Annotated in this window: 41 protein-coding genes; 13 read left to right on the plus strand and 28 right to left on the minus strand. The window is 67.3% G+C overall.

The window, feature by feature from the left end; translation table 11 throughout:
- Positions 1–191, plus strand: a 191-nt coding sequence (locus tag G3O06_RS25750; protein ID WP_205817938.1) for a hypothetical protein, incomplete at its 5' end; no start/stop codon positions are given.
- 119 nt (positions 192–310) lie between these two features.
- Here G3O06_RS25750 and G3O06_RS25755 read toward each other — a convergent pair.
- From G3O06_RS25755 to phnS, 7 genes are read right to left on the minus strand one after another with little or no spacing between them, the layout of a single operon-like run.
- Positions 311–862: a phosphonate degradation HD-domain oxygenase gene (locus G3O06_RS25755; protein WP_205817912.1), complete on the minus strand. Its 552-nt coding sequence runs from the start codon at positions 860–862 to the stop codon at positions 311–313.
- A gap of 4 nt (positions 863–866) precedes the next feature.
- Positions 867–2,321, minus strand: a complete 1,455-nt coding sequence (gene phnY, locus G3O06_RS25760) for a phosphonoacetaldehyde dehydrogenase (RefSeq protein ID WP_205817913.1) — start codon at positions 2,319–2,321, stop codon at positions 867–869.
- Positions 2,318–3,625: a phosphonoacetate hydrolase gene (phnA, locus tag G3O06_RS25765; RefSeq protein ID WP_205817914.1), complete on the minus strand. Its 1,308-nt coding sequence runs from the start codon at positions 3,623–3,625 to the stop codon at positions 2,318–2,320. Before phnA ends, phnY begins: the two co-directional genes overlap by 4 nt.
- Positions 3,622–4,482, minus strand: coding sequence for a 2-aminoethylphosphonate ABC transport system, membrane component PhnV (gene phnV / locus G3O06_RS25770; protein WP_174916254.1), 861 nt, complete (start codon positions 4,480–4,482; stop codon positions 3,622–3,624). Before phnV ends, phnA begins: the two co-directional genes overlap by 4 nt.
- Positions 4,472–5,392 (minus strand): 2-aminoethylphosphonate ABC transporter permease subunit, encoded by a 921-nt coding sequence (phnU, locus tag G3O06_RS25775; RefSeq protein WP_174971026.1) that lies wholly within the window; start codon positions 5,390–5,392, stop codon positions 4,472–4,474. The genes phnV and phnU overlap by 11 nt, the downstream gene beginning before the upstream one ends.
- A complete protein-coding gene (gene phnT, locus G3O06_RS25780) occupies positions 5,370–6,473 on the minus strand; it encodes a 2-aminoethylphosphonate ABC transport system ATP-binding subunit PhnT (RefSeq protein ID WP_011353963.1) in 1,104 nt (367 codons plus the stop codon). Before phnT ends, phnU begins: the two co-directional genes overlap by 23 nt.
- Positions 6,474–6,507: 34 nt before the next feature.
- Positions 6,508–7,596, minus strand: a complete 1,089-nt coding sequence (gene phnS / locus G3O06_RS25785; RefSeq protein WP_174916257.1) for a 2-aminoethylphosphonate ABC transporter substrate-binding protein — start codon at positions 7,594–7,596, stop codon at positions 6,508–6,510.
- Positions 7,597–7,855: 259 nt separating this feature from the next.
- Here phnS and G3O06_RS25790 point away from each other — a divergent pair, with 259 nt between their 5' ends.
- The gene (locus G3O06_RS25790) at positions 7,856–8,965 is read left to right on the plus strand and encodes a 2-aminoethylphosphonate--pyruvate transaminase (RefSeq protein WP_205817915.1); all 1,110 of its coding nucleotides are present in this window, start codon (positions 7,856–7,858) and stop codon (positions 8,963–8,965) included.
- 106 nt (positions 8,966–9,071) lie between these two features.
- Here the strand turns inward: G3O06_RS25790 and G3O06_RS25795 are convergent, their stop codons facing one another.
- From G3O06_RS25795 to aroQ, 3 genes are read right to left on the minus strand one after another with little or no spacing between them, the layout of a single operon-like run.
- The gene (locus G3O06_RS25795) at positions 9,072–10,424 is read right to left on the minus strand and encodes an MFS transporter (protein ID WP_205817916.1); all 1,353 of its coding nucleotides are present in this window, start codon (positions 10,422–10,424) and stop codon (positions 9,072–9,074) included.
- 33 nt (positions 10,425–10,457) lie between these two features.
- Complete coding sequence (locus G3O06_RS25800; protein WP_205817917.1) at positions 10,458–11,312, minus strand: shikimate dehydrogenase; 855 nt, start codon at positions 11,310–11,312, stop codon at positions 10,458–10,460.
- Positions 11,309–11,764: a type II 3-dehydroquinate dehydratase gene (gene aroQ / locus G3O06_RS25805; RefSeq protein ID WP_043180853.1), complete on the minus strand. Its 456-nt coding sequence runs from the start codon at positions 11,762–11,764 to the stop codon at positions 11,309–11,311. Before aroQ ends, G3O06_RS25800 begins: the two co-directional genes overlap by 4 nt.
- A gap of 257 nt (positions 11,765–12,021) precedes the next feature.
- On the opposite strand from aroQ, the gene G3O06_RS25810 reads away from it, so the two are divergent.
- Positions 12,022–13,914: a sugar phosphate isomerase/epimerase and 4-hydroxyphenylpyruvate domain-containing protein gene (locus tag G3O06_RS25810; RefSeq protein ID WP_174971040.1), complete on the plus strand. Its 1,893-nt coding sequence runs from the start codon at positions 12,022–12,024 to the stop codon at positions 13,912–13,914.
- Positions 13,915–14,203: 289 nt separating this feature from the next.
- Positions 14,204–14,467 (plus strand): hypothetical protein, encoded by a 264-nt coding sequence (locus tag G3O06_RS25815; RefSeq protein ID WP_174916262.1) that lies wholly within the window; start codon positions 14,204–14,206, stop codon positions 14,465–14,467.
- A gap of 78 nt (positions 14,468–14,545) precedes the next feature.
- On the opposite strand, the gene G3O06_RS25820 is transcribed toward G3O06_RS25815, so the two are convergent.
- Positions 14,546–15,340, minus strand: coding sequence for an AraC family transcriptional regulator (locus G3O06_RS25820; RefSeq protein ID WP_205817918.1), 795 nt, complete (start codon positions 15,338–15,340; stop codon positions 14,546–14,548).
- Positions 15,341–16,008: 668 nt separating this feature from the next.
- Here G3O06_RS25820 and G3O06_RS25825 point away from each other — a divergent pair.
- Entirely contained in the window at positions 16,009–17,145 is a 1,137-nt protein-coding gene (locus G3O06_RS25825) for a branched-chain amino acid ABC transporter substrate-binding protein (protein ID WP_174916264.1), read from the plus strand.
- 328 nt (positions 17,146–17,473) lie between these two features.
- The gene (locus G3O06_RS25830) at positions 17,474–18,784 is read left to right on the plus strand and encodes an MFS transporter (protein WP_205817919.1); all 1,311 of its coding nucleotides are present in this window, start codon (positions 17,474–17,476) and stop codon (positions 18,782–18,784) included.
- 103 nt (positions 18,785–18,887) lie between these two features.
- Here the strand turns inward: G3O06_RS25830 and G3O06_RS25835 are convergent, their stop codons facing one another.
- The 4 genes from G3O06_RS25835 to garD all read right to left on the minus strand — a co-directional run bounded on the left by G3O06_RS25835 (position 18,888) and on the right by garD (position 22,281).
- Entirely contained in the window at positions 18,888–19,325 is a 438-nt protein-coding gene (locus G3O06_RS25835; RefSeq protein WP_089496154.1) for a DoxX family protein, read from the minus strand.
- A 194-nt stretch (positions 19,326–19,519) separates the two neighbouring features.
- Entirely contained in the window at positions 19,520–19,975 is a 456-nt protein-coding gene (locus G3O06_RS25840) for an RbsD/FucU family protein (protein ID WP_205817920.1), read from the minus strand.
- 79 nt (positions 19,976–20,054) lie between these two features.
- Entirely contained in the window at positions 20,055–20,447 is a 393-nt protein-coding gene (locus G3O06_RS25845) for a nuclear transport factor 2 family protein (RefSeq protein ID WP_205817921.1), read from the minus strand.
- Positions 20,448–20,727: 280 nt separating this feature from the next.
- Positions 20,728–22,281 carry a galactarate dehydratase gene (gene garD, locus G3O06_RS25850; protein WP_205817922.1) on the minus strand — a complete coding sequence of 518 codons (1,554 nt, stop codon included), beginning with the start codon at positions 22,279–22,281 and terminating at the stop codon, positions 20,728–20,730.
- A gap of 229 nt (positions 22,282–22,510) precedes the next feature.
- Between garD and kdgD the strand changes: the two genes are divergently transcribed.
- Positions 22,511–23,425 carry a 5-dehydro-4-deoxyglucarate dehydratase gene (kdgD, locus tag G3O06_RS25855; protein WP_174971057.1) on the plus strand — a complete coding sequence of 305 codons (915 nt, stop codon included), beginning with the start codon at positions 22,511–22,513 and terminating at the stop codon, positions 23,423–23,425.
- A gap of 136 nt (positions 23,426–23,561) precedes the next feature.
- On the opposite strand, the gene G3O06_RS25860 is transcribed toward kdgD, so the two are convergent.
- Positions 23,562–24,113 carry a hypothetical protein gene (locus G3O06_RS25860; RefSeq protein WP_205817923.1) on the minus strand — a complete coding sequence of 184 codons (552 nt, stop codon included), beginning with the start codon at positions 24,111–24,113 and terminating at the stop codon, positions 23,562–23,564.
- A gap of 269 nt (positions 24,114–24,382) precedes the next feature.
- Between G3O06_RS25860 and G3O06_RS25865 the strand changes: the two genes are divergently transcribed.
- Together G3O06_RS25865 and G3O06_RS25870 are read left to right on the plus strand one after the other, a co-directional pair.
- Positions 24,383–24,580, plus strand: a complete 198-nt coding sequence (locus tag G3O06_RS25865) for a type II toxin-antitoxin system VapB family antitoxin (protein WP_006752328.1) — start codon at positions 24,383–24,385, stop codon at positions 24,578–24,580.
- Positions 24,577–24,948: a type II toxin-antitoxin system VapC family toxin gene (locus G3O06_RS25870; RefSeq protein ID WP_205817924.1), complete on the plus strand. Its 372-nt coding sequence runs from the start codon at positions 24,577–24,579 to the stop codon at positions 24,946–24,948. Before G3O06_RS25865 ends, G3O06_RS25870 begins: the two co-directional genes overlap by 4 nt.
- Before the next feature lie 128 nt (positions 24,949–25,076).
- Here G3O06_RS25870 and G3O06_RS25875 read toward each other — a convergent pair whose 3' ends face one another.
- Positions 25,077–26,654 (minus strand): aldehyde dehydrogenase (NADP(+)), encoded by a 1,578-nt coding sequence (locus G3O06_RS25875; RefSeq protein WP_205817925.1) that lies wholly within the window; start codon positions 26,652–26,654, stop codon positions 25,077–25,079.
- A 247-nt stretch (positions 26,655–26,901) separates the two neighbouring features.
- Here G3O06_RS25875 and G3O06_RS25880 point away from each other — a divergent pair, with 247 nt between their 5' ends.
- Positions 26,902–28,281, plus strand: a complete 1,380-nt coding sequence (locus tag G3O06_RS25880; protein ID WP_205817926.1) for an MFS transporter — start codon at positions 26,902–26,904, stop codon at positions 28,279–28,281.
- A 68-nt stretch (positions 28,282–28,349) separates the two neighbouring features.
- Here G3O06_RS25880 and G3O06_RS25885 read toward each other — a convergent pair whose 3' ends face one another.
- Complete coding sequence (locus G3O06_RS25885) at positions 28,350–29,075, minus strand: site-2 protease family protein (RefSeq protein WP_205817927.1); 726 nt, start codon at positions 29,073–29,075, stop codon at positions 28,350–28,352.
- Complete coding sequence (locus G3O06_RS25890; RefSeq protein ID WP_205817928.1) at positions 29,072–30,025, minus strand: DUF2167 domain-containing protein; 954 nt, start codon at positions 30,023–30,025, stop codon at positions 29,072–29,074. The genes G3O06_RS25885 and G3O06_RS25890 overlap by 4 nt, the downstream gene beginning before the upstream one ends.
- Positions 30,026–30,221: 196 nt before the next feature.
- Here G3O06_RS25890 and G3O06_RS25895 point away from each other — a divergent pair, with 196 nt between their 5' ends.
- On the plus strand, positions 30,222–31,070 hold the full coding sequence (locus tag G3O06_RS25895) for a helix-turn-helix transcriptional regulator (RefSeq protein ID WP_205817929.1): 849 nt from the start codon (positions 30,222–30,224) through the stop codon (positions 31,068–31,070).
- A gap of 390 nt (positions 31,071–31,460) precedes the next feature.
- Positions 31,461–33,230, plus strand: coding sequence for a YadA family autotransporter adhesin (locus G3O06_RS25900; protein WP_205817930.1), 1,770 nt, complete (start codon positions 31,461–31,463; stop codon positions 33,228–33,230).
- 99 nt (positions 33,231–33,329) lie between these two features.
- Here G3O06_RS25900 and G3O06_RS25905 read toward each other — a convergent pair whose 3' ends face one another.
- Positions 33,330–33,959 carry a LysE family translocator gene (locus G3O06_RS25905; RefSeq protein WP_205817931.1) on the minus strand — a complete coding sequence of 210 codons (630 nt, stop codon included), beginning with the start codon at positions 33,957–33,959 and terminating at the stop codon, positions 33,330–33,332.
- 154 nt (positions 33,960–34,113) lie between these two features.
- Between G3O06_RS25905 and G3O06_RS25910 the strand changes: the two genes are divergently transcribed.
- Complete coding sequence (locus G3O06_RS25910; RefSeq protein WP_011353935.1) at positions 34,114–34,578, plus strand: Lrp/AsnC family transcriptional regulator; 465 nt, start codon at positions 34,114–34,116, stop codon at positions 34,576–34,578.
- Here G3O06_RS25910 and G3O06_RS25915 read toward each other — a convergent pair.
- From G3O06_RS25915 to G3O06_RS25950, 8 genes are all read right to left on the minus strand, one after another.
- Entirely contained in the window at positions 34,575–35,951 is a 1,377-nt protein-coding gene (locus tag G3O06_RS25915; protein WP_205817932.1) for a dihydroorotase, read from the minus strand. The two genes, G3O06_RS25910 and G3O06_RS25915, sit on opposite strands and share 4 nt — an antisense overlap.
- Positions 35,952–35,954: 3 nt before the next feature.
- The gene (locus G3O06_RS25920; protein WP_174984799.1) at positions 35,955–36,515 is read right to left on the minus strand and encodes a carbonate dehydratase; all 561 of its coding nucleotides are present in this window, start codon (positions 36,513–36,515) and stop codon (positions 35,955–35,957) included.
- On the minus strand, positions 36,515–37,093 hold the full coding sequence (locus G3O06_RS25925) for a 6-carboxytetrahydropterin synthase (RefSeq protein WP_205817933.1): 579 nt from the start codon (positions 37,091–37,093) through the stop codon (positions 36,515–36,517). The genes G3O06_RS25920 and G3O06_RS25925 overlap by 1 nt, the downstream gene beginning before the upstream one ends.
- The gene (gene folE2, locus G3O06_RS25930; RefSeq protein ID WP_205817934.1) at positions 37,087–38,013 is read right to left on the minus strand and encodes a GTP cyclohydrolase FolE2; all 927 of its coding nucleotides are present in this window, start codon (positions 38,011–38,013) and stop codon (positions 37,087–37,089) included. Before folE2 ends, G3O06_RS25925 begins: the two co-directional genes overlap by 7 nt.
- 58 nt (positions 38,014–38,071) lie before the next feature.
- A complete protein-coding gene (gene zigA, locus G3O06_RS25935) occupies positions 38,072–39,280 on the minus strand; it encodes a zinc metallochaperone GTPase ZigA (RefSeq protein WP_205817935.1) in 1,209 nt (402 codons plus the stop codon).
- Positions 39,281–39,415: 135 nt separating this feature from the next.
- Positions 39,416–40,627 carry an acyl-CoA dehydrogenase family protein gene (locus G3O06_RS25940; protein WP_205817936.1) on the minus strand — a complete coding sequence of 404 codons (1,212 nt, stop codon included), beginning with the start codon at positions 40,625–40,627 and terminating at the stop codon, positions 39,416–39,418.
- On the minus strand, positions 40,624–41,466 hold the full coding sequence (locus G3O06_RS25945) for a hypothetical protein (protein WP_205817937.1): 843 nt from the start codon (positions 41,464–41,466) through the stop codon (positions 40,624–40,626). The genes G3O06_RS25940 and G3O06_RS25945 overlap by 4 nt, the downstream gene beginning before the upstream one ends.
- A 54-nt stretch (positions 41,467–41,520) precedes the next feature.
- Positions 41,521–42,177, minus strand: a complete 657-nt coding sequence (locus G3O06_RS25950; RefSeq protein ID WP_046546161.1) for a methionine ABC transporter permease — start codon at positions 42,175–42,177, stop codon at positions 41,521–41,523.
- Positions 42,178–42,248: the final 71 nt, after the last annotated feature.

The following is a 42,248-nucleotide window of genomic DNA, read 5'->3' on the forward strand; positions in this document are numbered from 1 at the left end:
CGTGTTTCTCAGCAGCGCTGCGTTTTCAGCAGCAGAGAAGCGAGATTATGAACCGTGTTTCGCAGATCGTCAACAACTTTTTTCACTACATCGTTGCGACCGCGGGGCTCAACTTCCAGGCCAGCTGCGCGCTCCAAGACTTCAGCACACCACCAGCCCTGCTTCCCTCTTCCGCGCTGCGTTTCCGTTAGCGCGAAAGAGGCGTGATTGTAGGCAGCCTCTTCGATCTGCGCAAGGGGTTTCTCAAAAAAATATAAGGCCCCGCACGCTGCCGCGTGCGGGGCCTTATATATAGAAGCAGCGGAGCCCGTCAGGCCACACGCACCTGGCGCGCGACGATCTCCATATAGTGATCGAGATCGGGCGTCACCTTGCCCTCTTCCTTCGCCGTATCGTCCCAGCGGCGCAGACGCAACGCGTCCTCCGCGAACGGGCGCTGCAGGAACGCCGCCGTCTCCTCTTCACTGAAGATACCGCCTTGCAGTGCGAGGCTGCGCACCGAGTCCGGCGACAGGCTCTCGAAGTAGCCGGCGTCGGTGCGGCACAGGCAGCGCTTCGCGTCGACGTGCAGCCGGATCGGCTCCAGCACCGCGTCGGAGAACAGCGGCCGCAGGAACGGCAGCACGTAATACTGATGCAGATCATCGATCCCGCGCGCGCTCGGCGTCTCGCCCTGACGATTCAGCAGATGCCCGAGGTCGTGCAGGAACGCCGCCGCGACCAGCGCTTCGTCCGCCCCCGCCTCTTCCGCCAGCAATCCGCTCTGCAATGCATGCTCGAGCTGCGTGACCGGCTCGCCGCTATAGGCCACATGGCCATGCTCGCGATACAGCCCGTGGATCTCTTCCACCGTCAATGCCATTCGTTCACTCCCAAGGCAGCGAAAACGTCTTCAGGTTCGTGAAGCTCTTCATCGCCTCCTGAACGCCTTCCTTGTAACCCAGCCCCGAATCCTTGATCCCGCCGAACGGCGACAGTTCGATCCGGTATCCGGGCACTTCCCATACATTCACCGTGCCGACGTTCAGTTCGTTCACGAACCGCACGACCGCCGCCGTGCTGTCCGTACACACGCCCGACGAGAGCCCGAACGCCGTCCCGTTGCTGATCCGGATCGCGTCGTCGATCGTGTCGAACGTGATCACCGGCGATACCGGGCCGAAGGTCTCCTCGCGCACGACCGTCATCGACGGGTCGACGTTGTCGAGCACGGTCGGCGAATACAGCGCGCCGCGCCGCACGTTGCCGGTCAGCAGGCGCGCGCCCTGCGCGACCGCTTCTACCACTCGCGCCTCGAACAGCCTCGCCGCTTCCTCGTCGATCACCGTGCCCATTTCGTTCGCGGGATCGAACGGATCGCCGTACTTCCATGCGCGCGTCTTCTCGACGAGCAATTCGGTGAACGCCGGCGCAATCGAGCGCTGTACCAGCATCCGCTTGACGGCCGTGCAGCGCTGGCCCGAATTCCGGTACGAGCCGAGCACCGCCAGCGACGCCGCACGTTCGAGATCGGCATCGTCGAGGACGATCAGCGGATCGTTGCCGCCCAGTTCCAGCACGATGCGGCGGTAGCCGGCCCGCGCGGCAATCGCCTTGCCGATCGCCACGCCGCCCGTAAAGGTAATCAGCGACGCATGCGGGTGCGTGACGAGTTCGTCCGCGATCTCGCGCGGATCGCCGGTCAACACCTGCAGCATCGGCTCCGGCAGACCAGCTTCGTACAACAGGTCGGCCAGGTAGAACGCCGACAGCGGCACCTTCTCCGACGGCTTCACGATCACGCGGTTGTTGGTCGCGATCGCCGGCGCGATCTTGTGCGCCACCTGGTTCATCGGATGATTGAACGGCGTGATCGCTACGATCACGCCGTCGAGCGGCTGCCGCTGCGAAAACACGCGGCGCGCCTTGCCGTGGGGCGTCAGGTCGCACGAGAAACTCTGCGCGTCGTCACGCAGTGCCTCGACCGCCGCAAACTTCAACACGTCGGCAACGCGGCCGATCTCGTAGCGGGAGTCCTGTTTCGATAACCCCGATTCGAGCGTGATCAGGTCGGACGCTTCCTCGGTGCGCTCGCGCAGCAGCGCGGCCGCACGCTCGAGGATCTGCGAACGCTCGTAACGCGTGAGCGTCGGCCGGTACGCCATCGCGTAGTCGAATGCCGCGCGCACGTCGTCGACGCTCGCCAGCGGCGCCGTCCCGACACGCGTGCCCGTGTACGGGTCCATCACGTCGAGGGTGCGTTCGCGCGTCGCGCGCGTGCCGCACCAGCGCAGCGCCTCCGCGCGAAACGCCGGGTGATCGTGTCGGGGATGAGCCATCATGTCGCGACCCGGTTCAGCACGAAATCGAACACGTCGAAGTTGCGCGGGCGGCGCGCGGGATCGATCGGCTCGATACGGCGATTGAACAGCAGCGGCACTTCCTGCTCCGACACGCCGCCATGCGAGCGCAGCGGCACCGTGAGGCCCGACAGATCGTGTTCGCGCTCGCGCGTGCCGAGCGTCATGTCGCGGCGGCCGATCACGACGAGATCGCCGATCCGGTCGGCCGGCAGCTCGAAACGTACGGCAGCTTCCGCGTTGTCGAGCACGAGCTCGACGCCGTCGAGGCCGCCGACGCGCCACATCGCCTCGGCCCGGTCGACGCCCGGCGCCAGATAGATGGTCGCAAACGAGCCGAGCGCGCCGTGGTGTACGACGTACGGATCCGTGATCGGCAGGATCACGCGCGCAGCCTGCGCGCCGTACCAGCCGTCGAATGCGTCCTGCAGATAGATAACGTTCGGCCGCCCCGTCGCGGGATCGTGCTTCGCGTTCATCCCGTGATCGGCCGTCAGCCCGATCGCCCAGCCAAGCGCGTCGAGCTGCGCGAGATAGCTGTCCATCATCGCGTAGAACGCGTTCGCGCCCGCACTGCCCGGCTCGCATTTGTGCTGCACGTAATCGGTGGTCGACAGGTACATCAGGTCGACCTGGCGCGTCTGCGCAAGCCGCACGCCGGCCGCGAACACGAATTCGGACAACGCCGCGCTGTAGACGTCCGGTGACGGCAGGCCGACCCAGTCGAGCACGTCGACGATCCCGTTTTCCGCGAGATTCGCCTGCGCGGCCTTCTCGGCCGAAAAGCAGATGCCCTTCAGTTGCCAGCCGAGCAGCCGGCGCAGCTTGTCCTTCGCCGTCACGACGGCGACCCGCGCACCGGCGCCGGACGCCGCCGCGAGCAGCGTGCCGGCCCGCAGGTAGGCCGGGTCGTTCATCATGACTTCGGCACCGCGCCCGCCGTCGGCGGCCGGATCCCAGAAATAGTTGCCGCAGATCCCGTGGACCGACGGCGGCACGCCGCAGACAATCGACAGGTTGTTCGGGTTGGTGAAGGTCGGCACGACACAATCGGCGCGCCAGGCCGTGCCTTCCGCGATCATCCGGCCGATGAACGGCGCGACACCCGCTTCCACCGCCCGTTCGAGATAGTCGTACTCGCAGCCGTCGACGCAGACGACGACGGTCGGCTCAACCGGCATCCGGTAGTGACGGCCGTTGACGTCGACGGAGCGCCCTGCGAGATCCGTCGATGTGCCGGCTGCCGACGCTGCACCGGGTTGGCGCAATGCGAACGCGGCGTTCATGATGCCACCCGCTTGCCGCGCGGCACGCGCGCGGCGATCAGCAGCAGCGCCGCGAGCGACGCGCCGAGCATCAGCAGCGACAGCGCCGATGCCGGAAGGTAATAACCGCGCTCCACCTGGCCGATCACGACGATCGGCACGGTTGCAAAGCCGGGCGGATACACCGTCAGCGTCGCGCCGAGTTCGCCGAGCGACAGCGCGAAGCCGAGTGCGAGGCTCGCTCGCAGCGCCGGCACGAGCTGCGGCAGCAGCACGCGGCGCAGCACCATCGCGGGCGGCGCTCCGAGGCTCGCCGCCGCTTCGCGCAGCACGGTCAGTTCCGGACGCAGCGCGGCGGCCGCGCAGCGATAGCAGAACGGCAGGATCAACGCGAGCTGCACGAACACGACGATCGCGGCCGAGCTCGACAGGTCGACCGGCTTCTGGTGATACGCGATCAGCACCGCGAGCCCGAGCACGACGCTCGGCACGCCGTTCGGCACCATCACGAGCGCATCGACCACCGCGCCGAGGCCGCGACGGTCGCGCCCTTCGAGCGCCAGCGCGAGCCACAGCCCGAGGATCGTGCCGACCGCCGACACGCCGAAGCCGATTTCCAGGCTCGTCAGCAGCGCGTCGTATTCCGGCGACCCGAGCCGCTCGAACCAACGCAGGCTGTAGCCGGCCGGCAAAATCGTGCCCGACCACTGCGTCGACACGCTCGACAGCGCGACGACGATGACGGGCAACACGAACAGCCAGAAGCATGCGAACGCGGCCAGCGCGAGCGCCACGCGCGACGCATGCTTGAGCACCGTGTCGCCCCAGCCGATCTGGTGGCGCGGCACGGCTTGCCCGATACGGTATTCAGCGGACATCGTTCCCTCCCGTCGCACGCCGGTTCACCCGGCGATAAACCGCATACAACGCCAGCGACAGCGCAAGCATCACGACCGCGCCGGCCGACGCGGTCGGCAGGTCGAGGTCGACGGTCGCGCTGCTGTAGATCGCAACCGGCAGCGTCACGAGGCGCGCACTGCCGAGCACCAGCAGAATCCCGAATTCGTTCAGCGTCAGCAGGAAGCACAGCACGGTGCCGGCAGCGATGCCCGGCCACGCGATCGGCAGCACGACGCGGCGGGCGAGCATCCAGCCGGACGCGCCGAGGCTGCGCGCGGCTTCGATCAGCCGCAGGTCGAGCGTCGCGAACGACGCGAGCGTCGGCCGTACGACGAACGGCGTATAGAACACGGTCTGCGCGAGGATCACGCCGCCGATGCCGAACAGGAAATCGAGCGGCGGATTCTCGAGATGGAACAGGTGCTGCAGCGCGATGCTGATCGAGCCTTGCGAGCCGTACAGGAAGATCAGCGTGAACGCGACGAGGAACGACGGGAACGCGACGTACAGCTCCAGGAAACGCGTGACGAGCGACGCGCCCGGAAACGGCTTGAAGAACAGCAGCGCGGCCAGCAGCACGCCGAGCACCGATGCGGTGCCGGCGCTCGCGAACAGCACGCCGAGTGTGGTCAGCAGCACGCTGCGCGTATCGGGGTTGCCGAAGAACGTGCGGTACGCGGCAAAACTCAGCCCGTGGTCGCCCGACACGCTCAGCAGCACGAGCCGCACCAGCGGATAGACGACGAGCGGGCCCAGCACGACGATCGCGAGCGCGGCCAGGTGCAGGTCGCCCATGCGCTTGCGGCGCCGCGCGGCGGCGGCGTGCGCGGCGGCCGACGCGAGCACGTGCGGCGGCAGGCCGGCTTCAGGGCTCGATAAGGACGACATCGTCTGCCTCGCAATGCAGGGAAACGCGCGCACCGCGCTCGGGAGCCGCACCGCGGCCGCGTTGCATCGTGACGCGCACGGGCTCGTCGGGCGCCGCATCGATCGTCACCGCGATCGACAGGTCAGCGCCCTGCCATTCCACGGACGACACCGTGCCGTGCAACCCGCCCGCGGCGGGCGGCATGAGGGTCAGGCGCTCGGGGCGCACGCAGGCAACCTTGCCGCGCACTTCATGGCGCGGATCGCCGAGCGGGAAGATCACGTGCGGCGGCAGCAGGTTCGCCGGGCCGAGATAGCGTGCGACGTAGCCGTCCTGCGGCGCGTCGTACAGCTGCTGCGGCGTGCCGAGCTGCGCGATGTGGCCGTCGCGCATCAGCAGCGCGCGGTCGGACAGCACGAGCGCGTCGTCGCGGTCGTGCGTCACGCAGACGACGGTCAGGTTCGGCAGGCGCTCATGCAGCGCCTTCAGTTCGCTGCGCACCGATGCGCGCAGGTTGGCGTCGAGCGCCGACAGCGGCTCGTCGAGCAGCAGCACGTCCGGCTCGATCACGAGCGCGCGCGCCAGCGCGACGCGCTGCTGCATCCCGCCCGACAGTTGCGCGGGCAGGTGATGGCCGGCATCGCCGAGTTGCACGAGCTTCAGCGCGTCCGCGACACGGCGCGTCACTTCCGACGACGCCATGCCGCGTGCGCGCAGCCCGAATGCGACGTTCTCGAACACCGTCAGGTGCGGGAACAGCGCGTAATTCTGGAACAGCAGACCGAGATTGCGCTTGTGCGGCGGCGCGTAGGTCAGGTCACGTCCGGCAACGGTCAGCGTGCCGGTCAGGCCATCGGCCTTCACGAACCCGGCGATGAAGCGCAGCAGCGTGGTCTTGCCGCAGCCGCTCTTGCCGAGCACGGTCAGAAATTCACCGGCACCGATCGACAGCGACAGATCTTCCAGCACCGTGCGTGCGCCGTAGCGCACGCTCAGGTGTTCGATCTGCACGCCGCCCGGCGCGCCGGACCGCAGCGTTGCTTGCGGTTCGGCGGCGCCGAATGCGCCGGGATGGGTCAGGGTGGTTTCCACCGGGTTCATCCTCTTGCTCACAAATACAGGCGGCGTGCGCCGATCACTTCGGCTTGACGACGTCGAGCTGCTTGCCCGAGCTGCCGATCACGTCCTTCTTCCAGCGCTCGATCCACACCGGCTTCTTCGCCATCACCTGGGTCCAGTCGACCGGGATCAGCTTCACGCCCGCGATCGCCTTCTTGACCGCTTCGCCGTTCTTGCCGGCCAGCGGCACGTCCGTGCGGCCCGGGATCCCGTACATGTCCGGCACCTTCGACTGCACTTCCGTCGACATCAGGTAATCGATCAGCTTCTTGCCGGCGTCCTGGTTCGGGCCGCTCTTGATCAGGCCGATGCCGTACGGGAGCTGGAACGTGGTCGGCTGGTCGCCTTCCTTCGCGGACAGGAAGATCGGCTTGACGGACAGCGCGCCGTGTTCGGCATCGTCGAGGTCCATCTGCAGGTCGCCGTTCGCGACGCTGATTTCGTTACGCGACAGCAGCACGTTCAGGTAGCCCGTGCCCTTCGTGTGGAACTTCACGCTCTTCGACAGTTGCGCGAGGTAGTCGAACGCCTTGTCTTCCCCCATCAGCGACGTCGTCAGGATCAGCACGGCCATCCCGTCACCGGCGGTGGCCGGGTTCGAGTACGCGACCTTGCCCGCGTAGGCCGGCGACAGCAGGTCGGCGAACGTCTTCGGCTGGTTCTTCACGACATCCGGGTTGATCGCGAACGAGAAGTAGTTGTTCACGAACGTCGCCCACGTGCCGTCTTCAGCCTTCGCGATGGCCGGCACGTTCTTGTAGTTCACGCTCTGGTACGCCTGCAGCAGGCCCATCTGGCCGGCTTGCTGGATGAACGGCGGCAGCGTGACGATCACGTCGGCCTTCGGGGAATTCTTTTCGATGTTCGCGCGGTTGACGACTTCACCGCTACCTGCCGTCACGATGTTGACCTTGACGCCTTCCTTCTTCTCGAAGGCCGGCAGCACATCGCGATAGAGGTTCTCGAGACCGTCTGCCGTATACAGCACGACTGCGCTCGCCGCATGTGCGGGCAGCGCGGCGCCCATCAGACCGGCGACGCTGGCGGCCAGCGCAAGCTTGCGGAACGCGCCGGCAGCGGCGCGCGAGGGTTTCTGCAGTGTCATCTGACTTCTCCGTAGGCGGAACACCAAATGGCCGGGGCACGATCCGGCTCTCCTGTTATCTCTGGGCAGGGCCGCTCGACGGCCTGCCTCGCCGCCGCGCTGAGGTTAGGTTTCGCGCGGCAAGCGAAGGATCACAGCGTTCGATGACAAACCCGTGACGAATGCGGCGATTTCCAAAAAATGACACATTTTGCCAATATCATGCAAGTCATTCAGAAATGCCGCACGGCGTTTCTTCCGACCTTTGCAGGGGAAAACCATGTCCGATCCGATTCTTCTTACGCCCGGCCCGCTCACCACGTCCGCCACAACCCGCCACGCAATGCAACATGACTGGGGCTCGTGGGACACCGCTTTCAATCAACTGACGGCCAGCGTCTGCGCGGATCTCGTCGCGATCGCGCACGGCGGCGACGAGTACGTGTGCGTACCGATGCAGGGCAGCGGCACGTTCTCGGTCGAAGCCGCGCTCGGCACGCTGGTGCCGCGCGACGGCGTCGTGCTGGTGCCGGACAACGGCGCGTACTGCGCGCGCATCCTGAAGATCCTCGGCCGGCTCGGCATTGAAGCGATCGCGTTGCCGTTCGGCGAGGACGCGGCCGTCGATCCGGCCGCGATCGAAGCCGCGTTCGCGCGCGAGCCGCGCATCACGCACGTCGCGCAGGTGCACCTGGAGACGAGCGCCGGCATCCTGAACCCGCTCGACGACATCGCCGCCGTGTGCCGGCGCCACGGCAAGCGGCTGATCGTCGATGCGATGAGTTCGTTCGGCGCGCTGCCGATCGCGCTGGCGGGCAGCGGCATCGATGCGCTGATCTCGGCAAGCGGCAAATGCCTCGAAGGCGTGCCGGGGATGGGGTTCGCGATCGTGCGGCGCGACGTGCTCGACGCGAGCGAAGGCAACTCGCCGTCGCTCGCGCTGGATCTCCACGACCAGTATGCGTACCTGCGCAAGACGGGCCAGTGGCGCTTCACGCCGCCGACGCACGTGATCGCCGCGCTGCGCGCCGCACTCGATCAGTACCTCGCCGAAGGCTGCCAGCCGGCGCGAGGCGCGCGCTATGTGGACAACTGCCGGACGCTGGTCGAGTCGATGCACGCGCTCGGCTTCACGCCGTTCCTCGATGCGAGCGTGCAGGCGCCCGTGATCGTCACGTTCCACGCGCCCGACCACCCGGCCTACGATTTCCGCCGCTTCTACGACGCGGTGCGCGACGCGGGCTTCATCCTGTATCCGGGCAAGCTCACGCAGCTCGAGACGTTCCGCGTCGGCTGCATCGGCGCAATCGACTCGAACGATATCCGCCGCGCGGTCGCCGCGATCGCGCGGGCGGTCGAATCGCTCGGCATCGCCGTGCAGCGCGCATAAGCGCGGTACTACGCCAGCCGGCAGACCCGCCGGCGCGCGCAAAGAAAAAAGCCCGGCGGCCTTGCGGCTGCCGGGCTAACGCACAGGATCTGCGTGGAACAGGTGCTTACAGCTCGATCCGCTTGATGTCGCCGACGACGAAGATGTACGACGCCGCACCGATCAGCGCGATCACGCCGATGAACACGAGCGCACCGACGAACGACCCGGTCGACGCGACGATGAAGCCGACCACGAGCGGCGTGACGATCCCGGCGAGGTTCGCAGCGAAGTTGAAGATGCCGCCCGTGACGCCGAGCAGGCCGTCCGGCGCGATGTCCGACACGAGCGTCCAGCCGAGGGCGGCCATCCCCTGCGCGAAGAATGCGACCGACATGATCGCGATCACGGCCTCGTTGCTCTGCACGTAGTTCGCGAGAATGATCGTCGATGCGAGCAGCAGGCCCGCGATGATCGGCAGCTTGCGCGCGAGGTTCGCGGACTTGCCGCGACGCAGCAGCCAGTCGGAGAAAATCCCGCCGAACATCACGCCGACCGACGCGGCGATGAACGGCATCACCGCGAAGAAGCCGATCTTCAGCCAGCCCATGTGGCGCTCGGTGGCGAGATAGGTCGGGAACCAGGTCAGGAAGAACACGAGCGTCGAGTTGCCGGCGAACTGGCCGAGGCAGATGCCCGCGAGCTGGCGCTTCTTCAGCAGCTTGCCGGCCATCGCCCAGCTGAACGACTTCTGCTCGCCCTTGGCGCCCTTGCCAGCTTTGTCACCGTCCTTGCGCACGCCGTGCACCAGGCCGCCGCCCGCCTCGATATAGGCCAGCTCCTCCGAATTCGCGCCCGGATGATTGCGCGGCTCGTAATAGAACTTCCACCAGACCAGGCCGAACACGATACCGACCGCACCGACGACCCAGAACAGCGAGCGCCAGCCAAACGCCCCCATCAGCGCGAACAGCACCGGGCTGAAGAACGCGAGGCCGATGTACTCGCCGACGGTGTAGGTACCCGTCGCCATCGCACGTTCGTTCTGCGGGAACCACGTCGCCACGACGCGGCTGTTGGTCGGGAAGCACGGTGCCTCCGCGACGCCGAGGCCGAGACGGCAGGCGAGCAGCGTCGCGACGCCGGGCACGAAGCCCTGCAGGAACGTGCACAGCGACCACAGCGTCATCGACCAGTAATAGGTGACCTTGCTGCCGAAACGGTCGAGAAAGAGGCCGCCCGGCACCTGCGCGGCCACGTACGTCCACGAAAACGCGGAAAACATGATGCCCATCACGGCCGCGTTGATGCCGAGCTCCTTGGTGAGCTGCGGCGCAGCCACCCCCAGCACGGTACGGTCGAGATAGTTGATCATCGTGCCGATCGCGAGCAGCGCGAGAATCTTGTAGCGCGCCGAAGTGCGCCGGACGGTGCCGGACGCCTGCGCCGGCGCGGCGCTCGTATGGGTGGTGTGCTGCATGGTTGTCTCCTGGTCTCTCTTTCTGGAAGGGGGTCAGCGCCCGACGAGCGACTGAAAGTGATCGAACATCCGCTCGTCGTCGGGCGTGCGTCCGGTGAAGATCTCGAACGCGTCGACGGCCTGGTAGACGGCCATCCCGCCACCCGGCAACGTGGCGCAGCCGGCCGCGCGCGCCGCGTGGATCAGTTCGGTTTCGAGCGGGAAGTACACGATGTCGGCCACCCACATCCCCGCGTGGAGCAGTTCGGCCGGCAGCGGCAGGCCCGGATGCTTGGCCATGCCGGTCGGCGTCGCGTGGATCAGGCCCGTCGCGGCGCGCATCGCATCCGCGAGATCGCCGCCCTGCACGACACGTGCCGCGGGAAAGCGCTGCTGCAGTTCGGCCGCGAGCGCGGCGGCGCGCGTGCCGTCGACATCGAAAATCGTCAGTTCGGCCGCGCCCATCTGCAGCGCCGCGTGCGCAACGGCCGCACCCGCGCCGCCCGCGCCGAGTTGGACGACGCGCTCAAGCGACGCGTCGGGCAACCCGCGGCGGAACGATTTCGCGAAACCCGACCAGTCGGTGTTGTGGCCGATCCGCTTGCCGTCCTTGAACAGCACGGTGTTCACCGCGCCGAGCGCACGGGCATCGTCCGACAACTCGTCGAGGTGCTCGATCACGCGCTGCTTGCACGGGTGCGTGATGTTCAGGCCGTTGTAGCCCATCCGCTGCGCGGTATCGAGCAGTTGCGGCAGTGCGTCGACGGTCACGCCGAGCGCATCGAGATCGATGCGCCGGTAGACATAGCCGAACCCCTGGCGGAATCCTTCTTCCTCATGCATCGCGGGCGACAGCGAGCCGCCGATGCCCTGGCCGATCAGGCCGATCAGAAACGACGGGCGGCTCATCGTGCGGCTCCCTGCGCGAACAGCGTCGCCAGACGCTGCAGCGCGAACACGTAGCCTTCGGTGCCGCAGCCGCAAATCACGGCTTCGGCGACCGCCGACACATAGGAATGATGACGGAACGCTTCGCGGCGATGCACGTTCGAGATGTGCACTTCGATCACCGGCTTCGCGATCGCGGAAAGCGCGTCGGCGAGGGCCACCGACGTATGCGTATAGGCCGCCGGGTTGATCACGATGCCGTGCGTGTCGTGACGCGCGGCATGCAGCCAGTCGATCAGCTGGTGCTCGGCGTTCGACTGGCGGAAGTCGATTTCCAGCCCGAGCCCCTCGGCCGCGGTGCGGCAGCGCTGCTCGACGTCGGCGAGCGTTTCCGCGCCGTAGATATGGGGCTCGCGCGTCCCCAGCAGATTCAGGTTCGGGCCGTTCAGCACCAGCACCTTGTGCTTGCTCATGGTGATTCTGCTCCTAAAACAGGGGCGGACCGTGACCGGCATCGCCCCGAAAACATCGGAATTTGGCGCTAGTGTGCGCCCACGAATGCGGACTGTCTTTTCGGGTTTTCGCTAATTTGTACCACCTAGTTAGTTTGTATAATACGTATCACTAGCCCAGTAAATTCGGGATATGGCGTTCGCCAGGAATTCAACGACTGGTTCATTCAGGGCCGGTTCGACCGGCGCCATACCCCGCTCATCCGCAGGATTCGCCCATGCAGCGCTCGATCGCCACCGTGTCACTGTCCGGCACGCTCGCCGAGAAACTCGCCGCCATCCAGGCCGCAGGCTTCGACGGCGTCGAAATCTTCGAAAACGACCTCGTCTACTTCGACGGATCGCCGGCCGACGTCCGGCGCATGGCCGCCGATCTCGGCCTCGACATCGTGCTGTTCCAGCCGTTTCGCGACTTCGAGGGCGTAAGCGCGGCCCAGCTCGCCCGCAACCTCGACCGGATCAAGCGCAAGTTCGACGTGATGCATGCGCTCGGCACCGACCGCATCCTGGTGTGCAGCAACGTGTCGGCCGACACGATCGCGGACGACGGGCTGCTCGTCGACCAGCTCGGCGCGCTCGCCGAAGCCGCGCGGCAGGCCGGCGTGGTCGCCGCGTACGAAGCGCTCGCGTGGGGCCGCGTCGTGAAGCGCTACGGCCATGCGTGGAAACTGGTGAATGCCGTGAACAGCCCGCACCTCGGCCTGGCGCTCGACAGCTTCCACACGCTGTCGCTCGACGATTCGCCGGACGCGATCGCCGATATCCCCGGCGACCGGATCGCGTTCGTGCAGATCGCCGATGCGCCGAAGCTCGCGATGGACGTGCTCGAATGGAGCCGTCATTACCGTTCGTTCCCGGGCCAGGGCGACTTCGACCTCGCGCGCTTCACCGCGCGCGTGATCGAGTCCGGCTATACGGGGCCGCTGTCGCTCGAGATCTTCAACGACGGCTTCCGCGCGGCGCCGACCGCGATCACGGCCGCCGACGGCCATCGCTCGCTGCTCTATCTGGAGGAGCTGACGCGCGACCGGCTCGCGCAGGACGGCCGTGCGCCGGCCGCCAGCCAGCCGCTGTTCGCACCGCCGGCGCCGCCCGCGCACGTCGGGTTCCAGTTCATCGAATTCGCGGTCGACGCGCAGGCGGCGGCGACCGTGGGCGAATGGCTCGGGCGGATGCGCTTCCGGCTCGCGGGCCGGCATCGGTCGAAAGACGTGACGCTGTTCCAGCACGGCGCCGCGTCGATCGTGCTGAACGCGGAGCGCGACTCGTTCGCCGATGCGTTCTTCCAGCAGCACGGACTGTCGCTGTGTGCATCAGCATTCCGCGTCGACGACGCGAAAGTGGCGTTCGAGCGCGCGGCGGGCTTCGGCTATGCGCCGTTCTCCGGCCGCGTCGGGCCGAACGAGCGCGTGCTGCCGAGCGTGCAGGCGCCGGACGGCAGCCTCGAGTACTTCGTCGACGAAGCACCGAACGCGCCGACGCTGTACGAGTCGGACTTCGTGCTGACCGACATCGACGGCCCGAGCGAAGTTGGCCCGCTCACCGGTATCGACCACGTGTGCCTCGCGCTGCCGGCCGACGCGCTCGATACGTGGATCCTGTTCTTCAAGACGGCGTTCGGCTTCGAGGCCGAGCGCAGCTGGCTCGTGCCCGACCCGTACGGGCTGATGCGCAGCCGCGCGGTGCGCAGCGCCGACGGCTCGGTGCGGATCGCGCTGAACGCGTCGGTCGACCGGCACACGGCGGTCGCCGAATCACTCGATCGCTACCACGGCACGGGGCTGAACCACGTCGCGTTCCGCACGGACGACATCGTGAAGACGATCGCCGCGTTCGCTGCCGACGGCATTCCGTTCCTGCGCATTCCGCCGAACTACTACGACGATCTCGCCGCACGCTACGCGCTGCCGGACGAGCTGATCGACACGCTGAGCACGCATCACCTGCTGTACGACCGCGACGAGAACGGCGGCGAATTCCTGCATGCGTATACAGAACTGGTCGACAACCGCTTCTCGCTCGAGATCGTCGAGCGGCGCGGCGGATACGACGGCTACGGCGCGACCAATGCGGCCGTGCGGCTTGCCGCACAGGCGCAGCGGAGGAAATAAGGGAAGGAAGCTGACAGGAATTAAAGGGGCGAATCACATGCGCCGGCCCGCGGCTGATCCAAAGGGCCACATCCCACGCGCACCATCGTGGTGAATCGCGCGGCCGCGCACCCGCCCGCGCGGCTCGCCGCGATCGGGCCGGAAACCGCATTCCGTATGGCGTTACATCCGGTAACCCGTACCGCAGCGCAGCATTCCGTCGCCCGGCGTGGTTTTAAGAATCGCTTAAGTCTTCGACGGCACCATCCGCAACCAGTACCCGATGGTTATCTCGAAAAGGAGGAAAGCGATGAGCGCCGTAGAAGCACCCGCGGGCCGCCAGGCCGCGCCCCCTGCAAAGAAGACGATGCTGCGCCGCCTGCTCAGTCATCATGAAATCGCGACGCTGCTCGTGCTGCTGCATGCACCGATCGGCGCGAACGCCAAACCCGAACTGCCTGCGCTGCAGGAGGCCGGTCTCGTCGAGATGGTCAAGCTCGACACCGAAACGGCACCCAGCTTCCGGCTGACCGAAGACGGCACCGCCGTCCTGAAAGGGCTCGGCTACCGCTGAGCCGCCGCTTTCATCCCTTTCCCGTTTTCCCGCAGCACCCCGATCCCAGCGACTCGCCGGCCCTTTCGGCGTGTCGCGTCACCCTCCCCGCTCCTGCAGCATCAACCGGTATTCCGTCGGCGTCACGCCGACCGTCGCCTTGAACTGGCGCGTGAACGCGCTGTGATCCGTATAGCCGCATAGCGCCGCGACGTCGGTCACCTTGTCGTGCGTGACGAGCAGCGCGGTGGCCGCATCGAGCCGCGTTTTCAGCAGCACCTGGCGCGGCGTCAGGTGGAACACCTTGTGGAAGTAGCGTTCGAGCTGCGCGACCGACATCCCGGCCATTTGCGCGAGCTGCTTCAGGTTCAGCGGCTGCACGAAGTGATCCTGGATGTGCTGGACCACGTCGGCGAGCCGGCTGTACGCCGGGTGCGATCCCTCGTGCGCCTTCAGGTCGCGCGAGATGCCCGCGAGGCCGACCACCCTGCCCGCGGCGTCGCGCAGCGGCTCCTTGCAGGTCAGGCACCAGCCCGGCTGGCGGCCCGGATACAGGTGCAGCTCGAGCTGGTCCATCAGTTGCTGGCCGGCGTTGATCGTCGCCATGTCCTGCTCGAAATAGCTGCGGCCGAAGCGGCGCGGAAACACTTCGTCGGCCGTCTTGCCGAGCAGGTCGCGCTTGTCCTTGTAGCCGCAGCGCATCGCCAGCGTGCGATTGACGATCGCGTAGCGGCCGCTCGCATCCTTCACGAAGAACGCGACATCCGGCAGCGCATCGAACACCGGTTCGAGCAGGCGGAAGTGCACAAGCATCGCGCCGAGATCGGCGTTGTCGGGCTGGTAGCGCAACGTATCGGACAGGCTCATGGGCGGTACGGCAAGCAAGGTCGTCATCCCGGCAACCGCAATGCGAGTGGCAGATGGCGTCGATTATAGAAGCGCCCCTTCGATCGCGTCGCGCCGATCGCAAAGGCGGGCAAGTTGGTGGCGGCCGTCGCATCGCGCCGCCGATCGGCCGGCATCGACACGCGACATGCGACATACGTTGCGTGCGCAACCACTGCGCCGAGCGTGCGGCGGCCGGGCGCGAATCGGCTTGCGTCAACGCCGCAGCCGCGCATGCGCCGATGCCGACATGCCGTGAGCGCACGGGCTCGGCGGCGCACCCGCACTGCGCGCCCGAACTCGCCAGCATAAAAATGCGAACGTGCAGCGTCTTGGCGCGTTTGCGCATTCGGCATGACGATTTCGGCACATATCAGGGTAATCGACGATATGCCGATATCGTCGCCGGCCGCGCATCGAACGCGCAAGACGCACGCATTTTCGCTAACTAGACTTCGCTTCACGGTCACGAGACGACCTTCCGCCGCGGCAGCAATCGGCGTGCACGGCCTGCGGCATCGGCCACCACGCGCGCCGATTCCGGCACAGCCCGGGCAGCACGCGGCAAGCATGCACGGCCCGCGCATCGGCCTGCCGACAGAACCGTCTCGCCCGGTTTACCGGTGCCGGCCCGCCAGCCGGCGGCGGCCCAACCACGCCATCAAGGGGAAGTGAAAGTGAAGCTGAAGGTATCGCACGTCGCGCTGGCCGCTGCCTGCGCACTGTCGGGCGCGCACGCCATTGCCGCCGACGTCGTCAAGATCGGTTTCGCCGCACCGCTGACCGGCCCGCAGTCGAATTACGGCACGGACATGCAGAAGGGCGTGCAGCTCGCGATCGCCGATTTCAACGCGACGCGTCCGACGATCGGCGGCAAGCCCGTCACGTTCCAGCTCGATTCGCAGGACGACCAGGCCGACCCGCGCACGGGCACGACCGTCGCGCAGCGGCTGATCGACGACAACGTCCGCGGGATCATCGGACACTTCAACTCGGGCACGAGCATTCCGGCGTCCGACCTGTACGATCGCGCGGGGCTGCCGCAGATCTCGATGGCCACGTCGCCGCAATACACGGCGCGCGGCTACAAGACGACCTACCGGCTGCTGACGAGCGACGCGCAGGCGGGCCGCATCGTCGGCACGTACGCGGTGAAGACGCTGCGCTTCAAGCGCATCGCGATCATCGACGACCGCACGGCCTACGGCCAGGGCATCGCCGACGAATTCGCGAAGGCCGTCGAGGCGGCAGGCGGCACGATCATCAAGCGCGACTTCACGAACGACAAGGCGCTCGATTTCTCCGCGATCCTGACCAACCTCAAGGGAATGAACCCGGACGCGATCTTCTACGGCGGCGGCGACGCGCAATCGTCGCCGATGATTCGCAAGATGCGCCAGCTCGGGATGAAGTCGGCGTTCGTGACGGGCGAGATGTCGCGCTCGCCGACGTTCCTGAAGGTCGGCGGCGACGCGGCCGAAGGCGCGATCGTCTACATGGGCGGGCTGCCGAAGGAGAAGATGCCCGGCTTCTCCGGCTACGCGGCGCGCTACAAGGCGCGCTTCAACGAAGACGTGATCACCTACTCGCCGTACGCGTATGACGGCACGATCGCGCTGCTCACCGCGATGAAGGACGCGAACTCGACCGACCCGAAGGTGTACACGCCGTATCTCGGCAAGGTGTCGGTCAAGGGCGTGTCGGCCCCCAGCATCGCGTACGACCCGAAGGGCGACCTGAAGGATGCGCCGGTGACGATCTACAAGGTCGAGCACGGCGCGTTCAAGCCGGTCGATACGATCGCCGGCAACTGATACGCGAGACCCTGCCCCGCGCGGCGCGTCAGCAGCTCACCGGCTGCCCGCGCCGCGCGCGCTTTTGCACGGGCCTCGGCTTCGCGGTCCGAAGCACTCCTCGGCGCGCACCCGCGCGCACGCATTTCGCGCTCCTGTAGAATCCCCCAACCCGCTTTGACGCTTCGTCTCCGCCGCGCCCCATCCCGGTGCGGCGGCGCGTGTTTCGTGCCTCACCCGGCACGCGGCACGTTTCGACGATGCAAGCCGCGCCTTGTCAGTCCATGCCGATAGCGGGCCCTGGAGACGCAGCACCGACAACAACATTCGAAAACCGATCGTCCTGACCATGCAAGCTTCCGAATTGAGCGGCGTGCCTCGCGCCGCCGAACGCGCGCTCACGCGCAGCGACTACAAGACCCTTGGCCTTGCCGCACTCGGCGGCGCCCTCGAGTTCTACGACTTCATCATCTTCGTGTTCTTCGCACCGGCGATAGGACAACTCTTCTTCCCGCACGACATTCCCGACTGGCTGCGCCAGCTGCAGACGTTCGGCATCTTCGCGGCCGGCTATCTCGCGCGCCCGCTCGGCGGCGTGATCATGGCGCACTTCGGTGACCTGTTCGGCCGCAAGCGGATGTTCACGCTGAGCGTGCTGATGATGTCGGTGCCGACGCTGCTGATGGGCCTGCTGCCGACCTACGACACGATCGGCATCCTCGCGCCCGTATTGCTGCTGCTGTTCCGCGTGCTGCAAGGCGCGGCGGTCGGCGGTGAAGTGCCGGGCGCGTGGGTGTTCGTGTCCGAGCACGTGCCGTCGCGTCACATCGGCTACGCATGCGGCACGCTGACCGCGGGCCTGACGGCCGGCATCCTGCTCGGCTCGCTCGTCGCCGCCGGCATCAACAGCCGTTACTCGACCGCCGAAGTCGGCGCGTTCGCGTGGCGCATCCCGTTCCTGCTCGGCGGCGTGTTCGGCCTGTTCTCCGTGTACCTGCGCCGCTGGCTGCATGAGACACCGGTGTTCGCCGAGATGAAGGCGAAGAAGGCGCTCGCGGCCGAGATTCCGCTGAAGGCCGTGCTGCGCGACCATGGCCGCGCGGTGATCGTGTCGATGCTGCTCACGTGGATGCTGTCGGCCGCGATCGTCGTCGTGATCCTGATGACGCCCGCGCTGCTGCAGAAGCAGTTCCACCTGACGCCCGCGACGACGCTGTTCGCGAACAGCGTCGCGACGCTGTGCCTGACGGCCGGCTGCATCACCGCAGGTTCGCTCGCGGGCTGGATCGGCGCGAAACGCGTGCTCGGCATCGGCGGCATCGGGCTGGCCGCGTGCTACTACCTGCTGTTCGCGCAGGTCGCGCTCGACACGTCGACGCTGCCGCTCTACTACGGGATCGCGGGCTTCATGGTCGGCACGATCGGCGCGGTGCCGTTCGTGATGGTCAAGAGCTTCCCGGCCGTCGTGCGCTTCTCGGGCATCTCGTTCTCGTACAACGTCGCGTATGCGATCTTCGGCGGCCTCACACCGGTGGTCGTGTCGCTGATGATGATGTCGAATCCGCTCGCGCCGGTGGTGTACGTCGCCGCGATCTGCGTACTCGGCGCGATCGCCGTGCAGTTCTCGAAGGATGCGAAGGACGTGAAGGCCACGCACTGAGCGCCGGCGCGTACGCGCGCTCCATGAACAAAGGGCCGAATCCCGCGGGATTCGGCCCTTTTGTTTTGCTTCAGCGCAACCGCAACGGCGCGCGCGCGTGCGATCAGCGCAGGCTGCCGTACGTCGTGCTCGGCCGGCGCAGGCCGTCGATGCTCGCGCCGCCGGCGCCCGTGACGTACAGCAGCAGGAAACCGCCGGCGATCGCGATGTTCTTCCAGAAATGGATCACCATGTCGTGCTGGACCGCGGCGTCCGTCGCGTCCCAGAAATTGTGCCCGACCATCGCGGTCGCGACCGTATAGAACGCCATCAGCAGTGCGAGCGGTTTCACCTTGTAGCCGACGATCAGCAGCAACCCGCCGAGCCCCTCGATCGCGACGACGATCGGCCCGATCACCTGCGGATACGGCACGTTCAGCCCATGCAGGTAGCCGATGAAATCGCCGTAGCCGAGCAGCTTCATCACACCGCCCCACAGGAACAGCGCCGCCAGCGCCAGGCGCGCGAAAAAAATGACGCCGGAATCGACGGAACGCGTCATGCCTCTCTCCTCGTATGCAATTCGGCCGTCCGCGCGGGGCACGCCCGGGCGGTTCGGTGCCGCGCGACCCTGCGGGGCCCGCGGCAAATGGGCCAGCATAGACAGAGTTTCGGCCGTGTCCAAGAAAAAGGTTGTAGCAAATCTTTACACGGCGGCGGCCGCGCGGCCCGAAGGCGGCGGGATGAAAAAGGCGTTTAGCCTGCGTCGCTCAACAACACGCCCTTCTTGAAGATGAAGCAGCCGTAGCCGCGCAGCTCGCCGGTGACGATCACCGCGTAGGCCTGCTGCGCAAGCTCGTAGAACGCGAACCGGTCGACGCCCGTAAGCGGCACCGCGCGCCCTTCCGCGCGGTCGATCTCGGCCTGCACTTCGCGCTGCACGGGCGGCACCGCCGCCGCATCGCCGACGACTTCCATCCGCCATGCCGGCGTGTCGACGAACGTGTCGAGCGGCAGCACGGACAGCACCGCGCGCACGACGCGCGCCGAATCGGCGCCGTCGATCCGCAACGCGCGGCCGACCACCGTGTGCTCCGCGACGGATTCCGCCGGGAAATTCGCATCGCAGATCGCGATTTCGTCACCGTGGCCCATCGCGCGCAGCGTGTGCAGGATGTCGGCGTGCAGCAGCGGGTCGAGATTCTTCAGCATGTCGGCTAGTCTCCGGGATCAGGAACAAACCGCATAACGTTACCCGATCCCGGCGGCCGCTGCGCATGCATCGCTCGCGTCACGACGCCGCGGCCGGCATCTCGTCGATGAAACCCGTGACCGACGCGAGGCGGCCCGACGCGTCGACGGTGCCGAAGTCCGAACCCTTCACGATCGCCGCGCCGTCGGGCGACACGAGCGCCCACGAGAACCGCAGGTGCTGGCCGAAGCCGTCGATGTCGGTCGTGCGTCGGAAGCGGAACGCGGGGAAGCGTTCCTGCACGGCCGCGATCATCGCATCGATGCCCGCGTGGCCGTCGCCGGCCATCAGCGGATCGCGATAGGCCGCGTCGCTCGCGTAGGTCGCATCGATCAGCGCGCGGCGGCGTGCGACGTCGGGTTCGTTCCAGGCGTCGATGTAGCGGTCGATCAGGTCGGCGTGAACGGACGAAGCGGATGGGGCGGTGTTCATGGCGAGGCTCCTTGAGTCGATGAGAGGACGATGTCGCGAACGTGGCGTGTTCCGTATTCGCGTGCAGTCATCGTCGCCGGCCTCGCGCGGGCGGTCGATTACGTGCGGGGTAAGGAAATCACGCCGGTCGCTTCGAGCCCGTGGCCGCACCGCACGCCGGACATGACCCGCCATGCGGCAAGTTCTCCTCATCGTGCCCATCCCGCCGACACTTGCTCCGCCGCAATGAAAACGGGCGCCCGAAGGCGCCCGCATCGTCTGGCGGCAACGGCCGTGCGCGTCAGGTCACCGGCGCCGGATTGAACAGCGTCAGCGCATTCGCGAGCTTCCATTGCTCGGCCCACGTGCGGCGCTTGCCGCTCGCGACGTCGAGCATCAGCCGGAACAGTTCCCAGCCGGTATCCTCGATCGTGGCCGCGCCGGTCGCGATCTGCCCCGCGTCGAGATCCATCAGGTCGTGCCAGCGGCGCGCGAGATCGCTGCGCGTCGCGACCTTGATCACCGGGACCTGCGCGAGGCCATACGGCGTGCCGCGGCCGGTCGTGAAAATGTGCAGGTTCATCCCGGCCGCGAGCTGCAGCGTGCCGCAGATGAAGTCGCTCGCGGGCGTCGCCGCGTACAGCAGCCCCTTCTGCTTCGCGCGATCGCCGGGACGCACGACGCCGGCGATCGGCGCGCTGCCCGACTTCACGATCGACCCCATCGCCTTCTCGACGATGTTCGACAGGCCGCCCTTCTTGTTGCCGGGCGTCGTGTTCGCGCTGCGGTCGACGCGGCCGCGCTGCAGGTAGCGGTCGTACCAGTCCATCTCGCGGATGATCTCGCGCGCAACGTCCTCGTTCGCCGCGCGTGACGTGAGCTGCGCGACACCGTCGCGCACTTCCGTCACCTCGGAGAACATGATCGTCGCACCCGCGCGCACCAGCAGGTCGGCCGCAAAGCCGACGGCCGGGTTCGCGGTGAGCCCCGAGAACGCGTCGCTGCCGCCGCACTGCACGCCGACGACGAGATCCGACGCGGGGCACGTCTCGCGGCGGCGGCGGTTCAGCCGCTCGAGATGCGATTCGGCCATCTTCATGATCGAGTCGATCATCGAGTTGAAGCCGACGTGCGCGGCGTCCTGCAGGCACACCACGCCGCCGTTGTCCGCCACGCCGTCGGCCGCCACCGGAATCGTGCCGGGCGGCAGCAGGCGCTCGGGCTGCAGCTTCTCGCAGCCGAGGCTCACGGTCATCACCTCGCCGCCGAAGTTCGGATTCAGGCTGATGTTGCGCAGCGTGCGGATCGGGATGTCGGCGTCGGGTGCGTCGATCGCCACGCCGCAGCCGTACGTGTGCTCGAGCCCGACCACGTCGTCGACGTTCGGGTAGCGCGGCAGCAGTTCGGCCTTGATCCGCTTCACCGCGTGCTCGACCACGCCCGACACGCACTGCACCGTCGTCGTGATCGCGAGGATGTTGCGCGTGCCGACCGAGCCGTCGGCATTGCGGAAGCCCTCGAACGTATAGCCTTCGAGCGGCGGCAGCGGCGGCGCGGCACGTGTTGCGAGCGGCAAGTCGTCGAGCCCCGGCGGCTCGGGCATGCGCATCGTGCGTTCGTTGACCCAGCTGCCGCGTCGCAGCTCGACCAGCGCATAGCCGATCACCACGTTGTAGCGGACGATCGGGTCGCCGGCCGCGAGGTCGACCAGCGCAACCTTGTGCCCCTGCGGCACGCCTTCGCGCAGCGTCAGCCCGTCGGCGAACGTCGCGCCCTCGGGCAAGCCGCCGTCGTTGACGACGATCGCGACGTTGTCGTCCGGATGCACACGGATATAGAGCGGGGAAGCAGTCATCGGAATTCCTGGAGGCTATCGGCCATATTGTTAGTCATCATACGACATTCAACCCTGATCGGCGATGCTGCGTAAACCCTTATCCGGAAAGACCCTACTATTTATCCACCAGCAAACCGCTTGCGTCACCCCTCCCCTCGTTGTACGATGACATACAACGACATCGCCAATGTGGCCCGTATGCCGTTCCCGACGAACCCAGCACTCGCGCTAGACGGACGACCCAACCATGACCTCACCGCAAGAACTCAAACAGATCATCTCCCACGGCCTGCTGTCGTTTCCGCTGACGGATTTCGACGCCGACGGCAGCTTCCGCCCGTCCACCTATGCCGAGCGCCTGGAATGGCTCGCGCCGTACGGTGCGAGCGCGCTGTTCGCGGCCGGCGGCACCGGTGAATTCTTCTCGCTCACGCAGCGCGAGTATTCGGACGTGATCCGCGTCGCGACGGAAACCTGCAAGGGCAAGGTGCCGATCCTCGCCGGCGCGGGCGGCGCGACGCGCGTCGCGATCGAATATGCGCAGGAGGCCGAGCGCCTCGGCGCGAGCGGCGTGCTGCTGATGCCTCATTACCTGACCGAAGCGAGCCAGGAAGGGATCGCCGAACACGTCGAGCAGGTGTGCCGCGCGCTGAAGATCGGCGTCGTGGTGTACAACCGCGCGAATTCGAAGCTGAACGCCGACATGCTCGAGCGCCTCGCCGATCGTTGCCCGAACCTGATCGGCTTCAAGGACGGCGTGGGCGAAATCGAAAGCATGGTGACGATCCGCCGCCGCCTCGGCGACCGGTTCGCGTACCTCGGCGGCCTGCCGACGGCTGAAGTCTATGCCGCCGCGTACAAGGCGCTCGGCGTGCCCGTGTATTCGTCGGCCGTGTTCAACTTCATCCCGAAGACGGCGATGGAATTCTACGAAGCGATCGCGAAGGACGACCACGCAACGGTCGGCCGCCTGATCGACGAGTTCTTCCTGCCGTACCTGAAGATCCGCAATCGCCGCGCGGGCTATGCGGTCAGCATCGTGAAGGCGGGCGCGAAGCTCGTCGGCCACGACGCAGGCCCGGTACGCGCACCGCTCATCGACCTCACTGACGAAGAAGCGGCGGAGCTCGACGTGCTGATCAAGAAGATGGGCCCGCAGTAAGCGGGCGCGGCCGGTAGCGCGGGCCTTCATCGGCCGCTGCCGGCAGTTTTGCATCGCGGCCGGCGCTTGCCGGCCGCGACCGTTCGTATCCTCTCCGCGACCACGCACGCATCCGCCGCGATGCGTGCCGCAACCATCACATCTGCGTGATGATCCCGACGATCCGGTGGCGCACGTTCGCGAGCCTGACCCGCGTCGCCTCGATCTGCCCCTGCGTGCCCGCACGCGCACGTGTATTCGATTCGCCGTCGAGGATTTGCCCAAGCACGTCGCGGTCGACAACCGCATCGAAGAACCGGCCGACCGTGATCGTCGCCGACTGCTTTGCGGTCGCGAGCTGGCTGTTCGTCTGGGTCAGCGCTTCGGTGCGCAGGCTCGGGTCGCGTTCGTCGATGCCGCGCCGGTACTGGAGCGCGAACACCAGCGCTTCCATGTCCTGCCGGAAACGGCGGACGGCCTGCCCGAACACGAGCGAATGCGCGTCGGAACCGGTGACGAGCCGCCCCTGGTTGATCGTCACGTCGAATTCGCTGCCGCCGAGGTCGCGCTGGAATTCCAGCAACGCATTCGCGAGCACGCGCCCTTCGCTGTATTGGCCGATCTGGGTGCGCACGGATTTCGCGACGTCGCCGATCGCTTTCCACAATCCGGCCGCGAACAGGTGATCGCCACGCTTGTTGATGTTCATGGATTTCGTTCCCTCTTGGTCTTTTTCTCGATCTCTCAGGTTTCGCCTGCGGGCCTGGCGGCCCGAGGCTTCGGTACTGTAGGAGAAAAACGGGTGAGGCGGAAGGCAGAACGATCGACGGCACGTTCCCTACGCACCATCGCGCCCCGAAAGGCCTGACCGCCTGTCACGCCGACACGATGCCCGTGCATCCGCCTGCTGACAGAGAGCATCACTATCAGCATCAATTGATGCCATAATTGATGCGATAATCCTTTCGGGAGCTCGCCATGCGCACCACCTTATCCCTTGACGACGCGCTGCTCGCCAAAGCACAGCAATTGACCGGCGTCACCGAGAAATCGGCACTGGTGAGAGAAGCGCTGCGCGCACTGATCGCTCGCGAAAGTGCACGGCGACTCGCTCGCCTCGGCGGCACGGAACCCGACCTCGAATCCGTCCCGCGCCGCCCATCGGAGCCCGCATGATTCTTGTCGACACCTCGGTCTGGATCGACCATCTGCGCGCCGGCGACATAACGCTCACCGCGCTGCTGGAAACCGAACGGGTATTGATCCACCCCTTTGTCGTCGGTGAACTCGCGCTCGGCAGCCTGCGCGATCGCCAGACCGTGCTGGACGCGCTACGCGATCTCCCCGTCGCCATCTCGGCAACCGACGATGAAGTTCAACGCATGATCGACGTCGTGCCGCTCCATGGGCTCGGTATCGGCTACATCGACGCACACTTGCTCGCTTCGGTCCGACTGACCAGCGGCAGCAAGCTGTGGACTCGCGACCGGCGCCTGCTGGCCGCAGCCGATCGCCTGGGGCTTGTCGCACATCCCGCTCACTGACCCGGCGACGCGAAAGCCGGCCATGCAAAAAGGCGGAAGCGGCCAACCGGCCCCTTCCGCCTTTCCGTTTGCGGACTTCATCCCGGCGCTTGTGCCGCCGGGATCCAACCTTCAGCCGCGCCCGTCAGTCACTCCGCCTTTCCGTCCCGCAGCCGCGCAATCGCGAGCGGATTGCTTTCCTGCAGCCCTTCCGGCAGCAGATCGTCCGGGAAGTCCTGATAGCACACCGGCCGCAGGAAACGCTCGATCGCCGTCGCACCGACCGACGTGACGGCCGGGTTCGACGTCGCCGGGAACGGCCCGCCGTGCACCATCGCATCGCACACTTCGACGCCGGTCGGATAGCCGTTCACGAGCAGGCGCCCCGCCTTGCGTTCGAGGATCGGCAGCAGCCGGCGCGCGAGCGGCTTGTCGTCGGCGTCCATCTGCAGCGTGGCGGTCAGCTGGCCTTCGAGCGCTTCGAGCACGCGCGCGACTTCGTCGAGATCGCGGCAGCGCACGATCAGCGATGCCGGACCGAACACCTCGTGGCTGAACGCCGGTTCGGCCAGAAACGCCTGCGCGCCGACTTCGTACAGCGCGCCGCCGGCCTGGCAGTCGGTCTGCGCCGCCTCGCCCGCGCCGATCTCGCGCACGCCCGGCAGTTCGGCCAACTTGCCGCGGCCGTTGCGATACGCATCGGCAATGCCGCGCGTGAGCATCACGCCGGCCGGCTTCTTCGCAAGCGCCTGCGCGGCGACGGTTTCGAAGCGGTCGAGATCGGGGCCGTCGATCGCGAGCACGAGGCCCGGGTTGGTACAGAACTGGCCGACGCCGAGCGTCAGCGAATCGACGAAGCCCGTCGCGATCGCGTCGCCGCGCGCGGCGAGCGCCGCCGGGAACAGCACGACGGGGTTGATGCTGCTCATTTCCGCGTAGACGGGAATCGGCTGCGGGCGGGCGTTCGCGAGCTGCACGAGCGCCATGCCGCCCTGCCGCGACCCCGTGAAGCCGACCGCCTGGACCGCCGGATGGCTGACGAGCGCTGCGCCGATCACGCGGCCGGGGCCGACCAGCAGCGAGAACACGCCGGCCGGCATCCCGGTTTTCGCGACGGCGGCGCGGATCGCGCGGCCGACCAGCTCGGACGTGCCGAGGTGCGCCTCGTGCGCCTTCACGATCACCGGGCAACCGGCCGCGAGCGCCGATGCCGTATCGCCACCGGCCACCGAGAACGCGAGCGGGAAATTGCTCGCACCGAACACGACGACGGGGCCGAGCCCGACTTTCTGCAGCCGCAGGTCCGAACGCGGCAGCGGCGTGCGTGCCGGCTGCGCGGGATCGATCGACGCGGCAAGGAAACGCCCGTCGCGCACGACGCGCGCGAACAGCCGGAGCTGGCCGACGGTGCGGCCGCGCTCACCCTGCAGCCGCGCGACAGGCAGGCCCGTTTCGGCGTGCGCGCGCTCGATCAGCGCGTCGCCGAGCGCGACGATTTCATCCGCGATCGCGTCGAGAAACGCCGCGCGGGCCGCGAGCGGCTGCGCGCGGTACGCGTCGAACGCATCGCGCGCGAGTTCGCATGCGCGCTCGACGTCGGCCTGCGTCGCGACGCCGAATGCCGGCGCGTCGATCGACGCGCCCTTCGACGGGTCGAACGCGCGCAAGGTACCGGCCGAGCCGGCCACCGCATCGGCGCCGATCAGCATCTCTCCAGTCAGTTGCATGGGGTGTGCTCCGTGGTTCGGGAATAGATCGCTCATTGTAGCTCAACAGATACGATGTCCGCCCACCAAACATCAATATTCACGTGATCTGCCGGACCTCAGCCGAAACGCGCAGAACCCTTATTCCACGGGCAAACCCCCGTGATATTTACCATTTAACGACATCAGCCAGAGGGAAAACCCGAGGTTTCTGCGTCTGATTATTGCCAATAAACTGCCGCCATGTCATACGACGACGTACATTAAAGTGCCTAATCAGACCCCCTCTCGCGAGCTTCCGCTCGACCTCGCGCGCACCGCGCGCCGGACCGCCGTGCGCTACTGGATCCTGGCGATGCTGTTCGTCGTCACGACGCTCAACTATGCGGACCGCGCGACGCTGTCGATCACCGGCACGCCGATCCGCAAGGCGTTCGGCATCGATCCGGTGACGATGGGCTACATCTTCTCGGCGTTCAGCTGGGCGTACGTGCTCGCGCAACTGCCGAGCGGCTGGCTGCTCGACCGCTTCGGCGCGCGCCGCGTGTATGCGGCCAGCATCTTCCTGTGGTCGGCGTTCACGCTACTGCAGAGCACGATCGGCCTCGGCGGCAGCGCCGCGTTCGCGGTCGCCGCACTGTTCGCGATGCGCTTCGCGGTCGGCATCGCCGAAGCACCGGCCTTTCCCGCGAACGCGAAAGTCGTCGCGAGCTGGTTCCCGACCGCCGAACGCGGCACCGCGTCGGCGATCTTCAACGCCGCGCAGTACTTCGCGGCCGTGGTGTTCTCGCCGCTGATGGCGTGGCTCACGCACGCGTACGGCTGGCATCAGGTGTACCTGTGGCTCGGCCTCGCGGGCATCGCGCTCGCGTTCCTGTGGCTGCGGGTCATGAAGGATCCGGCCGACCATCCGGCCGTGAACCACGCGGAACTCGAGCACATCGAGCAGGGCGGCGGACTGGTGCGCACCGTCTCGCGCAGCAGCAACGGCGCGCGTTCGGAAGGCAGCCGCGTGGCCGGCTGGTACTACGTGCGCCAGTTGCTGTCGAACCGGATGCTGATCGGCGTATACCTCGGCCAGTACTGCGTGAACGTGCTCACGTACTTCTTCCTCACGTGGTTCCCGATCTACCTCGTGCAGGCGCGCGGAATGTCGCTGCTGAAGGCCGGCTTCATGACGTCGCTGCCCGCGATCTGCGGGTTCCTCGGCGGCGTGCTCGGCGGGATGCTGTCGGACGGGCTGATCCGCCGCGGCGTGTCGCTCACGCTCGCGCGCAAGATCCCGATCGTCGGCGGGATGGCGCTGTCGATGGTCATCATCGGCTGCAACTACGTCGACAGCGAAGTGCTCGTGATCGTGCTGATGGCCGTGTCGTTCTTCGGCAAGGGGATCGGCTCGCTCGGCTGGGCCGTCGTCGCGGATACCGCGCCGAAGGAAGCGATCGGCCTGTCGGGCAGCCTGTTCAACATGTTCGGCAACACGGCCGGCATCGTCGCGCCGATCGCGATCGGCTACCTCGTGGGCGCGAGCGGCTCGTTCAACGGCGCACTCGTGTTCGTCGGGCTGAACGCGCTCGTCACCGTGTTCAGCTATCTCGTGATCGTGAAGGACATCAGGCGCGTCGAACTGCGTCATCGCGACGCGTGAAGTTCGACCTCGATAAAAAACGGCGGCCGCGTAAAACCGGCCGCCGTTTTTGCATCAGGTATCCGCGGTCAGGTCGACGCATGCGCGACGCGCAGCATGTCGTGCACGCCGGACGTCATCAGCGCGAGAAACGCGAGCAGGCCGACGTAGCAGAGCGCGTACGTCGTCTTCGTCTCGATCGACGTCGCATAGTACACGCGGTTCTCCGGCGCGTCGGGATCGTAGCGCCACGCATGCCTCAACTGCGGCAGCGCGAGGATCGCCATCACGATCAGCAACGGGCTCGGACGATACACGAACAGCGCGATCAGCACCGGCACGCCCGCGAACCAGATGCGCGGCGACAGCACCGCGGTGATCCGCCCGCCGTCGAACGGCGACAGCGGAATCATGTTGAACAGGTTCAGGAAGAAGCCCGTGTACGACAGCGCGAGCAGCAGGTTGCTGTCGTAGTGGCGCGCGGCCGCGTAGCAGGCCAGCGCACCGAGCGTGCCGACGAACGGCCCGGCGAGCCCGACGTACGCCTCGGTTTCCGCGTCGTGCGGCATCTCCTTCAGCTGGATCCACGCGCCGACGAACGGGATGAAGGTCGGCAGCCCGACATCGAGCCCGCGCCGCTGCGCGGCGATGTAGTGACCGGCCTCATGCACCAGCAGCAGTGCGACGAAACCGGCCGCGAACCGCCAGCCGTAGAACAGCGCGTAGACCGCGATCGACGCCAGCATGGTGCCCGCCGACACGAGCACCTTGCCGAGCTTGAGGCCGCCGAAGATCAGCAGCAACAGCTTCGTCATTCCTTGCGCTCCGCACCGGATGCGTCGGACGCATCGGCGACGGCCGGCACCGCGGCCGCCTTCGGCTTGCGCCCGAAGAAGCGCTTCAGCGCCGCGCCGCCGGCCAGCAGCGCGATCGCGCCGACCTTGAAGAACTTCACCGCGAACGCGCCGATCAGCGCGAGCAGGCCGAGCTTCTTCGCGCCGACGCCGACGATCAGCGCCGCGAGGCCGTACTCGGCGACGTGGTCGGTCGACTTGTTGAAATCGGCGTAGCGCTTGCCGTCGTTGAAGCTGATGTTCGACAGCAGCTCGTCGGCCGACGCCTTGTACTTCGGCAGATCGACGAGCGTCGACGCCATCGTCAGCGACAGGTAGCCGTCACGGCCGAGCACGAGCGTCCGGTAGTTCACGCCGTCGTTTTCAGCGTTCGGGGCCGCGCCCTTGTCGCGGATGATCGCGGACCACACGAGCCGGTGCGAGGCCGCGTCGTACGCGGGCGCCTTCGCCCAGCCGACCACCTCGGTTTCCGGCAGGCCGCGCTCCTTGCGCCCGGGGTTGTCTTCCTCGGTGCCCGCCTGCAGGCTCTTCAGCAGCTCGTCGGGCTTCCAGTCCTTCGCGTCGTCGTCGCGGATATAGCCACTCGGCTCGAACGACACGACCGAGATCCAGTCGGCATCGGGATCGTCGGGCAGCACGAGGCCGACCAGCTTCGTTTCATCGATCGAGTTGCCCATCGAGCGCAGGTAGCGGCCGGCTTCGGCGGCCGGCACGAACGATTCGCCGGCTTTCAGCTTCAGCACGGCTTCGTGTTTCACGTCGATGTCGGTCGGGCCCTTCACGACCGCGTCGTTGGCGGCCGCGGCGGCGGCCCTCATTTCCACCTGCGCAGCTTCGGTCTGCGCGTGGCCGGTGGTCGCGGCGAATGCAAGCGTCGCCACGCAGGCGAGCCGGACGGCAAGTCTTTTCATTGTTGGATTCCCCTGGAATGCCTTGTCGTAAATATGCACGGCACCGGCCCAGGCGTTTTCAATCGCGGGTCCGGCGTCGTCTCTCAGTTGGCACGGGGGCTATGGTAACGCAGCGCGGTGACACGCCCGGGGAACGGCGCGATGCTTACGTCGCAGGTAATGCCCAAGGGGCACGGGATTGCCTATCATCTGCAGCATGAACCCGACCGCCGCCCTCCATTCGCCCTCCCCGTCCGCCGGCCGCGCGCCCGGCATCGGCCCGCTGCTGCGCACGTGGCGGCAACGCCGGCGCCTGAGCCAGATGGCGCTCGCGCTCGACGCGGAAGTCTCCGCGCGCCACCTGAGTTTCGTCGAATCCGGCCGCGCGCAGCCGAGCCGCGAGATGGTGCTGCATCTCGCGGAGCGTCTCGACGTGCCGCTGCGCGAGCGCAATGCGCTGCTCGTCGCGGCCGGCTTCGCGCCGCTGTTTCGCGAACGGCCGTTTTCGGACCCGCAACTGGATGCCGCGCGCCATGCGGTCGAAGCCGTGCTGCGCGGCCACGAGCCCTACCCGGCGCTCGCCGTCGACCGTCACTGGACACTGCTCGCCGCCAACCGCATGCTCGGCGCGCTGGTCGCGCAGGCCGATCCGTCGCTGCTGCAGCCGCCCGTCAACGTGCTGCGGCTGAGCCTGCATCCGGACGGCCTCGCGTCGCAAATCGTCAACTGGCATGAATGGCGCGCGCACATCCTGCATCGGCTGCAGCGGCAGATCGATGCGAGCGGCGACCGCATGCTGCACACGCTGCGCGACGAACTCGCCGCGTATCCGGCGCCGGCCGGCCAGCCCGACGACACGCACGCGCGCACCGACTTCGCGGATATCGCCGTGCCGCTGCGGCTGCGCACGTCGGCCGGCGAACTGACGTTCTTCAGCACGACGACCGTGTTCGGCACGCCGGTCGACGTGACGCTGTCGGAACTCGCGATCGAGGCGTTCTTTCCGGCGAACCCGGAGACGGTGGACGCGATGCGGGCGCTGGCGGACGCGTTGCCGGCGCAATAACGCGCGCGCAACGAAACCTGACTCAAGCCGGCGCACAAACGCCGGTTTTCGCGCCGCCTGCTGCCATGCCGGCAGTCGGCGCGCCAATCTCCAGACGAATTTCCCCTGAAGCATAGAGATCGACCGCTACGGCAAACCTGGGCGCCGGCGGGTCCGATCAGAATGCGTCGTCGCATCTCAGGCTGCCGATCCGGAACGCGCGAGCGTGCCGGCATACGTCAAGCAACGCAGCCGCACTTGCGCCGTTTCCCCCTCGGATTCACTTCGCCGAATGTCAAATTTGTTTAGTACATCTGTTCAATTAGATCGTACTCGAACCAATGCGATCGGGAAATCGTGAGACAGACACGCTAGCCACAACACAAATTTCATATCGAGCCTAGGAACAACATGAACAAGAATCATCGAGGGTTGGGGAACACGGTACAGCGCGCGCCGGCGAAGTCGAAAGCGGCGCTGGCCATCGCCGTCAGCGCAGCGGTCGTCGCCTTCGCGGCTTCCGCGCCGGCGCGGGCCTCCTATGTGCAGAACGGGAATTCGATCGATACCGTGGCAGGTTGCTCGGACAACATCGCGATTTCGGGCACCAACACGTATCAGGCCACGGCACGGGGCTGCGACAACATCGCTATCGGCCCGTCGGCACTCGCCGACTCGGGTTCGTCGACCGGCGCGTACAGTGAAACCATCGCGATCGGGCGGCAGTCCGTCGCAACCGGTACGCAAGCCACGACGCTCGGCGGCAATGCCGTGGCGACCGGCGATCATGCAACGGCGATCGGCGCGTTTGCCGGTGCGACCGGCCTCAACGCGACGGCAGTCGGCGAGGGCGCAGTCGCGAACGGCGCCACGGCTTCGGCATTCGGCCAAGGCGCATCCGCGGTGGATCAATCGACGGCTGTCGGTCAGGGCGCAAGCGCCACCGCGACCTTCTCGACGGCGGTCGGTAAAGGCAGCAGCGCGGCCGGCGGCACGGCACTCGGCTTCCAGGCCAATGCCGGCGCAGCCGATGCGGTCGCGCTCGGCGTCGACAGCTCGGCATCCGCGACCGGCAGCGTCGCGATCGCCCGTGCGACGGCATCCGCGGTGAATGCGGTCGCCATCGGCGAAGGGGCCAACGCGGCCAATGCGAACTCCGTGGCACTCGGCGCGAACTCGGCCACGCGTGCGGCGACCACCGTCAGCAGCGTGACGCTGAACGGGGTCGGCTACAGCGGCTTCGCGGGTACACCGGTCGGCGTGGTCAGCGTGGGCAGCGCCGGCGCCGAGCGCCAGATCGTCAACGTCGCGGCCGGCGCCATCAGCGCGACCAGCACGGACGCGGTGAACGGCTCGCAGCTCTTCTCGATCGCCAGCCAGGTTTCAACGCTGACCAATAATCTGGCCACGCTGACGAACACCGTCGGCAAGATCTCGTCGAGCGTGCCGAGCGGCACGGTTACGGACAGCACGAGCACCGCGATCGGCAAGAATACGTCGGTCAGCGCGACGAACGGCACGGCGCTCGGCAACGGCGCGAACGTGTCGGGCGACAACGGCACGGGGATCGGCGTGAACGCGACCGTCGCCGCGGCGAACGGCACGGCAACCGGCACGAATGCGACCGTCACGGCAACGAACGGCACCGCAACCGGCGCGAATTCGAAAGTCACGGGGACGAACGGCACCGCGATCGGGGCCGGCTCCAATGTCTCCGGCAACAATTCGACGGCGATCGGCGCGAACAGCCAGGCACCGGCCAACAACGCGGTCGCGTTGGGTGCGAATTCGGTCGCGTCGCGCGACAACACGGTGTCGATCGGTGCGCCGGGCGCCGAACGCCAGTTGACCAACGTGGCCGACGGCACGGCGCCGACGGACGGCGTGAACGTGCGCCAGTTGAACGGTGCGATCAACTCGGTCCGCGAGGAAATGTCGAAGTACCGCAAGGATGCGGATGCGGGCACCGCGAGCGCGATCGCGATGGCCAACATGCCGCAAGCCGTGCTGCCTGGCGAGAAGGTCGTCGCACTTGGCGGCGGCACGTACGGCGGTCAAAGCGCGATGGCGGTCGGTCTTTCCTTCGCGACGACGAAATGGCTGGTGAAGGGCTCGGTGACGACGGCCGTGTCGGGCCACGGCTCGTTCGGCGCGGGCGCGGGTGTCGGCTATCGCTGGTAATCGACGTTGGACGTGAAGCGTCGAGCGGCTTTATCTCGACGCCGGGAAGCGTGCCGTCGGCGTAATCGCGCCGACGGCACGCGTACGAGGTAACCGCGATCAGCGACGCTCGAGCGCCAGCTTCACGCCCAGCCCCAGCAGGACCACGCCGCTGACGCGATGCATGCGCGTCAGGATGCGCGGATTGCGGCGAATCGACGCCGACAGCAGACCGGCGAACAGTGCGACGGGTCCCTTGACGAGAAACGTCAGGCCGGCAAACGTCGCGCCCAGCACGAACAGCGATAGCATCGGATGCGCAGTGCCCGCCGGCACGAATTGCGGCAGGAACGCCAGATAGAAGAGCGCGACCTTGGGATTCGAAACGTTGGACAGCGCGCCTTGCGCGAACGTGCGAAGCCGCGATACCTGCGCACCGTCGCGGCTGCCGGCGAGCGTCAGTTCGCCCGACGAACGCAGCAACGCGATGCCGAGGTACAGCAGATACAGCGCGCCGATCACCTTCAGCGCCGTGAACAGCCATTCGGATGCCTGAAGAAGCGCGCCCAGACCGAGCGTCGCGAGCATCGTATGAACGAGCAGCCCGACGCTGACGCCCGCGGCCGTCACGAGGCCCGCGCGCGTGCCGCCGGACAGCGTGCGCGACATCACGAGAACCATGTCCTGACCCGGCGTGACGATGATCAACAGCGACGTTGCGATGAATGGTAGCCAGGATAGATGCGACATGGGATAGCTCCTGAAGGGATAGCCGACGGACGAGAATCGCCCGGCCGGTCGTCAGATTATCGGTGCCCTTCCGTGGAGATTGGATGCGTATTTGGCTACTTGAAATCCATGATTTGGAGCTATTCTCTAGCTTTCACGCTTCTGGTAGTAAAAAATGCCAATTAAACTGGACGCGATCGACCGGCGCATTCTGCGTGCATTGCAACGGAATTCGAATCAGACGAATGCCGAACTCGCGCAACAGGCCGGGCTGTCGGCCACGCCATGCCTGCGCCGCGTTCATCTGCTCGAGGAACAAGGCGTAATCGACGCTTATGTCGCACTATTGAACCCGGCCGCCGTCGACCTGCGATTCACCGCGTTCGTGCGCGTCACGCTGGAGCGCCAGGACAAGACAACCGTCGAACGCTTTGCCCGCGAAATGGAGCAAGCGCCGGAAGTGCTCGAATGTCATCTGATGGCCGGCAGCTACGACTATCTGCTGCGCGTGATCGCGCGCGATCTCGACGACTACCAGCGCTTCCAGATGGAGACGCTGACGCAGATCGAAGGCGTCCGCAACGTCGAAACCGAGATTCCGCTGAAGCGCATCAAGCAGACGGTTCGCCTGCCGATCTAGGCATCCAGAAACGTCACCGCCTGCCCTTCCGGCTCCCCGTTCAGCGCGCCTTCGCGCACCACGACCTGCCCGCGCACGACCGTGTGCACCGGCCAGCCCGTGACCGCGCACCCGTCATAAGGTGTCCAGCCGCTCACGCTGGCGATCCATTCATCCCGGATGATGCGGCGTGCGCGAAGGTCGACGATGCTGAAATCGGCGTCGTAGCCCGCCGCAATGCGCCCCTTCCCCGCGATGCCGAAGATCCGCGCCGGGCCAGCGCTGGTCAGGTCGACCAGCCGTTCGAGGCTCAGGCGGCCCGCATGCACATGATCGAGCATCAGCGGCAGCAGCGTCTGCACGCCGGTCATGCCGCTCGGGGACTGCGGATAGGGCCGGCGCTTTTCGTCGCGCGTATGCGGCGCGTGATCGCTGCCGATCACGTCGACCACGCCATCGCGAACGGCCTGCCACAGCGCGTCCTGATGATGCCGCTCACGCACCGGCGGATTCATCTGCGCGAACGTGCCGAGCCGCTCGTAGCAATCGGGCGCGTGCAGGCTCAGGTGATGCGGCGTGACCTCGACGGTCACGCGATGCCGGTGCCGCGCGAGGAACGCCATTTCCTCGGCGGTGGACACGTGCAGCACATGCAGCCGGCGGCCCGTCTCGGCGGCCAGCCCGACGATGCGCCGTGTCGCGGCCAGCGCGCTTTCCTCGTCGCGCCAGCGATGATGATCACGCACATCGCCGCTCGCTTCCACGAGCGCCCGGCGCTCGCGCAGCCGCGCCTCGTCCTCCGCGTGCACGGCCATGCGCCGCCGCCCGTTGCGCACGATCCGGCGCAACACCGCTTCGTCATCGGCCAGCAGGTCGCCGAACGAACTGCCCATGAAGACCTTCACGCCCGCGCAGCCCGGCAGGCTTTCGAGCGCCGGCAACCGTTCGGCGTTCGCGGCCGAGCCGCCGATGTAGAACGCGTAGTCGCACCACGCACGGCCGCACGCGAGATCCAGCTTGGCCTGCAGATCCTGCGCGGTCAGCGTCAGCGGATGCGTGTTGGGCATCTCGAAGATCGTCGTGACGCCGCCGAGCACCGCGCCGCGCGTGCCGGCCTCGAGGGTCTCCTTGTGCGTCAGGCCCGGTTCGCGGAAATGCACCTGGCTGTCGACGACGCCAGGCAGCACATGCAGGCCGCCGGCATCGAGCAGGACGTCGGCGCTCCAGTTGCCGCGCAACGCACCCAGCGCGACGACACGGCCGCCGACGCACGCGACGTCGATCCGCTCGGCCCCGTTGGGCGTCATCGCCATGCCGCCGTGCACGAGCAGGTCGGCGTGACGACGCTTGAGCGCGTCACGCGCGCCCCCTTCACGTCGAATGGGCTCGTCCATGATTCAGAACTCGTTCTGGATGTGCTTGTAGCCCAGCACCAGCGCATTGTTCGTGCGTGCGACGTCCTCGGAGAAATCGCTCGCGTCGGCCGTCACCTGCGGCAAAGCCGCGAGATCGGTTTCCGGCCCGATGCGCTCGGTCGAGCGCACGTAGAAACCCGGCGGCAGGTGGCAGCCGTCGACGACCGCGTTGTAGCGCACCACGCAGCCGTCGTCGATGGTGCAGTTGAACAGCACGCTGTTGAAGCCGACGAACACGCCGTTGCCGACCTTGCACGGCCCGTGGACGATCGCGCGATGCGCGATCGACGTGTGCTGGCCGATGGTGACGCTCGCGCCCGACTTCGAATGGATCACCACACCGTCCTGGATGTTCGAATGCGCACCGATCACGATCGGCGCGATCCGGCCGCCGCCATCCGTTTCGTCGGCGCGGATCACCGCGTACGGGCCGATGAACACGTTCTCCTCGACGATCACGAGCCCGCACAGAATGGCGGTTGGATCGACGAATGCGCTCGGGTGAATCTGCGGCAGGTCGCCGCGCGGGTTCTTTCTGATCATCAGGATTCCTGCCTTGAAATGGGTCGGCCGCGCTTGATCCGCTCGAACAGCCCCGGATCGCGCCACTGTCCGGCGATGGCCGGCGCGAACACGATGTCGTCCAGGTCGATGCGGCCCATGCGCGGGTTGACCGCATCGTCGCGAAAACACTGCGCATAACCCGTCTCGGTCTCGTGAACGATGATCGAATGCAACCGCACGTCGGCTTCGCCGTTCGCCATGCGCGTGCAGGACAGCGCCGCATCGACGAGACGAAAGAACACGCGCGAGAACTGCTCGGCGCTCGGTGAAACGGGCAGCAGCACCCAGCGCTCGGAATGCCGGCGCATGCTCTCGACATAGCAGGGATCGTCATCCGACCACAGCGTCACCGCATGATCGAACGCGTCGATCAGGTCGCGCACGTCGCCCTTGAGCAGCCCGAAGTCGTAGATCATCTGCCCGTGATCCAGCGCATGCGCTTCGAGCAGCAGCTCGACGCGGTACGAATGGCCGTGGATTGAATGCGAGCAGCGCCGCGTGCTGCAGCCGCGCACGACGTGCGCGTTCTCGAACCGGAACAGCTTGCGGATCAGCATGCGCCGGCGCCTTCGCGAACCGGCGCGGCCCAGGCCACCGCATCGTGCGGATGCAGGCTTTCCAGATGGCGCACGTGCACGCGCGGGTTCGCATGGTGGCCGTGGTCATCCAGCGCGGCCTGGACGCGGCGGGCGGCATCCTCGACGAACATCAGGTTCCCGCCGTTCAGCACCGCGAACGCCTGCTCGTCGGCGCGCTTGACGGCCGTCTGCACCGGCGTGCCGAGCGCGTGCTCGATGCGATCGATCAGGTCGACCAGCCCCAGCGTCGCGCCATCGGCGGGCAGCCCCACGCTGACGACGGCTTCGCTGCGCTGGCTGTGCGGCGTGGCCGCCGTCGCGTGCCGTTTCAGCCAGGCGGCGACCGCCGCTGGTTCAACACGATCGTCGCGGCCGAACGCAGCCAGGAACGCCTGCTCGACCCAGTGCCGCGACAGCGCAGCGGAGCATGGGCACGTCGACGAATAGACGACCGTCACCTGCGCGCGCAGCTCGAACGCTCCGCCGGCAAGCGTCGCGTCGATACGAACCGGATACGCCTTCCACCCGGCCAGCCCCTCGGTCACCAGCGCCGGGCGTCGGGCCAGCAGGTCGAAGCGCAGCCGCACTCGCGCACTGCGCGTGTCGCAGTCGCGATGGCTATCGACCATCGCGTGCAGCACGCGCTGCAGGCCGGCCGGCGACAGTGCCGCGCCGTCGCCGAGCCCGTCGAGCAGCCGGTACAGCCGCGACATGTGGATGCCCTTCACGTGCGGCGCGGGCAGATCGACCTGCACGTCGGCGCGCGCATGCACGTCGCGCCGGCAGCCGGGCTCGGCCACCGCGACGGGCAGGTCGATGCCCTGCATGCCGACCCATTCGAGCGGGCAACCGCCCGGCGCGGCATCGGTCAGGGAAATATCGGGAAGAGGTGCATTCATGCTCGGAATCCGGTGGAGCGCCTTCTCCATCCGGATCGATGCAGGAAGCGCGTTCAGGTCAGGACCAGTCGCGAAACGGGTTGTCCCACGTGGTCCAGTGTGCGGGGCCGGTGGCCATCTCGGCATCGGTCAGCAGACACGCGTCGAAGCGCGCGCGCAGCGCGGGCTCGTCCATGTCCATGCCGATCAGCACGAGTTCCTGCCGCGCATCGCCGACGTGCTCGTCCCAGCGCGCGCGGATCTGCGCGACGGCTTCCGCGTCCTGCGGCCAGCGCTCGGGCGGTACGGCCGCCCACCAGTGACCGGCTGGCCCGTGCCGCGCGACCGCGCCGGCCTGCGACCACGAACCGGCAACGGTCGGGTGCGTGGCAAGCCAGAAGAACCCCTTCGAGCGGACGACGCCCGGCCATTCGCCTTCGACGAGATCGAAGAAGCGCTGTGGATGGAACGGCCGTCGCGCGCGATAGACGAAGCTGCGAATTCCGTACTCGTCGGTCTCGGGCGTGTGCGTGCCGCGCATCTCCTGCAGCCAGCCCGGCGCGCGCGATGCCGCGTCGAAATCGAACAGGCCGGTGTCGAGCACGCGCTCGAGCGGCACCTTGCCGAATTCGGCGATCTCGATCCGCGCCCGCGGGTTCAAACCGCGCAGCAGCGCGACGAGCCGCTCGCGCGCGCTTGCGTCGACCAGGTCGATCTTGTTGATCACGATCACGTCGCAGAACTCGATCTGGTCGATCAGCAGATCGACGACCGTGCGCGCATCGTCCTCGCCCATCGATTCGCCGCGCGACTGCAGGCTGTCGCGCGATGCGTAGTCGCGCAGGAAATTGAATGCATCGACCACCGTCACCATCGTGTCGAGCCGCGCGACTTCGCCGAGGCTGCGGCCGTCCTCGCCTTCGAACGTGAACGTCTCGGCCACCGGCAGCGGCTCCGAGATGCCGGTCGATTCGATCACGAGCTGGTCGAACCGCCCTTCGCGCGCGAGCCGGTCGACCTCGATCAGCAGATCCTCGCGCAGCGTGCAGCAGATGCAGCCGTTGCTCATCTCGACCAGCTTCTCGTCGGTGCGCGACAGCCCCGCGCCGCCGTCGCGCACGAGCGCGGCGTCGATGTTGACCTCGGACATGTCGTTGACGATGACCGCGACGCGCCGTCCCTCGCGATTGTTGAGGATGTGGTTGAGCAGCGTCGTCTTGCCGGCGCCGAGGAAGCCGGACAGGACGGTCACGGGAAGCCGCGTGGACAGAGGGAGTGCGGTGCTCATCGGGCGATTCCGGAAGAGGACGTTGAGGATCGAATGATATAATGTATCGCAACGATATAACATATCATCTCAGGCGTCCAGCAGGCCGGCCAAGTTTTGTCCGGAGCAGGCCACGCCCGCTCCGGTGTCAATCCGTCACGTATAGAGCGACGCCGGCGGCAATTCCCCGGCCAGTGCGAACCGGCCCACGTCGCGCAGCCGGTAGTCGAGCGGATCGTGCAGCGTATGCGTACGCGCATTCCGCCAGAAGCGGTCGAGGCCGAGCGACGCGGCCGTCGCGCGTGCGCCGCATGCGTCGAACAGCGCCTCGCCGTTTTCGAGCGCCGCGCGCTGCGCGACGATCTTCGCCTCCGATACCGCGAGTGCCACCTCGGCGCGCTCGTCCGTCGTCAGCGCATCCCGCCGCGCCCACGCACGCTGCAACGCGGCGGCCGCGCGATCGGCCAGCGCCGCCGCGGCGATCGCCCGCACACGCATGTCGCCGAAGCGCTGCAGCGTGTACGGATCGTCGCTCGCCTGCGCGACATCCGACTGGATCCACGGTCGGCCATGCGTCAGCACGTAGTCGCGCGCTTCCGCCAGCGCGCCCTCCGCGAGCCCGACGAACAGGTTGGTCAGCACGAGCTGCGACACGAGCGTGCGCAGCGTCGCGCGCGGCGTCGGCGGCGCCTCGGAGCGGTGCAGCACCTCGTCCGCCGCGAGCGCCACGCCGTCGAAGCGCACGCTGCCGCTGTCGGTCTGGCGCTGGCCGATCGGATCCCAGTCTTCGTTGACCGTGATCCCCGGGCGATCGGTCGGCACCACGCCGAACACGGTGCGGCCGGTGTCCGGATCGTGCGCGGACACCGTCATGTGCTGCGAGCCTCGCGTGCCCGAACAGAAGCCCTTCACGCCATCGAGCCGGTAACCGCCGTCGGGCGTCGCCGTGGCCACGAGCCGCGTGTCGAGCGGATTGACCGCATTGCCCCACCACCAGCATTGCTCGACCGTGCCGCGCAGATAGCGTTCGCGCTGGGCAGCGTTGCCCCACACGTCGACGCTCACCACCTGCAGGCACTGGAACCCGACGAGATGCGCGAGCGCGCTGTCGACGCGCGCGATCTGCCGGATCGCATCGTAGATCTCGGACCACGCGGCTTCCTGCCCGCCGAACGCACGCGGCACCGCGAGCGTCAGCAGCCCCGCATCGGCGAGCCACTGCTTCTCCTGCGCCGCATGACCGCCCGCGCGGTCGCGCGCGGCGGCAGATGCGCGCAACGCGTCGATCGCTCGCGCCAGCGCGGCGCGGTCGAAGGCGGGCGTATCGGTATCCGGCGCGAAGGTCGCCGGGCCACGCGGATCGTTCATGCGACGGCTTCCTGCGCAACCGCTTCACCCGACAGCGGCACGAGCGCGTCGAGCTGGCGGCCGGTCAGCCGCGACAGGATCTCGCGCCGCCAGTCGTCGTAGATCGCACGGTATTCGGCGATATCCGCGCCGAACACGTGCGCGGTGTGCGCGTACTCGTCGTGCAGGTAATCGTCGAGCCGCGCCTGCGTTTCCTTGTCGGCCGCGATCACGCGATCGATCAGCGCGTCGCGTTCCGCCGCCGGCAGCGCCTGCAACGTGTCGAACCACCACTGGACGATCTGCACGCGATGCCACTCCTCGTCCGGCCGGATCCGGTTCTCGCCATGCTCGCGCATCGCGGAATCGCCGATGCGGCCGGTCTTGCGCTGGATCCACAGCTTCGCGAGGATGTGCAGCTCGTAGTGCCATTCGAACGCGAGAAAGCCCGCGACGTCGCGCACCGCGATGTCGCCGATGCGTGCCCAGTGCGCGGCGACGAGCCGGTCGACTTCCGGCAGCGGATCACGCCCCGTCAGTTCGGTCACGCGTTCGCGGCCGATCACCGCGTGCGCGCCGTCGTCGCCGAGCTGGCGCGACAGGATCAACTGGAAATGCGGATCGTCGCGAAACAGCGTGTCGATCGCCTTCGCGACGACCTGCACGATGAACAGGTCGTGCGATGCCATCTTCGTGTAGTAATCGGCGACAGCGGCCAGTTCGTCGTCGTTGCGCGGTTCGCGCGGCGGCGTGGCGAGCTTGGCCGGGAAGTCCGGACGATGGCGTCGCGCCACGTCGAGAAACAGCGCTTCCTCGAATTGTCCGTTCCATTCGCGCGGCGCGCCGATGGGCAAGGTCATAGGGTTCTTTCTCTCAGGATCATGAATGAAGCGAGCAGACGCTTGTGGCGTCGCTCAGGTACGCCGGGTCACGCGTCGGACCAGGCGGTCGCCCGTGATTTGCACGGCCGAGACGAGCGCGATCAGGATCACGATCACGGTCGCCATGACGGTGGTGTCGAAACGCTGGTAGCCGTAGCGGATCGCGAGATCGCCGAGCCCGCCCGCGCCGACGGCGCCCGCCATCGCGGTCGAGCCGATCAGCGCGACGACGGTAATGGTGAAGCCGCCGAGCATGCCAGGCAGCGCTTCGGGCAACAGCACGTGCCAGACGATGTGGCGGCGCTTCGCACCCATCGCGAGCGCGGCCTCGATCAGCCCGCGGTCGACTTCGCGCAGGCTCACCTCGGCGATCCGCGCGAAGAACGGGATCGCGGCGATCGACAGCGGCACGACGGCCGCCCAGACGCCGATCGTCGTGCCGATCAGCACGCGCGTGAACGGCAGTAGCGCGACGAGCAGGATGATGAACGGCGTCGAGCGGAACACGTTGACGAGCGCGCCGAGCACCGCGTTCACGCCGCGCCGCTCGTAGATGCCGCCGGGTGCGGTCGTCACGAGAATCACCGCGAGCGGGATGCCGATCAGCGCGGCGATCACGGCCGACGCGGCGACCATCGACAGCGTGTCGCGGATCGCATCGAGCAGTTCGGGCCACCAGAGGTCAAACATAGCCGAGCACCTCCGCGTGATTCGCGTGGCGGCGCGCGCGTTCGAGCAGCGCGGCAACCGCGCCGCCGCGG

Origin of the sequence: Burkholderia sp. Ac-20345 (genome assembly GCF_017104825.1) — a bacterium.
In the GTDB taxonomy this organism is placed as follows: Bacteria; Pseudomonadota; Gammaproteobacteria; order Burkholderiales; family Burkholderiaceae; genus Burkholderia; species Burkholderia lata_B.

What these genes read in the sequence shown, in the direction of transcription:
- G3O06_RS25950 (WP_046546161.1), bottom strand. Translation starts at nt 42,177, where the DNA reads ATGTTTGACCTCTGGTGGCCCGAACTGCTCGATGCGATCCGCGACACG.
- G3O06_RS25885 (WP_205817927.1), bottom strand. Translation starts at nt 29,075, where the DNA reads ATGACGAAGCTGTTGCTGCTGATCTTCGGCGGCCTCAAGCTCGGCAAG.
- G3O06_RS25860 (WP_205817923.1), bottom strand. Translation starts at nt 24,113, where the DNA reads ATGAACATCAACAAGCGTGGCGATCACCTGTTCGCGGCCGGATTGTGG.
- G3O06_RS25835 (WP_089496154.1), bottom strand. Translation starts at nt 19,325, where the DNA reads ATGACGCGTTCCGTCGATTCCGGCGTCATTTTTTTCGCGCGCCTGGCG.
- G3O06_RS25815 (WP_174916262.1), top strand. Translation starts at nt 14,204, where the DNA reads ATGAGCGCCGTAGAAGCACCCGCGGGCCGCCAGGCCGCGCCCCCTGCA.
- phnY (WP_205817913.1), bottom strand. Translation starts at nt 2,321, where the DNA reads ATGATGGCTCATCCCCGACACGATCACCCGGCGTTTCGCGCGGAGGCG.
- G3O06_RS25925 (WP_205817933.1), bottom strand. Translation starts at nt 37,093, where the DNA reads ATGCTGATCCGCAAGCTGTTCCGGTTCGAGAACGCGCACGTCGTGCGC.
- phnA (WP_205817914.1), bottom strand. Translation starts at nt 3,625, where the DNA reads ATGAACGCCGCGTTCGCATTGCGCCAACCCGGTGCAGCGTCGGCAGCC.
- G3O06_RS25870 (WP_205817924.1), top strand. Translation starts at nt 24,577, where the DNA reads ATGATTCTTGTCGACACCTCGGTCTGGATCGACCATCTGCGCGCCGGC.
- G3O06_RS25890 (WP_205817928.1), bottom strand. Translation starts at nt 30,025, where the DNA reads ATGAAAAGACTTGCCGTCCGGCTCGCCTGCGTGGCGACGCTTGCATTC.
- G3O06_RS25875 (WP_205817925.1), bottom strand. Translation starts at nt 26,654, where the DNA reads ATGCAACTGACTGGAGAGATGCTGATCGGCGCCGATGCGGTGGCCGGC.
- G3O06_RS25800 (WP_205817917.1), bottom strand. Translation starts at nt 11,312, where the DNA reads ATGAGCCGCCCGTCGTTTCTGATCGGCCTGATCGGCCAGGGCATCGGC.
- G3O06_RS25900 (WP_205817930.1), top strand. Translation starts at nt 31,461, where the DNA reads ATGAACAAGAATCATCGAGGGTTGGGGAACACGGTACAGCGCGCGCCG.
- G3O06_RS25820 (WP_205817918.1), bottom strand. Translation starts at nt 15,340, where the DNA reads ATGACGACCTTGCTTGCCGTACCGCCCATGAGCCTGTCCGATACGTTG.
- G3O06_RS25910 (WP_011353935.1), top strand. Translation starts at nt 34,114, where the DNA reads ATGCCAATTAAACTGGACGCGATCGACCGGCGCATTCTGCGTGCATTG.
- phnV (WP_174916254.1), bottom strand. Translation starts at nt 4,482, where the DNA reads ATGTCCGCTGAATACCGTATCGGGCAAGCCGTGCCGCGCCACCAGATC.
- G3O06_RS25940 (WP_205817936.1), bottom strand. Translation starts at nt 40,627, where the DNA reads ATGAACGATCCGCGTGGCCCGGCGACCTTCGCGCCGGATACCGATACG.
- G3O06_RS25840 (WP_205817920.1), bottom strand. Translation starts at nt 19,975, where the DNA reads ATGCTGAAGAATCTCGACCCGCTGCTGCACGCCGACATCCTGCACACG.
- G3O06_RS25920 (WP_174984799.1), bottom strand. Translation starts at nt 36,515, where the DNA reads ATGATCAGAAAGAACCCGCGCGGCGACCTGCCGCAGATTCACCCGAGC.
- G3O06_RS25845 (WP_205817921.1), bottom strand. Translation starts at nt 20,447, where the DNA reads ATGAACACCGCCCCATCCGCTTCGTCCGTTCACGCCGACCTGATCGAC.
- G3O06_RS25810 (WP_174971040.1), top strand. Translation starts at nt 12,022, where the DNA reads ATGCAGCGCTCGATCGCCACCGTGTCACTGTCCGGCACGCTCGCCGAG.
- G3O06_RS25790 (WP_205817915.1), top strand. Translation starts at nt 7,856, where the DNA reads ATGTCCGATCCGATTCTTCTTACGCCCGGCCCGCTCACCACGTCCGCC.
- kdgD (WP_174971057.1), top strand. Translation starts at nt 22,511, where the DNA reads ATGACCTCACCGCAAGAACTCAAACAGATCATCTCCCACGGCCTGCTG.
- G3O06_RS25915 (WP_205817932.1), bottom strand. Translation starts at nt 35,951, where the DNA reads ATGGACGAGCCCATTCGACGTGAAGGGGGCGCGCGTGACGCGCTCAAG.
- G3O06_RS25830 (WP_205817919.1), top strand. Translation starts at nt 17,474, where the DNA reads ATGCAAGCTTCCGAATTGAGCGGCGTGCCTCGCGCCGCCGAACGCGCG.
- phnT (WP_011353963.1), bottom strand. Translation starts at nt 6,473, where the DNA reads ATGAACCCGGTGGAAACCACCCTGACCCATCCCGGCGCATTCGGCGCC.
- G3O06_RS25795 (WP_205817916.1), bottom strand. Translation starts at nt 10,424, where the DNA reads ATGCAGCACACCACCCATACGAGCGCCGCGCCGGCGCAGGCGTCCGGC.
- folE2 (WP_205817934.1), bottom strand. Translation starts at nt 38,013, where the DNA reads ATGAATGCACCTCTTCCCGATATTTCCCTGACCGATGCCGCGCCGGGC.
- aroQ (WP_043180853.1), bottom strand. Translation starts at nt 11,764, where the DNA reads ATGAGCAAGCACAAGGTGCTGGTGCTGAACGGCCCGAACCTGAATCTG.
- G3O06_RS25865 (WP_006752328.1), top strand. Translation starts at nt 24,383, where the DNA reads ATGCGCACCACCTTATCCCTTGACGACGCGCTGCTCGCCAAAGCACAG.
- G3O06_RS25895 (WP_205817929.1), top strand. Translation starts at nt 30,222, where the DNA reads ATGAACCCGACCGCCGCCCTCCATTCGCCCTCCCCGTCCGCCGGCCGC.
- garD (WP_205817922.1), bottom strand. Translation starts at nt 22,281, where the DNA reads ATGACTGCTTCCCCGCTCTATATCCGTGTGCATCCGGACGACAACGTC.
- phnU (WP_174971026.1), bottom strand. Translation starts at nt 5,392, where the DNA reads ATGTCGTCCTTATCGAGCCCTGAAGCCGGCCTGCCGCCGCACGTGCTC.
- G3O06_RS25945 (WP_205817937.1), bottom strand. Translation starts at nt 41,466, where the DNA reads ATGACCTTGCCCATCGGCGCGCCGCGCGAATGGAACGGACAATTCGAG.
- G3O06_RS25905 (WP_205817931.1), bottom strand. Translation starts at nt 33,959, where the DNA reads ATGTCGCATCTATCCTGGCTACCATTCATCGCAACGTCGCTGTTGATC.
- phnS (WP_174916257.1), bottom strand. Translation starts at nt 7,596, where the DNA reads ATGACACTGCAGAAACCCTCGCGCGCCGCTGCCGGCGCGTTCCGCAAG.
- G3O06_RS25755 (WP_205817912.1), bottom strand. Translation starts at nt 862, where the DNA reads ATGGCATTGACGGTGGAAGAGATCCACGGGCTGTATCGCGAGCATGGC.
- zigA (WP_205817935.1), bottom strand. Translation starts at nt 39,280, where the DNA reads ATGAGCACCGCACTCCCTCTGTCCACGCGGCTTCCCGTGACCGTCCTG.